The following is a 57671-nucleotide window of genomic DNA, read 5'->3' on the forward strand; positions in this document are numbered from 1 at the left end:
GGCCGACCCCCGCGCCGGCCGGGTGCGGGCGGCGGTGGGAGCGGGGATCACGGGCCTGCCCGCGCTGCAGGGCGCCCTCGCCGCGCGCGCCGGGGCCGGGCTGCTGGGGCTGGCGGTGGCCGCGGCCGTGCCGCTCGGCGGCCGGCTGGCCCGGAAGGTCTCCCCGACGTGACCGCCCCACGGATTCCCCCGCAGGGCGACGGCCCGCGCTTCGGCTACGGGACCAACGGGTTCGCCAACCACCGGCTCAGCGACGCGCTCGCCGTCGTCGCCGACCTTGGCTACCGGGGCGTGGCGCTCACCCTGGACCACGACCACCTCGACCCGTTCGCGCCCGCGCTGGCCCGTCGGGTGGCCGCCGTCGCCCGCCGGCTCGCGGCGCTCGACCTCGCCGTGGTCGTCGAGACCGGCGCCCGCTACCTGCTCGACCCGTGGCACAAGCACGCCCCGACGCTGCTGCACGACGACCCGGCGCGCCGCGTCGAGTTCCTGCGCCGGGCCGTCCGGATCGGCGCCGACCTGGGCGCGGAGGCCGTCTCGTTCTGGGCGGGCGTCCGGCCGGAGAACGTCGAACCGGCGACCGCCTGGGACCGGCTGGTCGCCGGCTGCGCGACGGTCCTCGACGCCGCCGAGGCGGCCGGGACGACCCTCGGCTTCGAGCCGGAGCCGGGCATGCTGGTCGAGGACATCGCCGGCTGGCGTCGGCTGCGTGGCGCCCTGGGCGACCCGGCCCGCTTCGGCATCACCCTCGACATCGGCCACTGCCGCTGCCTGGAGCCGCGACCGGTCCCCGACTGCGTGCGCGAGGTGGGCGCGCACCTGGTCAACGTGCAGATCGACGACATGCGCCGGGGCGTGCACGAGCACCTGGAGTTCGGCACCGGCGAGATCGACTTCCCGCCCGTGCTGCGCGCCCTGGGCGACGCCGGCTACCGGGGCCTGGTCGCCGTGGAGCTGCCCCGGCACTCGCACGCCGCCCCCGCCGTCGCGGCCCGCTCCCTCGACTTCCTGCGCGCCGCCGCGAAGGAGGCGGCGCGACCGGGACCGGGTGCCACCGGAAAGGAAGCGGCGCGACCGGAACGGTGACGGGGCCACGTCGGCAGCACGAGAGAGGAGACGGGATGACACCGGATTCACTGCGGGCCGCGCTGCGGGGCGTACCCGATCCCGACTGGCTCGACGCGGCGCTGCGGCGGGTGGCGGCCGAACCGGCGGCGATCGACCGCCTCTTCCCGGCCGCCGGGCGGCGCTGCGGCCGGGCACCGCTGCCCGCCGCGCCCGGCTGGAGCGCCGACGAGGCGGCCCGGGCCCTGCTGCTGGCCGCGCTGCCGGGCGAGCACGCCACGCACGCGCAGACCCGCTACCGGCAGGGCGACGCCGCCGAGAAGCGCGCCGTGCTCAAGGCCCTGCCGCTGCTGCCGGTCGGCGCGGCGGGGGTGCCGCTGCTGCACGACGCGATCCGCACCAACGACACCCGGCTGCTGACCGCCGCCCTCGGCCCGTACGCCCGGCACCTCGACGCGGCGGCCTGGCGGCAGGCGGTGCTCAAGTGCGTCTTCACCGGCGTGCCGCTGGCCGTGGTGCACGACCTCGACGCCCGCGCCGACGGCGAACTCGCGGAGATGCTCGCCGCGCTGGCCGCCGAGCGGCAGGCCGCCGGGCGCGTCCTGCCGGCGGACGCGACCGACCTGCTCACCCGGCTGCGCGCGAACCAGGAGGCGTGATGCGCATCTTCGACCCGCACATCCACATGACCTCGCGGACCACCGACGACTACGAGCGGATGGCCGCCGCCGGCGTGCGGGCGGTGGTGGAGCCGGCGTTCTGGCTCGGTCAGCCCCGCACCAGCGCCGCCTCCTTCGCCGACTACTTCGACTCCCTGGTCGGCTGGGAGCCGTTCCGGGCCGGGCAGTTCGGCATCCGCCACCACGCCACCGTCGCGCTGAACCCGAAGGAGGCCAACGACCCGCGCTGCCGCCCGGTGCTGGACCTGCTGCCGCGCTACCTCGACAAGGACGCCGTGGTGGCGGTCGGCGAGATCGGCTACGACTCGATGACCCCCGAGGAGGACGAGGCGTTCGCCGCCCAGCTCGCCCTGGCCGTGACGCACGACCTGCCGGCCCTGGTGCACACCCCGCACCGGGACAAGGTCCGGGGCGTCGAACGCAGCCTCGCCGTGGTCGCCGAGTCCGGCGTCGCGCCGGGCCGGGTGGTGCTCGACCACCTCAACGAGGTGACGGTGGGGCTGGTCCGCGACACCGGCTGCTGGCTGGGCTTCTCCATCTATCCCGACACCAAGATGTCGCCGCCGCGCATGGTGGAGCTGCTGCGGGCGTACGGGACCGAGCGGGTGCTGGTCAACTCGGCGGCGGACTGGGGGCGCTCGGACCCGCTGCTCACCCGGGCCACCGGGGAGGCGATGCTGCTGGCCGGCTTCACCGACGACGACGTGGACCGGGTGCTGTGGCGCAACCCGGTCGAGTTCTACGGCCAGTCGGGGCGGCTCGACCTGACGGACCTGGACGTCGACGCGGCGGACGGCACCTGGGCGGGCAACTCGATCCTGCGCGGCGGCAGCTGATGCGGCTGCGGCACGCCGGCGGCGACACCGTCCACCTCGGCTACTGCACGAACGTGCACCCCGCCGAGGACCTCGCCGGCATCGTGCGCCAGCTGGACACCCACGCCGTGCCCGTACGCGAGGCGCTCGGCGCGGACCTGCTCGGCCTCGGGCTGTGGCTGGCCGCCCCGGTCGCCGCCGAGCTGGCCGCCGACCCGGCCGCCCGTCGCCGGCTGCGCGCGGGGCTGACCGCCCGGGGGCTGGAGGTGGTCACCCTCAACGGCTTCCCGTACGCGGCCTTCCAGGCGCCCGTCGTCAAGGGCGACGTCTACCAGCCGGACTGGACCACGCCCGAGCGGCTCGCGTACACCCTGGACCTGGCCCGGGTGCTGGCCGACCTGCTGCCCGACGATGCGGCCCGGGGCTCGGTCTCCACCCTGCCGCTGGCCTGGCGGCGACCCTGGGACGCCGCCCGCGCGGACGCCGCCCGCCGCCGCCTCGACCAGCTCGCGGCCGGTCTCGCGGCCGTCGAGCGGGAGACGGGCCGGCCGGTGCGGGTCGGCTTCGAGCCGGAGCCGGGCTGCGTGGTGGAGAGCACCGGCCAGGCCGTCGCGGCCCTGTCCGGCCTGGACACCGACCGGCTCGGCGTCTGCCTGGACCTCGCCCACCTCGCCTGCGCCTGGGAGGAGCCGGCCGACGCGCTGCGCCGGCTGCGCACGGCCGGCCTGCCGGTGGTGAAGGTGCAGGTCTCGGCCGCCATCGAGGCCCCCGCCGGGGCGACGGCGGCGCTGCGCCGCTGGGTGGAGCCGCGCTTCCTGCACCAGACCCGCGCCGCCGGCTGCGCGGGCGCGGCGGACCCGGCCGACCCCGCCCACGCCGCCGACGACCTGGACGCCGCCCTGGCCGCGCGGCTGCCCGGGCCGTGGCGGGTGCACTACCACGTGCCGCTGCACGCCCCGCCCGAGCCGCCGCTGGGCTCCACCCTGCCGGTGCTGCGCGCCGCGCTGGCCGCGCTCTACGCCGGGCCCGGACCGGGCTGCGACCACCTCGACGTCGAGACGTACACCTGGGGGGTGCTGCCGGCCGCGCGGCGCCCGCGCACCGCCGCGGAGCTGGCCGCCGGCATCGCCGCGGAGCTGGCCTTCGCCCGCGCCGAGCTGGTCGCCCTGGGCCTGACGCCAACGGATCAGCTGTCGCACGGCGACGCCGGGCGCAGCGGGGTGACGGCATGAGCAGGCGGCTGGTGGTGCTGGACGTGGTGGGGCTGACCCCTCGGCTGCTGGCGCACATGCCCCGGCTGCGCGCGGTCGCCGACGCCGGCTTCCGCGCCGAACTCGGCACGGTGCTGCCCGCGCTGACCTGCCCGGTGCAGTCGACGTTCCTCACCGGGGCGCTCCCGGCCGGGCACGGCGTCGTCGGCAACGGGTGGTACTTCCGCGACCTCGGCGAGGTGCTGCTCTGGCGGCAGCACCACGCCCTGGTCGGCGGCGAGAAGCTGTGGCAGGCGGCCCGCCGCGTCGAGCCGGGCTTCACGGTCGCCAACGTCTGCTGGTGGTACGCCATGGGCGCCGACGTGGACTGGACGGTCACCCCGCGCCCCGTCTACCGCGCGGACGGGCGCAAGGAGCCGGACTGCTACACCGACCCGCCGGAGCTGCACGACGACCTCACCGACCGGCTGGGCACCTTCCCGCTGTTCAGCTACTGGGGACCGGGCGCCGGGCTGACGTCGTCGGCGTGGATCTGCCGGGCCGCCGAGCTGATCCTCGCCGAGCAGTCCCCGGACCTGACCCTGGTCTACGTCCCGCACCTCGACTACGACCTGCAACGCCACGGCCCCTCGTCGCCCCGGGCCGCCGCCGCGGCGGCCGAGCTGGACGGGGTGCTCGGGCCGCTGCTGGACGCCGCCCGCGCCCGCGACGCCACCGTGGTGGTGCTCTCCGAGTACGGCATCACCGACGTCTCCCGCCCGGTCGACGTCAACCGGCTGCTGCGCGCCGAGGGGCTGCTGCGGGTGCACACCCAGGCCGGCATGGAGTACCTCGACCCGTGGACCTCGCGGGCCTTCGCGGTGGCCGACCACCAGGTGGCGCACGTCTACGTCCGCGACCCGGCCGACGTGCCGGCGGTGGCGGCGCTCTGCGCCGGGCTGCCCGGGGTGGCCGAGGTGCTCGACGCCGACGGCCGGGCCGCGTACGGGCTGGACCACCCGCGCGCCGGGGAGCTGGTGCTCGTCGCCGCGCCGGACGCCTGGTTCACCTACTACTACTGGCTCGACGACGCCCGCGCGCCCGACTTCGCCAGGCTGGTGGAGATCCACCGGAAGCCGGGGTACGACCCCGCCGAGCTGTTCTTCGACCCGGCCGCGCCGGGCGCGGCGAAGCGGCGGGCCGCCTTGGCGCTGGCCCGCAAGAAGCTCGGGCTGCGCTACCTGATGGGCGTGGTGGGGCTGGACGCCGGCGCCCGGGCGGTGCGGGGGTCGCACGGGCGGCTCCCCGCAGACCCGGCCGACGGGCCGGTGCTGCTCTGCTCCGATGCGTCCGCCGCCCGGGGCCGGGTCGCCGCGACCGAGGTCAAGGCCCTGTTGCTGGAGCTGGCGGGGCTGGCGTCCCCGGCTCCCGGCGCGGTCGCGCCACCGGCCTTCGGCGCGGTCCCGCCGCCGCGTGGCGTCGCGCCGCCGTCGGTCGCGCCGCCCACCCCGGCGACGGGTCGGCGGACCGGGGAGGGGCCGTGACCGTCGACGCCGCGACCGACACGGGCGGGCTGCGGACCCGGTTCGACGCCGCGCTCGCCGACTTCCTCGCCCGGCAGGGCCAGGACTGGCCGGACGGTGCGCCCCGGGGCGTCTTCACCGCGCTGCACCGGTTCGTGCTGGCCGGCGGCAAGCGGCTGCGTCCGCTCTTCTGCTACTGGGGCTGGCGGGGCGCGGGCGGCGCGGACGGCGCCCCGATCGTGGCGGCCGCCGCCGCGCTGGAGCTGTTCCACGCGTTCGCGCTGATCCACGACGACATCCTGGACGGCAGCGACCGCCGCCGGGGTGGGCCGTCGGTGCACCGGCTCTTCGCCGACCTGCACGCCCGCTCGGCCTGGCGGGGCGACCCCGAGGCGTACGGGCGCAACACCGCCCTGCTCTGCGGCGACCTCTGCGCCGCCTGGTCCGACCAGATGTTCCACGAGTGCGGCCTGGAGCCCGGGCGGGTGCACCGGGGGTACGCGGTCTACGCGCTGATGCGTACCGAGGTGATCGCCGGGGAGTACCTGGACCTGGTTTCGGGAGTGGGCGACGGGTCGGTGGCGAGCGCGCTGACCGTGGTGCGGATGAAGGCGGCCCGCTACACGGTCACCCGGCCGTTGCAGATCGGGGCGACGCTGGCCGGGGCCGGAGCGGAAATTCTCGCCGCGCTGGCCGAGTTCGGCGACCCGTTGGGCGACGCGTTCCAGCTGCGCGACGACGTGCTGGGGGTCTTCGGGGACCCGGCGGTCACCGGCAAGTCGGTCCTGGACGACCTGCGCGAGGGCAAGCCGACGGTGATGATGGCGCTGGCCCGTGGCGCCGCCGACCGGGCGCAGGCCGCGCGGCTGCGGGAGCTGTTCGGCAACCCGGCGCTGGACGGCGACGGCGCCGACGAGCTGCGGAAGATCATCGAGGCCACCGGGGCCCGCGAGCGGATCGAGGGGATGATCCGCGTGCGGGCCGAGGCCGCGCTGGCGGCCCTGGCGTCGGCCCCGGTGACCGCCGAGGCCCGCGCCGCCCTGACCGCCCTCGCCGCGCAGGCCGTCGACCGTCCCCGCTGAGCCGCCCCCCGTACCGCCCCGCGGCGACTTTCGACGGGATTGACGAAAGTTGGTGCCGATTGGGCGGAAGGTATGGACACATCGATGCAGGCCATTTAATGTCGGGCCATCACGAATGTGTTTCGTCGAGGTGAACCGGCGGCGCGGGAACCCATCGACTGGTGACCTCCGAACGACGGGGTCCACCCCGTCTCTCGCAGGTCACGGCCGGCCGGGCACGGCACCCGGCGGGCCGACCGCATCCCCGCTACGGCAACCGGCGCGACGGCGCGCGCCCGCCCTGGCAGTCACTCGTCAGGAAGGGACGGCACCCCACGATGTCCACCCAGGACACCCCCATCCACCGGCTCCGACGACGGCTCTGCGCCGCCTCGGCGCTGCTGCTGGCCGCCACCGCCGGCACCGTCGCCCTCGGCGCCGGCCCGGCCACGCTGGGCGGCCCCACCCCGGCCCAGGCCCACCCCATCGTCGGCACCGACTTCCAGCAGGTCACCCTCGCCAAGGGCGTCGCCGAGGTCGGCGAACCCATGACGATCGCGGTGCTGCCGGACCGGTCGGTCCTGCACACCGCCCGCAACGGCACCGTCCGGCGTACGGACTCCGCCGGCACCACCTCAGTGATCGGCACGGTGGCCGTCTACACCCACGACGAGGAGGGGTTGCAGGGCGTCGGGGCCGACCCGAACTTCGCCAGCAACCGGCACATCTACCTCTACTACGCGCCGCCGCTGTCCACCCCGGCGGGCGACGCGCCGGCGACCGGCAGCGACTTCTCGGCCTGGCAGGGCGTCAACCGGCTCTCCCGGTTCACCCTCAACGCCGACTTCACGATCAACACCACCAGCAAGGTCGACATCCTCGACGTGCCCGCCGACCGGGGCATGTGCTGCCACGTCGGCGGCGACATCGACTTCGACGCCGCCGGCAACCTCTACCTCTCCACCGGCGACGACACCAACCCGTTCGACTCGGCCGGGTACGCGCCCATCGACGAGCGCACCAACCGCAACCCCGCGTACGACGCGCAGCGCAGCGCGGCCAACACCAACGACCTGCGCGGCAAGATCCTGCGGATCAAGGTGAACGCCAACGGCACGTACTCGATCCCGGCGGGAAACATGTTCGTCGACTCGGACGCGAGGACCCGCCCCGAGATCTACGCGATGGGCTTCCGCAACCCGTTCCGGATGAGCGTCGACCGGGCCACCGGCATCGTCCACGTCGGCGACTACGGCCCGGACGCCGGCACCACCAGCGCCCGGGGGCCGAGCGGCCAGGTCGAGTTCAACCGGGTCACCGGGCCCGGCAACTACGGCTGGCCGTACTGCACCGGCACCAACACCGCCACCGAGACGTACGCCGAGTGGGACTTCGCCGCCGGGACCGCCGGGGCGAAGTTCAACTGCGTCGGCGGGCCGGGCAACAACTCGTTCCGTAACACGGGCCTGCCCACCCTGCCCGGCGCGAAGCCGGCCTGGATCCGGTACGCCGGCGACGCCGGCACCCCGCCCGAGTTCGGCGGCGGCTCCGAGTCGCCGATGGCCGGCCCCGTCTACCGGTACGACGCCGCGCTGAACTCCACCACCAAGTTCCCGCAGTCCTTCGACGGGCAGTTCTTCGCCGGCGAACTCGGCCGGGGCTGGGTCAAGCCGATCCACCTCAACACCGACGGCTCACCGGGCGGCATCGACACGTTCCCGTGGAACGGCAAGCAGATCATGGACATGGCGTTCGGGCCCGAGGGCGCGCTCTACATCCTCGACTACGGCACCGGCTACTTCAACGGCGACGCCAACTCGGCGCTCTACCGCTACGACTACATCGCCGGCGGCAACCGGGCGCCGACCGCCGTCGCCACGGCCGACAAGACCTCGGGCGCGGCCCCGCTGACCGTGAACTTCTCCTCGGCCGGGTCCAGCGACCCCGACGGCGGGGCGCTCACGTACTCCTGGGCCTTCGGCGACGGCACCAGCTCGACGGCGGCCAACCCCAGCAAGACGTACACCGCCAACGGCACCTACCGGGTGACGTTGACCGTCCGCGACCCCCAGGGTGCCACCGGCACGGCGAACGTGCAGATCGGCGTCGGCAACACCGCGCCCACGGTCACCATCAACAGCCCGGCCAACGGCCAGCTGTTCAGCTACGGCGACACCGTGCCGTTCAGCATCACCGTGACCGACCCGGAGGACGGCGCCATCGACTGCACCAAGGTCAAGATGACCTACGTGCTGGGCCACGACAGCCACGGCCACCAGATCACCTCGAAGAACGGCTGCTCGGGCTCGATCACCATCCCCGTCGACGGCGAACACGACGACGCGGCGAACATCTTCGCCATCTTCGACGCCGAGTACACCGACGCCGGCGGGCTGACCACGCACAAGCAGCACACCCTCCAGCCGCGCAAGCGCCAGGCGGAGCACTTCAAGACCTCCTCCGGCGTCGGCACCTTCGACAAGGGCACCGCCGAGGGCGGCAAGACCGTCGGCGACATCAACAACGGCGACTGGATCGCGTTCGAGCCGTACCGGATCGACAACGTGACCTCGTTCAGCGCCCGGGTCTCCTCGGCCGGCGCCGGCGGGACCCTCCAGGTGCGGGTCGGCTCGCCCACCGGCACCGTGCTCGGCTCCGCGACCGTCCCGGTCACCGGCGCCTGGGACACGTTCACCACGGTCAGCGGCAGCATCTCCGGGGCGCCGGCCAGCACCGGCACGCTCTACCTGACCTTCGCCGGCACGGGCACCGGCGCCCTCTACGACGTGGACACGTTCGCCTTCACCACCGGCTCGGCGGTCCGCACCGGCCCGGTCGTCGGGCTCGGCGGCAAGTGCCTGGACGTGCGCAACGCCGCCACGGCCGACGGCACCCAGATCCAGATCTACGGCTGCAACGGCTCGGCGGCGCAGGCGTGGACGGTGACGCCGAACTCGACCGTGAAGGCGCTGGGCAAGTGCCTGGACATCTCCGGCGGCGGGTCCGCCGACGGCACGAAGATCCAGCTGTACGGCTGCAACGGCACCGGCGCGCAGAACTGGTCGGCCCAGGCGGACGGCACGCTGAAGAACCCGCAGACCGGCAAGTGCCTGGACGTCTCCGGCAACAATCCGGCCGACGGTCAGGCGGTGCACCTGTGGACCTGCCACACCGGCGCCAACCAGAAGTGGACCCTGCCCTGAGCTGAGGCGGGGAGGGGCCGCGTGCCCCTCCCCGCCCCGGCAGGCCCCTCGACAGCCCCGGCATTGGAGAGCGACATGCGCAGACTCCTCCGACCCCTGCTCGGCGCGGCCACCGCCGTCCTCGCCGTCCTCGCCTGCACCACCCCGGCCACCCCCGCCAGCGCCGCCGACGCCCCGTACGACGTGCTGGTCTTCTCGAAGACGGCCGGCTTCCGGCACGACTCCATCGCGGTCGGCACCCAGGCGATCCGCGACCTCGGCGCGGCCAACAACTTCACCGTCACCGCCACCGAGGATGCCGCCCAGTTCACCACCGCCAACCTGTCCCGCTACGAGGCGGTGGTCTTCCTCAACACCACCGGCGACGTGCTCGACGGCGCGCAGCAGAGCGCCTTCGAGTCGTACATCGGCGCCGGCGGCGGGTACGTCGGCGTGCACGCCGCCGCCGACACCGAGTACGGCTGGTCCTTCTACGGCAACCTGGTCGGGGCGTACTTCGCCTCGCACCCGCACATCCAGCAGGCGAACGTCAAGGCGGAGAACCGGGCGCACCCGGCGACGGCGCACCTGCCGCAGACCTGGACCCGCACCGACGAGTGGTACAACTACCAGACCAACGCCCGGTCCACGGCCCGGGTGCTGGCCACCCTCGACGAGTCCTCCTACACGGGCGGCTCGATGGGCGCCGACCACCCGCACTCCTGGTGCAAGGCCTACAGCGGCGGTCGGTCCTTCTACACCGGCGGCGGGCACACCCAGGCGTCGTACGCCGAGCCGGCGTTCCGCGCCCACCTGCTCGGCGGCATCCGGTACGCGGCCGGCCGGGCCAAGGCCGACTGCCGGCCCGAGACCGGCTACACGGCGCTCTACAACGGCTCCACGACCGGCTGGTCCCAGGCCGGGCCGGGCAGCTTCAGCAACGCCGACGCCACCCTCACCTCGGTCGGCGGGATGGGCCTGTACTGGTACAGCGCGAAGCAGTTCACCAACTACTCGCTGAAGCTGGACTGGCGGCTCGCCGGCGACGACAACTCCGGCGTCTTCATCGGCTTCCCGGCCTCCAGCGATCCCTGGTCGGCGGTGAACAACGGCTACGAGATCCAGATCGACGCCACCGACGCGGCGGACCGCACCACCGGCGCGGTCTACACCTTCAAGTCCGCCGACATCGCCGCCCGGGACGCGGCGCTCAACCCGCCGGGGGAGTGGAACACCTACGAACTGCTCGTCGAGGGCGAGCGCCTCCAGGTCTTCCTGAACGGAGTGAAGATCAACGACTTCACCAACACGGACCCGGTCCGCTCGCTCGCCGGCCACATCGGGCTGCAGAACCACGGCACCGGCGACGACGCCTCGTTCCGCAACATCCGGATCAAGGAACTCGGTGTCAACCCGCCGGGCGGGAACACCACCGTCCAGGCGGAGGCGTTCAGCTCGGCCGGCGGGGTCGCCCCGTTCGCCAAGACCGGCGCCAACGGCGGGCAGACCCTCGGGCACATCGACCCGGGCGACTGGGCCGCGTACGCCGGGCTCGACCTGACCGGCGTGACGTCCCTGCGGGCGCGGGTGGTCTCCGGTGGGCCGGGCGGCACCATCCAGGTGCGTACCGGGTCCACGACCGGCACCGTGCTCGGCTCCGTCGCCGTGCCGAACACGGGGAGCTGGACGACCTTCGCCGACGTCACGACCGCCCTGTCCGGGGTGCCGTCCGGCACCCGGGACCTCTACCTGACCTTCACCGGCTCGGGCACGGGCCTCTTCGACGTGGACGACTTCACCCTGGTCAGATCCGGAGGCAGCGGCGGCGTCGGCCCGATCCGGGGCCTGGGCGGCAAGTGCCTGGACGTGCGCAACAGCGCCACGGCCGACGGCACCCAGATCCAGATCTACGGCTGCAACGGCTCGGCGGCGCAGGCGTGGACGGTGACGCCGAACTCGACGGTGAAGGCGCTGGGCAAGTGCCTGGACGTCTCGGGTGGCGCGTCGGCGGACGGGACGAAGATCCAGTTGTGGACGTGCAACGGCACGGGTGCGCAGAACTGGTCGGCCCAGGCGGACGGCACGCTGAAGAACCCGCAGACCGGCAAGTGCCTGGACGTGTCGGGCAACAATCCGGCCGACGGTCAGGCGGTGCACCTGTGGACCTGCCACACCGGCGCCAACCAGAAGTGGACCCTGCCCTGAGCTGAGGCGGGGAGGGGCCGCGCGCCCCTCCCCGCTCCTTTCCGCGATCCCGCGGCCCGTGTCCGGCGTCCGCGTCGATCCCGCGGCCTGTGTCCGGAGGGCGCACGGTCGTGGGGAGGGGCGGGGCTTTCGTGGGGGGCCCGGCGGTCCTAGAGTGGGGTCGGCGACCGTGGCGGTTGCCGGTGACCGGCGGGAGGCGCAACCCGGCCGGGTCCAGGTGCGCACGCGCACCCACCGGCGCTCCGCCGCGTGCCGTCGCGCACCGGCCCCGACCGGCCACCCTCGCCCCGGTCACGCACCCACGGAATCCCCATCACCACAGGGGAGAAGCACCATGGCGCGACCCATCACACTCTTCACCGGCCAGTGGGCCGACCTTCCGTTCGAGGAGGTCTGCCGGCTCGCCGCCGAGTGGGGCTACGACGGGCTGGAGATCGCCTGCTGGGGCGACCACTTCGAGGTCGACAGGGCGCTCGCGGACGACTCGTACGTCGAACGGAAGCGGGAGACCCTGGCGAAGCACAACCTGGAGGTCTTCGCGATCTCCAACCACCTGGTCGGCCAGGCCGTCTGCGACCACCCGATCGACGAGCGGCACCAGGGCATCCTGCCCGCCCGGATCTGGGGCGACGGCGAGGCCGAGGGGGTACGCCGCCGCGCCGCCGAGGAGATCAAGGACACCGCGCGGGCGGCGGCGAGGCTCGGGGTGGACACCGTCGTCGGCTTCACCGGGTCGTCGATCTGGCACACCCTGGCGATGTTCCCGCCGGTGCCGCCGTCGATGATCGAGCGCGGCTACCAGGACTTCGCCGACCGGTGGAACCCGATCCTGGACGTCTTCGACGAGGTGGGGGTGCGCTTCGCCCACGAGGTGCACCCGAGCGAGATCGCGTACGACTACTGGACGACGAAGCGGACGCTGGAGGCGGTCGGGCACCGGCCCGCGTTCGGGCTGAACTGGGACCCGTCGCACTTCGTCTGGCAGGAGCTGGACCCGGTCAACTTCATCTTCGACTTCGCCGACCGGATCTACCACGTCGACTGCAAGGACGCGAAGGTGCGCACCGGCGACGGGCGGCGGGGCCGGCTCGCCTCGCACCTGCCGTGGGCGGACATGCGGCGCGGCTGGGACTTCGTCTCCACCGGCCACGGCGACGTGCCCTGGGAGGACTGCTTCCGCGCGCTGAACGCGATCGGCTACGCCGGCCCGATCTCGATCGAGTGGGAGGACGCCGGGATGGACCGCCTCGTCGGTGCCCCGGAGGCGTTGCAGTTCGTCCGCCGGCTCGCCTTCGACGCCCCAGCCGCGGCCTTCGACGCCGCGTTCAGCAGCAAGGACTGATCGGCCCCGGGCCCTCGTACCCGGCCCGTCCGGCCGCCGGCACCGCGGTCGGGCGGGCCTGCGCCGCCCCGCCCGGGGAGGACCACGCACACGAGCGGGCCGGTCGCCCGAAGGCGTCCGGCCCGCGCGAAGGTGTGATCAGAGGGCGCTGCCGTTGGTGCCCGAGCTGGACGGCTTGCTACGGGGCGTGGCGCTGGTCGACGTCGACCCGGAGGTCGAGGTCGTGCTCGACCCGGTGGCGCTCTTCGCACCGACCGTGGCCGGGGTGCCGGCGAACGCGTCGTCGGCGGCGGTCAGCTCCTGCTTCTGGCCGTTGCTGTTCAGCTTCTCGCCCAGCTTCGACTGGCCGAGCTTGTCCTTGCCCTCGCTGTAGAGACGGGTCGCCTGGGCCTGCGCGACACCGGCCGCCTCCTGGACGGTCGGGTGGTCGAGCACCTTGCGGCCCCGGATCACCAGCTCCTCGTACTTCTCCCGACCGGCACGGGCGCCCAGGACGAATCCCGCAGCCAGCCCGCCAAGGAACATCATCTTTCCGCGCATGGCGGCTCCTTCCGTACCTGACGCGCCGTCGTCCGGCGGGTTACCCCGCCGGTGGCGACCAAATCGCGCCTGCCTTCTCTGTCTGCAGCTAACTACCCATCCTGCTCTCCGCTCATACCTCCTTGTGCCGTGATGACGATTTGTCCGGTTTTAATGTAGTCTGCTCCGAGCCTCGACTCCGGAGGTAACCCCCTGGACCAACACCCCCCGCAATCCTGTACTCTTGTCCCCGTCGCACGGCGCAGCGAGATTCGGTGCCGGACGACGTAGCGGTCCCCCGTAGCTCAATTGGCAGAGCAGCCGGCTGTTAACCGGCAGGTTTTTGGTTCGAGTCCAAACGGGGGAGCTTCCACACCAGACGCCCGTCGGCCACGCCGGCGGGCGTTCGCCGTTGCGGGCGCCCACGCCGCCCCGCCGCCGCGTGGACCGGCCCCCCGTACCGGTGATCGTGCCCCGGCAGGGGGGTGGGGCGACCGGTTTCCCCACCTCCGCGGCGCCCGCCGGGCAGGATGGTCGACGTCGGCTCGGACTCCGGCTGCGTCGATCGGTGCGTCGATTCGTGGAGTGGGTACGGATCCCGGCGGAGGCGGCCGTCGGACGGGGCGCCCGCGCCGCCGTACGACATGCGTCGGGAGGCCCGGCGGCCGTGCCGGCCGCACGGGAAGCGGGGAGGTGCACGATGCTCGCGGAGACCGACGTGGTCGTGGTCGGCGGTGGCCTGGCCGGGCTCGCCGCCGCCCGGCGGCTGCACCGCGCCGGCGTGCCGTGGCGGCTGCTGGAGGCCGGCGACCGGCTCGGCGGCCGGGTCGCCACCGACGCCGTCGACGGCTACCTGCTGGACCGTGGCTTCCAGGTGCTCAACACGGCGTATCCCCGGCTCGGCACCCTGCTCGACGTCGACCGGCTGCGCCTCGGCCACTTCACCTCCGGCGTGCTGGTGCGCAGGGGCGACCGGCTGACCCGCCTCGTGAACCCGCTGCGCGAGCCCACCGGCGCGCCGGGCACCGCGCTGGCCGGCGTGGGCACGCTGCTCGACCGGCTGCGCTTCGCCGCGCTCGCCACGGCCTGCGCGACCCTGCCGAAGCAACGGCTGCTCGCCGCCCCGGAGACCACCACCGAGGCCGCCCTGCGCCGCGCCGGCCTCTCCGACGCGATCATCGAGGAGCTGCTGCGGCCGTTCCTGTCGGGCGTCCTCGTCGACCGGGAGCTGGAGACCTCCAGCCACGTGCTGGCGATGGTGCTGCGTTCCTTCGCCAGAGGCCGGATCGGCCTGCCCGCCGAGGGGATGGCCGCGCTGCCCCGCGCCGTCGCCGACCCGCTCCCGGCGGAGCTGATCGACCTGGACACCCCGGTCGCCGAGGTGGCGCCCGGCCGCGTCCGCACCCAGGCCGGCGACATCCGCTGCCGCGCCGTCGTGGTCGCCGTGGACCCGCCGGCGGCGGCCACGCTGCTGCCGGGTCTGCCGGCCGTACGCATGCACAGCTACGCCACCTACTACCACGGCACCCAGGAGCCACCGCTGGACGAGCCGATCCTGCTCGTCGACGGCGACCGGCGGAAGCTCGTCGCGAACACGGTGGTGGTCAGCCGGGCGGCAGCCACGTACGCGCCGGCCGGGTGGCACCTGGTCGCCACCTCGGTCGTCCGGCCCCTCGGCCCCGCCCGAGGCGACCGTACGGGCGGAACTCACCCGGCTGTACGGCCGGTCCACGGCGGACTGGACGCACCTGTCCACGGTGTCCGTTCCCGCCGCGCTGCCCGCCGCGCCCCCGCCACAGGGGCGGCTGCGCAAGCCGGTGGCGCTGGGGGAGGGCCTGTTCGTGGCCGGGGACCACCGCGACAGCCCCTCCATCCAGGGTGCCCTGGCGAGCGGCTGGCGCGCCGCCGGGGCCGTCCTGTCGGAGCTGCGTACCGGCTGAACGGTGGGTCACGGCCCGTTGAAGATCACTTATGCTCCTCGCCATGCCCGGAGCCCTTCCGCCGCCCGACTTCGACGCCGCAGCGGCGTACCCCCAGGTCGGTCAGGTGCGCGCGGCCCTCGCGGCCCGCGACTGGCCGGCCCTGCGCGCGCTCGTCGACGGGCAGGACCCGCACGGGCGGACCTTCCTCGTCGGTGAGGCCGGCGAGACCGAAGGCATCGAGGAGTTCCTCCGGGAGGTGCTGGCCCGGCGGCCCGACGACGCCGTCGCCGGCGCGATGCTCGGCGCGCACCTGATCCGGGCCGGCTGGCGGATCCGCTCGGCCTACCGCGCACAGCACGTCAGCCGCGAGCAGTTCGCCCGGTTCCACGCCCACCTGCGGCGCGCCGAGCAGGTGCTGATCGACGTCACCGCCCGGCACCCGGAGGACGCGGCGGCGTGGACGCAGCGGATCACCAACGCGCGGGGTCTCGAGCTCGGCCAGGCCGAGGCCCGCCGCCGCTACGACCAGCTCGCCAAGCACCACCCCCACCACCTGCCCGCCCAGGCGTCGCTGCTGCAGCAGTTCTGTCCCAAGTGGAGCGGAACCTGGGAGCGGGCGCACGGCTTCGCCCGGGAGTGCGCCGAGGCCGCCCCGCCCGGCGCCCCGAACGCGGTGCTCGTGGTCGAGGCCCACCTGGAGGAGGCGCTCGACCACGACGACCTCGGCAAGGCCAGCGCGCACCTGCGCGGCGCGCACGTGCGGCGCGAGATCCACCAGGCGGCGCAGCAGTCTGTCTGGCACCCCGGGTTCCGCGACGGTTGGGGCTGGGTCTGGGTGCGCAGCGTCTTCGCGATGGCGTTCTGCCTGCTGGAGGAGTACCCGGCGGCGGCCCGGCAGTTCGCGGCCATGGGGCGGCTCGGCGACGAGGCGATGTTCGGCTACGTCGGCGACCCGACCAGGCAGTTCCAGCGCTTCCGCGACAAGGCGTACGCGAAGGGTGGGCGGTCATGATCCAGGAACTGGACGTGGACGGGGTGCCCACGCTGCTCGCCCCCACCGGCGGGCCGATGCGTGCCGGGCTGACCTTCCGGGTCGGCACCGCCGACGAGACGCTCGCCCGCAGCGGCATCACCCACCTGCTGGAACACCTCGCGCTGGCACCCCTCGGGCTGGCCGACTACCACGTCAACGGCGCCACCGCCCCGGTGTTCACCACGTTCCACATGCAGGGCTCCGCGCAGGACATCGCCACCTTCCTCACCTCGGTCTGCGCCAACCTGACCGACCTGCCGACCGGCCGGCTGGACGTGGAGAAGGAGATCCTGCGCACCGAGCACAGCAGCCGGGGCACGGCGGCCGTCGACGACATCCCGCTGTGGCGCCACGGCGCCCGCGACTTCGGCATCACCAGCTATCCGGAGTGGGGGCTGGGCGCGCTCACCGCCGACGACCTGCGGCAGTGGGCGGCCCGCTGGTTCACCCGCGAGAACGCGGTGCTCTGGATCGCCGGGAAGGCCGTCCCCGCCGGGCTGCGCCTGACGCTGCCCGCGGGCGTACGCCAGCCGGTGCCGGCGGTGTCGTCGGCGCTGCCGCAGACCCCCGCGTACTTCGTCGGCGGCTCGCGGGCGGTGGTGCTGGACGCCGTCGTGCGGCGCCGGACCGCCGCGAGCGTCTTCGCCGGCGTGCTGGAGCGCGAGCTGTACCGGGCGCTGCGCCAGGACGGCGGGCTCTCCTACCAGACGACGGCGGGCTACGAGCCGCGCGGCGACGGCCACGCGACGCTGCGGGCGCTGGCCGACGCGCTGCCGGAGAAGCAGGACGCCGTGCTCGGCGGCTTCGTCGACACGCTCGCCAAGCTGCGCGTCGGCCGGATCGAACAGGCCGACCTCGACGCCGTCGTGGCGAAGCGGGAGGACTTCCTCGGCACCGCCGAGGTGGACGCGGCGCGGCTGCCGTCGTACGCCTTCAACGTGCTCACCGGCGAGCGCAACCTCACGGTCGACGAACACCGGGCCGAGCTGAAGGCCGTCGACACCGACGACGTGCACGAGGTGGCCCGCGAGGCGCTGGCCGGCGCGCTGCTGATGGTGCCCGAGGGGCACCGCGCCGACTGGGCCGGCTTCGCCGCGGCGCCCACCCGCTCGGCCGACACGGTGGCCGGCACCGCCTACCGCGAGAAGGAAGGCGACGGCGAGCTGCACGTCGGCGTCGACGGGGTGAGCTGGCTCGGCCACGGCGGCCCGCTCACCGTGCGGTACGCCGAATGCGCCCTCATGCTCGCCTGGCCCGACGGCGCCCGGCAGCTCATCGGCGACGACGCCATCTCGATGCGCATCGAACCGACCATGTTCGACCTGCACCCCGGCGCGATCCGCGTGATCGACTCCCAGGTGCCGGCCGACCGGCAGGTGGTCATGCCGGCGCGTGACCCGGACCGCATCCCGCAGCCACGGGCCGCGGCGGCCGGCGCCGGGCGGCGGGAGCCGGTGAAACGCTCCTGGTGGGAGATCCCGCTGATGATCGTCAGCGGCCTCGCCGCGCTGACGATCGGCGGGGGGACCTTCCTGCTCACGCTCGGCATGTTCATCACCGAGACCGCCGAGAGCGACGAGGGCTGGCTGTGGGGCGTCATCGCGGTGGGCTGGCTGCTCACTGTTATCCTCGCGTTGCCCATCGTGCTGCTGCGCCGACGACGCCGATGAGCGACGGCGCCGTTTCGTGCTGGCCGGTGATCCGCCGGGCGGGATAAGATCCGGCGCGGTGCTGGGGCGGTAGCTCAGCCGGTTAGAGCAGGGGACTCATAATCCCTCGGTCGCGGGTTCGAGCCCCGCCCGCCCCACCAGCCGTTCTTCCAGGTCAGCCATGCTGCCGACGACCCGGACGCGCCGCATCGAGGTCCGGACCCACGCCCTCGGTCCGCACTGAGTCCGCAGCAGCACGGCCCGCCGCCCGGTCGAGGCGGCCCGCCACCTGGTCCAAGTCGTCCTCGAACAGGTCCGCGTACACGTCCAGCGTCTTGGCCGCCGAGGCGTGCCCGAGCATCCGTTTGCACCGCCTTGACGTTGGCGCCCTCGGCCACCGCGAGACTGGCCGCTGTGTGCCGCAGCTCGTGCGGAAGTCAGGCCGGCGAGCCCGATCGAGTCCGCAGCCCGATCGCAGCCGGATGATCAGCCCGTGCGGCTCTGCCGCCGCCAGCTCGCTCACCTGGCCGTGCGTCAGGAACACCTTCTCGGAGCGTCCGATCCGGGGCAGCCGCACACCCGCCGCAACGTCACGAGTCAGCCGACCATCCCGAACAGCAGAGCCAGCAGCACCGAGAACACCCGATGAGCTTGCCGAACGGTGGACGGCGCAAGACCGGCCTGCGTCCACCTTGCCCCCCTCCGGGGAGGCTGGACGGTCTACGACTGCCCGACGAGGAGATCCGCCACAGAAGGTAGCCGCCCGCAAATTGTGACTGCGAGGTCTGGTCCAGCACGGCTGTTGGTCGAAGCTCAAGACGCCGGCCCGGGGCCGTGGTTCCCGTCGTAGTCGCCCAGATTCACCGACGACAACCGTTCGTCCCAGCCGTCCCAGTACACCTGCTTCTTCGAGCCCCAGTAGTAGTTGCGGTATCCCAACAGGTCGCCGTAGGCCTCATTGCGTTCCACGCTGTCGGGTGTTCCGAACGCGGTAAGGAACTCCCCATACGATCCGAGCGAACTGAAGTAGGCCAGGGGGCCGCGATCCGCACCATACAATGCGAAGCCGGCCACTGTTCCACCGGCAATCTTGTAGCTGATGTTGCCAGCGATGTGCAGCATGCCCCCAGCTTCGATAACGCTGTCGACTACCTCGCCGAGAGTGAGCCGCCGGCCGTCCGCACCGTAATATTCGAGCTCGGTGCCGTCACCACTCGTCTGCCTGTGAACGATTGGGGAGAGGGTGACTTGCTCGATCCGCTCTCGGTCGATGGAGTCAGCTGCGTTCGATCCGTAGCGAATCCCAGCGAGGGTCAGCGTCCGGAGATCAAGGAGGGGCCGGGCAAGGACATCGAGGCTGTCCAGGATCTCGATCACCGGACCAAGATACTCGTGGCATACAGCCATCCGTACAGGCAAGACTGCCCGCAAACCCCGACGCTGCCCGACAACCACGGACGAGCTGACCAGGCATGCGGTAACCCGACCAGCCACCCCTGATCTTCTTCTAGTCCTCAGGCCGGGCGGTGCCCGTTGGCGCGGGGGTTGAGGGTCAACGGCGGTCAGCTACCGCCCCGTCGCTTGCTAGCGTCTCCAGAAGCGCGATGATGGACTCGGGTGTCAGGTGGTAGTGACCTTCGACGTGCGCGCCGGGTTGGGCGTCGCGCGGGTCGAACCACATGACCTCGGCATACGGCCCTCGGAAAAGGACCAACTCTGCTTCACGCCACGGCATGGTGAAGCGGACAATCCAGGTTGGGTCCATACCTGGCGCCTCAAGCGGCCCATGCACCTCCAGCGCGACGCCCGGAGTCCGAAAGCCGTCTGCCCAGCTACGGATGGCCTGCCCGAGCTGAACGTCGATGATGTCGTACTCATCTTCTCCCACGCAGTCCTCCGAGAGGTTGCGCCAGGGCGTCGCCCACCGCGCCGACCCGGACAACCTCGCCACGACTATGGATCACGAGGGTGAGCGGTCCGCAACTAGGCCGTGTCTCGTGGATCCTGAGGGCCGCGAAGTGTCGACTCTTCAAGTCTCTGATAGACATCGCTAATCTACACATGTAGTTTAAGGCCCATGGAACCGCTCGCCCGTATAGGCAGGGCAACCGTTGACGTCCTGGCCGTCCTGCTTGACTCCGAGCAGCCGCGATGGGGGTTGGAGATCATCAAGGCCACCGGCCGGCCGTCCGGCACGGTCTACCCACTGTTGGACCGCCTGGAGAGAGCCGGATGGGTCACATCCTCCTGGGATGACCAGGATCGCAAGGGTGCCCGGCGGCGACTGTACGTACTGACGCGCGACGGGGCGACCGAGGCTCGCCGGATCTGCCAACGCGCCGCTCAGCGGAGCACGCTCCGGATCTCCACCGCTCGGCCGAACCTGGCCCGATGACAGCGTCCCGCCGAATGCGCCTCGCTCTGGCCCTCAGCCGGTTTGCCTCGGCCGCGTTGCCAGTCTCCGATGCCCGTTCGCGCTACCGCGAACAGTGGGAGGCCGACATACGCGGCGCCGCCGACATAGGGCTGTCGCCGCTGCGGCTCGCTCTCGGCGCCGTAGTGGCAGCCCTCCAACTTGCCGCTACCACCAGAAAGGGGACAGCAGTGCTTGCGTCAGGGAACATTGCGCTGGCCATCCGGGCAACCGGTGCGCCCCGCGTACGTACCGGCCTTGCAGTGACGCAATTGGGATTCGGCGGTCTATATGCGGTCGTGCTGGTGTTATACGCCGTCAGCCGGATCCGGTTGGGACTCGGCCACTATGAACTCACCCACGAAATGCACGACCCCAAGGACCTCGTGCCTTTCGGTTTCTCCCTGCTTAACCCCTGCACCTGGCTGTTCATGACCTCGCAGCTGTACATAATGCTTCATGGCTGGGTGCTCGGAGCTGTCCTCGCTGCAGGGTCACTCGTCCACGCGCTTACCGGCAACGACCGTCGGCGGTGGCTCTCCGTGACCGCGACGGCGGTCAGCGCCGTTGTGCTGGCCATCGCTCTCAGTGGCTTCGGCTGGGACATATTCGTTTGGGTCAGGGATTAGGGCGAGCGAGATCGCGTAGCCATATCTTCATCGTGGCGACGTCAACCGTAGCCTGGTACATGAACTCTCTCTTGTCGTAGCGGGTGGCCACGGATCGGAACTGCTTGAGCTTGTTGATCGCCCGCTCGACGACGTTGCGCTGTTTGTGCAGCTCACCGTCGAAGGCGGGTGGGCACCCCCGCCCCGGCTGCCCTTGGCCGCCCGAGCGGCGACCTGGTCCTTCTTCTCGGGAATCACCGCCGTGATCCTGCGTCGGCGCAGCTCAGCCCGGATCTTCTTGTTCGTGTACGCCTTGTCGGCAAGCAGCCGGCCCGGTCGGGTCCGCGGCCGACCCACCCGTCGTCGGACGCGGATACCGTCCATGACCATGGCGAACCTGACGCTGTCGTGGCGCTGCCCGGCGGTGAGGGGCCGGCTGACCGGCCGGCACCGGCGGTCTGCAGCCAGATGCAGCTTCGTGCTCAGCCCGCCACGGGACCGACCAAGCGCCTCACGATCACCCGATTCGCCCGATACCGGCCGCCCCCTTTGCCACCACGAACCCCGTGGCCGGCACCTACCCGGGTCGGCCACGCTGACGAGCAACCAGGACCCGAAGACCTCCTGGTTGGCCGCCTCATGGTCCCCTTGGAGATCCGCTTTCGACACACCGCTCGTCGGTCCGTCGCGGCGGGCGAGGCGTCGCACAGTGCGCCGACGCGGTCATGCCAGGCGCTTCCTTCCACCGCGACGGTGTAGCTGATCTCGTGGACTGCTGGTCGGGAGTCGCACCCAGAAGGCCCGCGCCCGCGCTTGCCGTCAGCGGGGACCGGGCTGGCCCAGCAGTTCCAGTGCCAGGCGCACCAGTTCCGGACCGGCCTTCTCGGGGCTGCCCGTGTCGAACGGCGGGTCGGGGTCGTATTCGACGACCAGTTGGAGTGCCTGCGCGATCCGTTCGCCGGCGATCCTCGCGGCGAGGTGCAGGGACATGTCGATCCCGGCGGACATGCCGGCGGCGGTCATGATCCGGCCCGCCTCGACGTAGCGGCCCGGGACGAACGTCGCGCCGAACTGGGTGAGCTGGTCCCGGAGGCTCCAGTACGTCGTCGCCCGCAGCCCGCGCAGCAGACCGGCCGTGCCCAGGACCAGGGCGCCGGTGCAGACCGAGACGGTCCACGTCGTGTGTCGGTGAATCCGCCGGGCCCAGCGGATCGTGTCGGGATCCGCCTGGACGCCGCGCACGTTCCCACCGGGCACCAGCAGAACGTCGGCCCGGCGCACCTGACTGAGCGTGCGGTCCACCCCGAGGGTGAGCACGCCGTTGTCCGTCCGGACCGGGCCGGTCCGCTTGCCGACGGTCACCACGCGGGCGCCCGGGATCCGGGACAGCACCTCGTACGGGCCGATCGCGTCGATCGGGGCGATCCCGTCGAAGAGCAGGATCGCGATGCGTGGTCCCCGGGCGGACCCGTCCGGTCCGGTGGGCTGCCGCGCCCACACCGGGTCGCCCAGGCCGGCGACGGCCAGGCCGGCACCGGCCCCGCCGGCCACCGCCGCCCGCAACACCGTCCGCCGGTTCACGTCCGTGCCGAGCATCGGTCGCCTCCTGCCGGTCCGGCTGAGGTCGGTCTGGGGGGTGTCCGGTCGCGGCGTCGCCAACGGGTGCCTGCTGTACGTCCCCTCGGGACGGTTCGAAGTTCCTCATGTCCGGTGGTCGGGCCCGCCGCCGCCCTGGTTCCGGCGCGCGGGGGACAGGTCCGGATCCGCGGGGCTCCCGTCCGTATCCGGAGGTTCGGGGCCGCAATTTGCCCGCGCGGCCGGGAGGGCGCGCGCCCCGCGCCGCGCCTGCCCGCCCCGCCGACGGGAGGGTCAGTCGCCGGAGGGCGGGGCGCCGCGACCCCGGGCGGCCTTCCGCCGGGTCGCGGTGCCGGCCGGCGACCCGGCGAGCGCCGCCGCCTGTCGGCTCAACGCGTCGATGCGCTCGACGAGTCGGCGTACGGCGTCCTCGTCGTCCGCGTCCACGGCCGCGACGCGGTCGAGCAGCGCGGCGTAGTCCGACGTCAGCGCCAGGTACTTCCTGCCGAACGTCTGCTCGGTGCCGCTGACGTACGCATGGCGCTCCGCCCAGGCGTACCGCTGGTCGAGGTCGACGATCTGCTGGGCCAGTACGGCCGCGGCGGCGCCGAGCGCGCCGCGGGCGTCGGCGTTCTCGTCGCGGCGGCGGCGACGGTCGTCCGCGAGTCGGCCCGCGCGTCGCCCGCCGACGTAGAGGACCGTCGCCCCGGTGACCACGGCCACGATCGCCGCGGCCGCCAGCAGGAAGCGGGGCAGCGACGGGCTGATCGTCCGCGCGCCGTCGGGAACGGTGCCGGCCTTCACCAGCAGGTCGTAGTTGACGGTGACGACCTTCAGCGCCTCCAGGGGACGGTCGACGAAGGTGTCGACGCCCCGGCTGATGGTCATCTCCGCCACGAAGGCCCGACCGAAGTTGCCGTCGTCGCGCCCGGGCAGCAGCGCGCAGCCGTAGGTGTCGTACTCGTCGGAGTCGCGGCTCATCACCAGCACGACGGTGCCGTCGGCGGCGCGCTCGACCTGGCGGCATCCCTGCCTGAGGTCGGCGCCCGGCTCCAGCATCAGCACGACCAGCCGGCGGTTGCCGATGACCCGCTCGGCCGCCGCCCGGTCCAGCTCGACACCCGGTGCGACGTACACGGACGAGGCGCGCACGTGCCGGGCGACCGGACCGTCCAGCGCCCCGCCGGTCCACAACGCCCAGCCGGCCAGCGCCAGGCAGGCCAGGACGGCGATGCCGAAGGGCGTGCCGAACAGGTCACGGAGCCGACGTCGTACGGACGGGTTCACGACAGCCTGCCCCGGAGGTAGAGGCCCGGGCGGTAGCTGGCGATCCCCAGCGTCCGGGCGGCGTCGTCCAGTTCCTCGGACGCCTCGTTGAGCAACGTACGCACGTGGCGGTCCGGCAGCTCCTCGTCCAGCGCGGCGCGGGCCGCCTGGAGCTTGACGACGCCCCGGGTCAGCGCCGGGTCGCTGCGGGCGTCGGTGAGCAGGGACATCTCGACGGCCAGCGCGGTGAGGCCCGCCAACCGGGCGGGTGTGCCACCCCGCCCGGGGTCGCCGCGCCGGATTCCCAGGCCGTCCGGCCGGCGCAGCGAGCGGACCGAGAGGACCAGGAACGTCCCCACGCAGCCCGCGAAGATCCACGGCAGGGCCGGCAGCGCCACCCGCAGCGGATCGATCGGCCGGTACGGCAGCGGCCGGTCGAACAGCCCGGAGTAGCGCAGGTCGGTGACCCGGTTCAGCCAGGCCGTCAGCACGTTGCCCTGCGGGTAGTCGTACCGGCTCAGCCGGTCGGCGAACTGGCCGTAGAAACTCGCCCCGGCCAGCTCCGCGAAGTCGTCGGCCGCCGGCCCGTGGTACTCGATCCAGAGGCCGTACATCACGACGATCGGCGTGTCCGGGAACAGCTCGGCCAGCGCCGGCCCGTAGCGGGGCACCGGCTCGCCGAACGGCTGCGCGGGCAGCGCCACGTACCGGGCGCCGTCTTCGAAGGCGTTGCGCGCGGCCTTGTCGGGGACGCCGGTCAGCGTGGCCCCGGCCCCGAGGTGCAGGCCGGTGGCCCGCAGGTCGGCGGCGACGGCGGCCAGCTCCCGGTCGGTCGGTGCGCGCCACCGCAGCTCGTCGTGCCCGGGCGGATCGGGTGCGTCCCGCAGCGCGGCGATCAGCCCCACCAGCAGGTTCGTCACGTCGGCGGTGGCGAACTGCGCCCGCCAGTCGGGCAGCGTGTCGGCCACCGACTGGTAGATGCCGCCGCTGACCTCGGTGCCGACCACCCGGATCGTCGCGTTCTCCACGTCGCGCACCCGGTCCCGCTCGTCCTTGTCGAGCCCGGGCGGCGCGACCAGGATCCGGACGGGTTGGTCGCCGGCGGCCTCGCGGACCCGGTGCTCGTTCCAGCGCGCGGTCGACCCGGGCAGCCGCACCACGGGATCGGCGGCCACCAGCGCGGTCATCTCGTCCACCGAGGGCACGCTCGCGTCGCTCAGCTCGCCGGCCGAGCCCTCGATCTTCGCCGTGGCGGCCGGGGACCGGTCGTAGCTGACGTCGACGCTCTGCCGCTGCGCCAGCAGGAAGACCACCAGGACGACCACGGCGACGCCGAGCAGCGACCACCGCAGCAACTCGTACCGGTAGCGCCTGCGGGGGGTCACTGGTGCGTGCGCCACAGCCGGTCGGCCTCCCTCGCAAGTTGCGCCGCCGCCCCGGCGGCGGACACCCCGCCGCGCCCGGCGGCGATCGACTCGGCGCGGGCCAGCAACCGTTCGGCCTCCGGCACCCGGGACGCGGCAGCGTCCCGGCTGACGGCCGCGCTGTCGATGGCCGCGCGGGCGGCGGACCAGGCGGTCCGGTGCTCCTGGCCCCGCGCCCGCCACCTGGGCAGCAGGGTCGTCGCGACACCCGCGCCCACCAGCAGGACGCCGCCGACCAACCAGACGAGGAGGGTGTGGGACATGCGCTCCAACCATCGGACGAGGGGGTACGGGGCTGCTCGCGGCTGTCGGACGGACACGGGGAGACGACCGAGTCTGGCTGATCGAGTCGAACCGGTGCGAAGCGGCCCCGGCGGCCGAGGCCCGGCAGGCGGCGTGCGTCGTATGGTTTGCGCATGACTCACCCGGTCTGGGCGGATGGCAGGGCCTACGAGGCGTACGTGGGCCGGTGGAGCCGCCCCGTCGCGGCGGAGTTCCTGCGCTGGCTGGACGTGCCGCCGGGCCGCCGCTGGCTGGACGTGGGCTGCGGCACGGGGGCGCTCACGTCGAGCGTGCTGGCGCTGGCCGGCCCGGCGCACGTCGCGGCCGTCGACAGCGCACCGGGCTTCGTGGCGTACGCCCGCGCGGCCGTCCGCGACGAACGGGTGGCGTTCCACGTCGGCGACGCCCGGGCGTTGCCCCTGCCCGACCGCTGCGTCGACGTCGTCGTCAGCGGCCTCGCGGTCAACTTCGTGCCCGAGCCGGCGCGCGCCGTCGCCGAGTTCGCCCGGGTCGCCCGGCCGGGCGGGGTGGCCGCCGCCTACGTGTGGGACTACGCCGGCGGGATGGGGCTGCTGCGCCACTTCTGGGACGCCGCCGCCCTGCTCGATCCGGCCGTGGCCGAACGCGACGAGGGGCGCCGGTTCGCGGTGTGCGACCCGGAGTCCCTGCGCGGGCTGTGGACCGACGCGGGCCTGACGGCGGTGGTGGTCCGGCCCGTCGACGTGCCGACGGTGTTCGCGGACTTCGACGACTACTGGACCCCGTTCCTCGGCGGTCAGGGCCCCGCACCGACGTACGTCGCGTCCCTGACGGCGCCGGACCGCGCCCGCCTGCGCGACCTGCTGTCGGCCCGCCTGCCCGTGGCACCGGACGGCTCGATCCGGCTCACCGCCCGGGCCTGGGCGGTCCGGGGCGCGGCGCCGGGCTGGACACCCGCAGGTGCGCGCGCAGCCGGATGAGGCCGTCCGGCTGTCCGCTTCGAGACCCAGCGGTACTCATCGCCGACGTCGTCGGTCAACCTGATCCGTGACGCCGGGTGTCCTGCCCGTCGTGAAGATCGGAGGACCGATGAAGGCCCGTTTCCGATGGCGGTCGACCCCCATGACGCTGGTCGCGGCCCTGGTCGCCGCGTTGGTCGCCGCGCTGCTGCCCGCCTCGCCGGCGCTCGCGCTGCCCTCCGGTAGCGGCTGGTCGGCCTCGTGGAGCTACTACCATCCCACCGCCTACCAGTACGCGGGCGCGCTGCCCGGCGTCCGGCTGACCGGTTATGCCACCGACAACTCAGGCACCAGCACCACGGTCGGTACGATCGAGGACACCGCCGACGACGGCCGCTGCGCCAGGGTGATGCTCTACGCCAACGGCGTCGGCTACGTCGCCGACCGGACCACCTGCGGCAGCGGCAGCTACCTGACCTACTCCACCGGCAGCTTCAGCCAGGGGTTGCTGGTGATCGTCTACCGGATGGTCGCGGGCACCACCACCCACGACAAGGGCTTCGCCATGTTCGTTCCCGGTTCGTCCGCCGATCCGGAGATGCGCACCGTGGGCACCGGCGCCAGTTGGTCGTACTACACGTCGACGGCGTTCCAGTACGCGGTCACCCGTCCCGGCGTGCGGCTGGTCGGCTACGGCGTCCACCAGTACACGGACCAGCGCTCCTCGCTGAACACGGTGGAGAAGACCGCCGCCACGGTCGGCTGCGCCACCGCCGAGGTCACCGGCGGTGTGTCCACCAGCGGCGGCACCTGCGTCAACGGCGGCAGCACGTCCTTCTCCCGTGCCGACCTGACCAACAACCTCCAGGCGTCCGCCTGCTACCAGCCGGTCCCCGGCACCCGGCGCTGCCTCGCGGTGAGCATCCCCGAGCCCTGGTGACCCGACCGGCACCCGGTGGACGCACCCGGCCCACCGACCCGGCAGTCCAGCCGTCCCCGGAGCGACCCGGGGACGGCTGCTGCCTCGACCCTGGCGCGACGCCGACGCCGACGCCCTGATCGCCGCGTACCGCGACGCGGGTCCGTCAGCGGCGGCGCTTCGGCAGGTCGAACTGGTCGGCGGCCCGGCAGTCGCGCGGGCCGCCCACCGCGCCCGGCCCGGCCCGGTCGAGCGCCTCGCGTGCCCGGACCCGGCCGAGGTTCCAGGCGTACCAGGGGTCCGGCTCGTCGAGGTCCTTGGCGATCCAGCTCAGCGTGCAGCGGCGCGCCGGGTCGGGCAGGCCCGCCAGGGCCGGCGTCGCGTCGGCCGAGAGCGCCCGCAGGTACCAGGCGTCGATCTTCCCCGTCTGCTCGTACCGGGCGATGTTGCGGCGGGCGGCGTAGTCCTCCGGGTTGAGCACCGCCAGGCCCAGCAGCATCACCACGGCGAGCGCCACCGTCGTGCCGGGGATCCAGGCCCCGCGCCACCGCAGGCCGGCGACCAGGATCATCAGGAACACGGTGCCGAGCAGCAGCTCGAACGCCATCACGAAGAGCCGCTCACCGGTGAAGCTGTAGACCTTCTGGTACGTGTACATCCGCGACAGCGCCGACACCACGATGACGAAGCTGAGCACGCTGAGCAGGCCCAGCAGGACCCGCAGCAGGTGACGCTCGACGGCCCGGTCCCGCCGCGCCCAGCGGGCCACCCCGCCGAGCACCGCCAGCGTCAGCAGGGTGACGACGACGAGCTGCCAGAACCCGCTGCGCGCGTACTCGGCGTAGCTGAGGCCGGCGGTGCGCAGCACGTGTCGCTGCCCGCCGAACAGGACGGTGAACTGCACCGCCACGAAGCCGCCGAACAGCAGGGCCAGGGCGCTGATGGCGGGAGCCCACTCCACGACGCCGAAGCGGCGCGTGCCGGGTCGGTCCACCGTCGACAGGTCGGGCGGCGCGGCCAAGGTGTAGACGGCGGCGACGGCGCAGAGCCCGCCGACGGCGGCGAGGAAGATCCAGCGGAACACCGTACCGACGTTGACCTCGGGGATCAGCTCGCCGAGCACCACGGAGAAGGCGCCGTCGGCCGAGGACAGCAGCGCGCCGAAGACGATCAGCGCGGCCAGGGTGGCCGCGGCCGACCCGACGACGCGGCGGACCAGGCCCGGGTTCGTCGGGGCGTGCAGGTGACCACGCACCCACGGCTGCCCGCGCAGCGCCGCGAACGGCGCCGCCACCAGGCTGAACAGGATCGAGCGGACGAGCCGGCCACCCACGATCGCGAGGGTCGCGCAAGCGAGCGCGCCGAGCACGCAGAACGTCACCAGCCACCACGCGTTGCGGAAGGCCAGGACCGACAGCAGCGCCAGGGCCGCCACCGCCCAGCCGGCGCGGATCCGCCGGTCGGCGCGCGGCAGTCGCGCACCCGTCCGCCGCACCGCGAGGACCACCGCGACGGTCAGGGCGAGCCAGCCCAGGAACCAGCCGATGCCGGTGCGGGTCAGCGGTACGAAGAACGCCAGCCCCAGCGCTCCGGCGAGGACCGCGGCCGGTACGGCCCGGTCCCGCGCCGGCGCCGGCCCCGGCCAGCGCGTGTCGAGGAACGACGGCGGGCGCGGGATCGGCTGGTAGCCGCGGTACGGCGCCGGCGCGCCGGACGGCACCCCGATCCGGTACGGCGCGGCGGCGGGCGGCTGGGCGGTGGTTTCGGGCGTACCGGCGGCGGATGCACCGCTGCCCGCCCTTGTGGCTGCCGGTGCTCCGACGGCGGGCGTTGCTCCCGTCGTGGGCACCGTTCTGGTGTCGGGCGCTGTCCCGGTCGCGGGCGTCTCGGAGGTAGGCGCCCCGGTGGTCGGCGCCTTCTCGGTGGCGGGCGCGTTCCCGGTTCGCGTGGCGGGGGCGGCGGTCGGTGCGGGGTCGGTGGTGGCTGACGGCGGGCTGACGGCGTCGGAGGACGGCTCGGCAGCCGATGCCACGGTGTCCGCCGCCCTCACCGAGACGGTCTGCGTCGGGATGCTCGCTCCCGGCTGGGCGGGGACTGTGGGGGTCGGCGCGGCCGACGCCTCCGCCGACCTGGCGGCGGGGCCGGACGGCGGTGAGGCCGATGGGCCCGAGGCGGCCGGCACCAGCGGGATGAACACGGCGTACCCGTGCGTCCCGGGCGGAATGCTGACGGGGATCGCCCAGGCGGGCGCGCCCTCCGCCCCGGGCCACACGATCGGAGGCGGCGCGCCTTCGGTGGGCGGCATGACGAGCAGGTACGGCGTCGTACTCCCGGGATCGTCGCTGGTGTCGCCGTGCGTGTCGCCGGTTCCCGGAGGGCCCGGCACCGGTGGTGGCTGGGTCAAGAACCCCTCCTCGCTCGAACGGTCGGCACACTGTACGGCCGACTCCTGCCCCGCCGCCGCCCCCGACACGGCCAGAGAGCCTCACCCGTCCCACGGAGCCCCACCGCTGGCGTGGCCGTAAACGACCACAGCGGCAGGCGCGGGTGACCGATTCGGGCGGGCAACACGCCCGATCGATCCTCGGTAACGTGCTCGGCCGTGACCAGTGGCGTACCTCCCGGCAACTGGTGGGAGGCCCTTCCTCCGCGGCAGGTCAGCCATCTGCCCGGCATCGACGCCGAACTGCTCCACGTGGGACTCGATCCGGCACCGGTCGCCGCTCCGGTCGTCGTCCGGTACCGCGTACCGGCTCGCAGCGGCTTCACGGACCTGCTCGCCGCCGTCCTGGACGAACTGGACCAGGCAGCGCTCACGCTGTTTCCCCGTTGGCTGCCCGGCGCCGAACGGCTCGACGGTTCCGGCACGCTGGGCGCCGCCGCGGTGCGGTCCCTGGCCTCGCGGGTCGCCGCACGCTCCGAGCACTTCGGCCCGTTCCTGGCCGACCTCGCCGAGCGCGCGCTACGCGGGAAGCACCGGCAGCACCGGCCGCGTTTCCCGGCAGAGGTACGGGCTGCCGGCCTGGCCCGCGTCATCGCCTCCGCGTACGACCGCGACGGGTGCGTCCTGCTGGTCGGCCTGACCGACGAACTGAGCAGGGACACAGAGCGTGCGTTGGTCGCCGTCGCCGAATGGCTGGTGCGGCACGGCCGCCTCGCCGTCTGGCTGGCCGGGCGAGAACTGCGGACGGTCGACCGGATCCGGTCGGTCCGGGTTGCGCTGCCGTCGAGCCTGGCCGAGCTGGCGGTGCAGACGGGTCGGGTTCCCGACACCGTCCAGGAGCCTCCGCCGGCGCTGACGTTCCCGCCGCTGTCCGGGGTGCCGCGCGGCGACAGCGCCGCCGAGCAGGCCCTGGAGCTGGCACTGACGCCGCACGAGTGGGCCCGGGGCCGGCGCTGGAACCACACGTACGACTGGCACCTGCTCGGCGAGACCTACCGCCTGGATCTCCTCTGGCCGGCCGAGGGACTTGCGGTCGAGGTGGACGGCCCGGAACATCGGGAACGAATCAGATTCGCCAACGACCGGCGACGAGACGTGCGGCTGCAACTCCTCGGGCTGGACGTGCTCCGGTTCACCAACGAGCAGGTGCTGTCCGACGTCCAGGCCGTGGTCGGCATGATCCGGCAACTGCTGACCCGTCGTCGCCGGACCGGCGCGCACCCCCACACAGAAGAGGCACCATGACGAGCACGGCGGACCTTCCCCACCTGACGCCCAACCAGATCAACGCGCTCCTGGTGCTCATGGTCGAGGCCCGCGAACTGACCAACACCGAGCTGAAGGAGCTGGCCGGGTTCAGCCTCACGCGTGCCGACAACGCCAAGCTCGTCACGCTCGGCCTGGTCCAGACCGACCGGTCGCACCGACCGTTCTCGCACGAGTTGACCGACGAGGGGTGGCGGGTGGTACGGCAGCTCCACGCCGGCGCCCCGCCCGCGCGCGGCGGCTCGGCCACCCGTTCGCTGTTCACCCTGCTGGCCGGCCTGAACCGCTCGCTGAGCCGGTTGGGGCTGAGCCACGCCGACTTCTTCACGCGGCAACCGGTCGCCCTGGGCCCGGCGGCCGGCCCGACGCCCCCCGGCGCCGCGCCGGCACCGGTGGCCGAGCCGGAGGCCGTGGAGGCCCTGATCCGCGCCGCCTATCGCGAACTCGCCCGGGAGCCCGGAGCCTGGGTGGGGCTGGCCGACCTGCGTGACCGCCTCGGTGGGCAGGACCGCGCGATCGTCGACGCGACATTGCGTGCGATGGTCCACGGGGACGGCGTCCGGATCATCCCGGTCGCCAACACCAAGTCGTTGACCGCCCGGGACCGGGCGGCCTCGGTGCGCATCGGGGACGAGGAGAACCACACCCTGGCGATCGGCCCGGCATGATCGCTGAGGACGTGCGATCCGCGCTCGAGGCGGTCAGTCTCAACCCGGCGGTCACCCCCCGACGACGTGTGGCGGCCCAGCCCGCACGACGTGCCGGAGCTGCACGAGAAGGTGGTGGCGGAGATCCTGCGTGGCGTCGGCAGGGCCCGCACCGACGACACCACCGTGCCCCTCGGGGTGGCCATGCAGGGGCGCGCCGGCGCCGGCAAGACGCACCTGCTCGGAGCGGTACGGGATCGGATCCAGCGCGAGGGTGGCTACTTCTTCCTGGTCGACATGGTCAGCGGGAAGACGTTCTGGGAGAGCGTGGCGCTGGCCCTGGTCGAAGGCATGGGGCGGGACGCGTTCGGCTGGGGCACCCAGCTGCGTACGTTCCTGCGTCGGCTCACCGCCCAGCTCGGCATCCCGGCGGAGGTACGCGACGCGGTCGCCGGCACGCAGCCGGTCACCCGGGAGCACCTGGACACCTTCGTGCGAGCCCTGCGGACGCGCCACCGCGAGATCGGCCGGGACTGCCAGGACACCGCCCGGGCGCTGGTCCTGCACGGCGCGCTCGACTTCGAGGCGCAGGACGTCGGCTACGCCCACCTGATTTCCGAGCCGGGTGATTCGGCCGGCCGTACGGCGTGGGGGCTGACCCCGGCGATGCGTACGCCGCAGCAGATCGTCCAGGACGTCTCGCGGCTGATGGCGCTGACGTTGGACCCCACGGTGATAGCCGTCGACCAGCTCGACACGCTCTTCGCCCAGACCAGCACCGCGATGTTCGATCAGTACGCCGGGCTGGAGGACGCCCAGGCGAAGGTCGTCGGGCCCATCGCCGACGGTCTGCTGAAGCTGCGTGACGTCACCCGCCGGACGCTGATCGTGGTGTCGTGCCTGCCGGACACCTGGGAGCTGCTGACCAGGAGCGCGCCCACCCCGGTCGGCGACCGGTTCCGGCAGGCCACCCTTCCCGACCGGATTCCCACCCCCGAGATCGGCCGGGCCATCGTGGCGAAGCGGTTCACCGCCGCCTTCGCCGGGCCACGTTTCGCACCGCCGCATCCGACCTGGCCGATCAGCCCCGAGGCGTTCGCCGACGCCCCGGCGTTGACGCCCCGGGCGTTGCTGCGCCGCGTGGACCGGCACATCGCCTGGTGTCGGGACCGGGACGAGGTGACCGAACTCGACCGCCTCATCGAGGTCGGCGACCACGTCGCGGTCGTGCCCGAACCGTCAGGCGCAGGCACCACGGTCGGCACGGGGGCGGCCGGCTGGACGGCCGCCGCCGACGATGCGTGCCTGCGGCGGCTCGACGACCGCTTCGCCGAGCTGGTGGCGGCGGCCGACGTGACGGCCGCGCTCGATCCGCGCACCGAGGACGCACACATGCCGACGCTCCTCGCGGCCGGCCTGGCGGCCTGGATCGCCGAGCAGGCTCCCACCGGTGCCAGTTACACGTACGACCCGCCGCCCGGCCGCAAGCCGGCGCTGCACGGGCGGCTGATCGAGGTGCTGGACGAGGCCACCGAGAACGAGGCGCACTGGTGTCTTCGCGGGATCTCCCACCCGAACGCGATCGCGGTGACCGCCAGGGTGAAGGCGGCCTGCACCATGGCGGGCCTCGACCGTGCGTTGCCGCAACGGCGGCTGGTGCTGCTGCGCAACGGCCCGTGGCCGACCGGCAAGCGTACGGCCGAGGTGTTGGCGGCCTTCGACGCGGCCGGCGGCATCCGCTGCGGCGTCGAAGAGGGCGACCTACGGGTCTTCGCCGCACTTCGTGAACTAAGCGGCGAACCGGCCTCTGTTCTGCGGGGGTGGCTGGTGGCGCGCCGCCCGGCCAGCTCCACGCAGCTGTTCGCAACGATCCTCGGCGAATCCGCCGGAGCGACCACTGCGGGGGCCGGGCCGGCCGCCCGCTCGGGCGGGCCGGCCGCCGAGGTGGGCGGCGAGGACGACGCGCGGGTCGACGGCGGAAGGGCCTCGGCCGACGGAACCTCGATCCTGGTGGGGCGGACCACCGACGGGGCGCGGCCCTTCGCGGTGGACCTGGAGTCGCTACGCCGGCACACGGTGATCTTCGCCGGCTCCGGCTCCGGCAAGACGGTGCTGATCCGGCGACTGGTCGAGGAATGCGCGCGGGAGGGCGTGTCCGCGATCGTGCTCGATCCCAACAACGACCTCGCCCGGCTGGGCGATCCCTGGCCGCAACCGCCAGCCGGATGGGGCCCCGGCGACGCCGAGCGGGCCCGCGACCACCTCGACCACACCGAGGTGGTGATCTGGACGCCCCGAGTCAACGCCGGTCGACCGCTCACCTTTCAGCCCTTGCCGGACTTCACCCCCGTCCGCGACTCGCCGGACGAGTTCGACCAGGCGATCCGTTCGGCGGTGGAGGCACTCGCTCCGCGCGCCGGGGTGGACCGGCCGACGAGGGTGGCCCAGCAGGGCAAGGCCGTGCTGACCGAGGCTCTCCAGGCGTACGCGAGGAGCGGAATGGTGGGCCTGCCCGGCTTCACCGAGTTCCTCGCCGAGTTGCCCGACGGGGTGAGCCGGCTGAGCCGGGCGGAGAAGCTGGCCCAGGACCTGGCCGAGACCCTGAAGGCCGCCATGGTCACCGACCCGTTGTTCGGCGGCGTCGGCGCCCCGGCCGATCCGGGCCTGCTGCTGACCCCTTCGCCGGGCCGTCGAGCACGCATCTCCGTGATCAGCTTCGTCGGGCTCACGTCGGACCAGGAACGGCAGGGCTTCGTCAACCAGCTCCAGATGGCCCTGTTCGCCTGGATCAAGCGGCACCCGGCGGGCGAGCGGCCCCTGGGCGGGCTCCTCGTGATGGACGAGGCGCAGACCCTCGCCCCGTCGACCGGGCAGACGGCCTGCACCGCCAGCACGATCGCCCTCGCCTCCCAGGCCCGCAAGTACGGGCTCGGGCTGGTCTTCGCCACCCAGGCGCCGAAAGGGCTGCACAACCAGATCTCCGGCAACGCCACCACGCAGTTCTTCGGGCTGCTCAATGCTCCCGCGCAGATCGACGCGGCCCGTCAGTTGGCGGAGGCCAAGGGCGGCCGGCTACCCGACATCGGCCTCATGCAGAGCGGCCAGTTCTACGTGGCCGGAGAGGGCTTCGCGTTCGTCAAGGTGGACACGCCGATGTGCCTGTCCCACCACCCCAAGGCGCCGCTCAGCCCGGAGGAGGTCGTCGCCAGGGCCGCCTCGGCACACTTCCCCCCGGAACGCAGTCACCTGCCGGACGCGACGGCCGTCCGATGACGGACAGGACGTAAGCCTCCTGTCCGACGCACTGTTGTAGCAGGTGAGAGGCGTGAGGATGGCGGGCCACATCCCATCCCTCGGGCCCGGCGGGGACAGCATCGTCCCCGCCGACACCGCCACCACCGAGCCCGGCCCCGCGACGGCCCCGGCGTAGCGCAGCGCCGGCCGCCCACGCACCGCGAGGCCGCGCTCCCGGCAGCCACCGTCCCGGGCGCCCCGGGCGATGCCGCCTCACCGACACCGACACCGACGTCCCCGTTCCGGCAGCCACCCCCGCCGCGCGGCAATCCCGAGACGGGCGCGGCCGGCGAGCCGTATCCAGGTGCCGCCCGGGCCCACGCCGTCGCGTGCCCGGCGGCTCAGGCGTCGCCCGACGCCATCCTGCCCCAACCGGAGCCGACCGTGGTCACGAGCGGTCAGCTCCGGGGGCCTAGCACGAGAGGAGCCGGCATGGCCGCTCCCACCGCCACCGCATCCCTGAACGCCTCCACCTACTCACCCGGCGACCAGATGGTCCTGACGGTCACCTACGGCGACGCCGACACCAGGCCGGTGACCGTCACGATCGTGGTCACCGACGCGCAGGGCAACAGCAGCGCGCCGGTCAAGGTCACCGCCGTCATCGACCCGCTCACCCTCGCCGTCACCGACGACTCGGGCCGCACCTGGAGCAGGGCGTCGGACAACGGGTCGGTCGCCGTCTACCGGGCGGTGGCGTGATGCCCCGGGTCACCGTCACGGTGCGCGACAGCGGCGGGCGTACCGCCACCGCCACCGCCGACTACACGATCGCCCCGCCGGTGCTCGGCGGCTACTACCTCTCCGGCGGCGCCGACCCGACGGCCGACATGGCCGGGGGGAACTTCCGCTCCCTGACCCAGTACCGCAGCTTCGCCGACGGCTACACCTTCCCCGGCTACCAACGGCCGTGGCTGATCACGCTCGGCCAGGCCGGGGTGCGGATGAACATGGTGCTGGAGCTGAAGCACTACGGCGCGCCCAACGCCGGGCCGCAGACCTTCACCGTGGACGGCGTGGCCTACACCGTCCCGGCGCCCGCGATGACCATCCAGCAGCGCCCCGGCACGACCTGGCCCCGGGCGTACGGCTACAGCCAGGTCCTGGCCGGGCACTGCGACGGCCTGTTCGCCCGCGCCCTGTCCCAGTACCGGACCCTCGGCTTCGGGGTGAACATCCAGCTCGCCTCCGAGTTGGACACCGACCACGAGTTCGGCACCACCGAGTCCGGCGTCACCTACAGCTGGGCGCAGTCGGACGCCCGCGCCGTGCAGGCGGTGACCTACATCGTGAACTGGTTCAAGGCCCGGCAACTGCCCGCCGGCACGACGTTCTCGGTCGGGGTGGGCGGCTTCGACCGGGCGTGCTTCCAGCGCACCCACCCGGAGGCGTTGATGGCCAGGCTCGACTTCCTCCAGTGGAACGCCTACGCCACCAGCCCCACCCACACGGCGCTGGCCCGGTTCCGCCGGGCGAAGGACTGGGCGGTGGCCGACCTCGGCCCCGTCGCCCTCTCCCGCCCGGTGATCATCGCCGAGTGGGGCGTACGCGTGGCGGAGGTGCCGGACCAGGCTGCCTGGATCGCCACCGTGCCGGCCGCCGTCGCCCAGCTCAACGCGGAGCGGGGCCCCCGGATCGCGCGGACCAACTACTTCAACTCCGGCTGGGGCACCCTGTCGCCGAAGTCGACGGGGCTGGCCGCGCTGCGGGCGGCGTACGCCACCCGGCCGTACGTCTAGCAGGCCCGACCGGGCGGCGTCGGGACCCGACGCCGGCCGGTCGCCCCGGCGTCAGTAGGCCAGCTCCACCGGCTGACCGGGCACCCGCGCGCCGTTGTTGGCGAGCCAGCCCTCGGCCGCCGCCGCGTGCTGGCTGAACGTGTGGATGTCGCGGAACCGGCGCTGCAGCGGCGACGAGTCGCGGGCTGCCCCGCCGCCGGCCGCCCGGTAGCAGGTGTCGACCGCGGCGGCGGCCCGCTCCGTCACCCAGGGCAGCGCGGCGGAGATCCTCGGGTGCAGCGCGGGAATCGCGGCCGGGTCGGTGGCGCACGCCGCCCACAGCTCGTCGGCCAGGTCCCGCAGCAGCGCCCGTGCCGCCCGTACGTCCAGGTCGGCGCGGCCGAGCTGGAGGCGGAAGGCCGGCGAGTCGGCGAGCGACTGCCGGGCGTAGAGCCGCTGCCGACCGCCGTCGAGCAGGGCGACCATGTCGTCCAGCGCACCCTGTGCGATGCCGACCGCCACCGCGCCGAGGTGCAGGACGAAGTGGACCAGCGGCGCCACGAAGCCCGGCCCCGGTACGCAGGGCACGCCGGTGAACAGGTCGAAGCTCTCCTCCGCCGGGCAGAAGGCGTCCGCCACCTCGACGTCGTGGCTGCCGGTGCCGCGCAGGCCCAGCACGTGCCAGGTGTCGTGCACGGTCACCCGGGAGGCCGGAAAGAGCATGGAGCGCACCGGCGGCGGTGCCCCGGCGGGCCCGGGCAGCGGCGCGCCGTCCTCGGTCAGCACGCAGTTGCCGAAGATCCAGTCGGCGTGCCGCGCGCCGCTGGCGAACGCCCACCGGCCGGTGACCCGGTAGCCCCCGTCGACCGGCTCGGCGCGCCCCTGCGGGGCGAACCCGCCCCCGACCACCACGTCCGGCCCGTCGGCGTAGGCCTTGTCGAACCGGTCGCGGGACAGCATCGCCAGCAGGTGCGGCGTCTCGGCGCCGATCATGACGGTCCACCCGGTGGAGCCGTCGGCCCGGGCCAGCGCCTCCAGCACCCGCAGCCCGGTGCGCAGGTCCGCGTCGTACCCGCCGTGGCTGAGGGGGACGAACATCCGGAAGCAGCCGGCCGCCCGCAGCGAGTCGAGCAGGTCGGCCGGGAGCCCCCGGGCCGCCTCGATCTCCCCGGCCCGGCGGGACACCTCCGGCAGCAGCGCCTCCACCGCCCCGATCAGCCGGTCCCGGTGCTGGTCCTCCATGGGTCTCTCCTCGTCTCGTCGTTCGGCCTCCACTCTGGACCGGCGGACGACCCGGGGCCACAGCCGCCGCTATCGGATGCCCGCCACTTCGCCGCGGCGGCGCCCCGCCGCCGACGGAGGGACGGCGAGGAGGGGGCGACGAGGCGCCCGGGCGGGCACAGCGCCCGTACGTCCGGGAAGGGCCGGAGCGGCGCGCCGGCCGGGTCGGCTCCCTATGCTCGGGACATGGAACTGCGGATCTTCACCGAACCCCAGCAGGGCGCGACGTACGACGACCTGCTCGCCGTGGCCCGCTGCGCGGAGGAGGCCGGCTACGGCGCCTTCTTCCGTTCCGACCACTACCTGAAGATGGGCGCGGTGAGCGGCGACCCCGGCCCGACGGACGCGTGGACGACCCTCGCCGGCCTGGCCCGGGACACCCGGCGGATCCGGCTGGGCACGCTGATGACCGCCGCCACCTTCCGGCTGCCCGGCCCGCTGGCCATCACCGTCGCGCAGGTCGACCAGATGAGCGGCGGCCGGGTGGAGCTGGGCATCGGCACCGGCTGGTACGCCGAGGAGCACACCGCGTACGGGATCCCCTTCCCGTCGCTGGGGGAGCGCTTCGACCGGCTGGAGGAGCAGCTCGCCGTCGTGACGGGGCTCTGGGCGACGCCGCCGGGCGCGACCTTCGACTTCGCCGGGAAGTACTACCCGGTCAGCGGCTCGCCGGCGCTGCCGAAGCCGGTGCAGGACCCCCGCCCGCCGATCCTGCTCGGCGGCATGGGCCCGAAGCGCACGCCCCGCCTGGCGGCCCGCTACGCCGACGAGTTCAACCTGCCGTTCGCCTCGATCGGGGACTCCGCCGCCCAGTTCGACCGGGTGCGGGCCGCCTGCGCGGAGACCGGCCGGGACCCGGGCGAGCTGTGCTGGTCCAACGCCCTGGTGCTCTGCTGCGGGCGGGACGACGCCGAGGTGGCCCGGCGGGCCGCCGCGATCGGCCGGGAACCGGACGAACTGCGCGAGAACGGCCTCGCGGGCACCCCCGCCGAGGTCGTCGACAAGATCGGCCGGTACGCCGAGATCGGCAGCGAGCGGCTCTACCTCCAGGTGCTCGACCTGGCCGACCTCGACCACCTCGAACTGGTCGCGGCCGAGGTCACGCCCCAGCTCTGAGCCGTCGGGCCGGAGCGGGCGTCAGGCGCGGGGCCCGGTGCCGCCCGCGCGGGGCGCCGGCCCCGGGTGCGGCACGGGGCGGGGCGCGGGCGGGGGCGCCGGTGTCGGCCGGGGACCGGGCGTGGTGCCCGACGGCACCGCGCCCGACGGCTCCAGTCCGGTGCCGGTCGGGTCGATCTCCTCCTCGGAGGGGAACACGTCGCCCCGTGGGGCGGGATCGCGATAGCTGCTCATCGGCGTAGGGTTCCCCGACGGCGGCGCGGTAACCGTGCCCGATCGACCGGTTCCGCCCCCGCCGGTGGTCGTCGATGATGCGTCCCGACGACCGCACTGTCGAACGGGGGGTACGAGATGGAACTGCACCGCAGCCGGGGGGCGCTGGTGCTGCCCCTGGCCTGCGTGACCGGTGGCGGGGTGCTGCTGGTGCTGCCGGGGGAACACGCGCTGCTGCGCCGGCTGGTCGCCGTCGGCGCGGTGCTGCTGGGCGGGAGCGTGCTGGCCGGCCTGCTGCGTCCGTTCCGGTTCGTCATCGACGCCGACGGAATGGCCGTCCGCCGCCCGGGCCTGCGCCGCACGATCGCGTGGGCGGAGGTCGAGGCGCTGGCGCTGGCCCGGCCGCCCGCCCCGCAGGGGTTGCCCGCCACGGCGCGACTGCTGCTGGTGCCCGCGCCGGGTGCGCTGGGCGACCTGCCTGCCGACGGGCGCCATCCGGTCGACGGTCGGGCGGCGGTGGAGCTGCTGGATCTGGCGCGCGTCCGGGAGGAGCCCGCCGAGGTGGCGGCGGCGTTGACCCGGCACGCCGGGGACCGCTTCGTCGACGCGCTCGGCGGGGTCCCGGCCGACGACCGTCGCACCGACCACCGCCGTACCCCGTGAGCACCGCCGGGGCCGGGCCACGGCACAACTGGGCGGGCAACGTCCACTACGCCGCCCGCCGCCACCACCGCCCCTCCTCGCTGGACGAGCTGCGCCGGCTGGTGGCGGGCAGCGACCGCCTCCGGGTGGTGGGCACGGGTCACTCGTTCAACCGCCTCGGCGACACCCCCGGCGAGCTGGTCTCGCTGGCCGGGCTGCCCGCGACCGTCGCGCTCGACGAGGACCGGCGGACCGTCACCGTGCCGGCCGCCATGCGCTACGGGGACCTCGCGACCTGGCTGCACGCGCGCGGGTACGCGCTGGCCAACCTCGCCTCGCTGCCGCACATCTCGGTCGCCGGGGCGATCGCCACCGGCACCCACGGCTCGGGCGAGACGATCGGCAACCTCGCCAGCACGGTCGCCGGGCTGGAACTGGTCACCGCCGGCGGCGACCTGCTGACCGTCGACCGGGCGGCCGACGGGGACACCTTCGCCGGGATGGTCGTCTCGCTGGGCGCGCTGGGCGTCGTCACCCGGGTCACCCTGGACGTGGTGCCGACCTTCGACATCCGCCAGCACGTCCGCCTCGGCCTGCCCCGCTCGGCGCTGGACGCGGCGTTCGCCTCCGCGTACAGCGTCAGCGTCTTCACCGACTGGCGCACGCCCCGGCTGCGGGAGGTGTGGGTCAAGCAGCGCGCGGACGCCGCCCCGCTGCCGGCGGAGTGGCTGGACACCACGGCGGCCGACGGGCCGCGGCACCCGGTGCCCGGCATGCCGGCACGCAACTGCACGACGCAGCTCGGCGAACCGGGTCCGTGGCACGAGCGGCTGCCGCACTTCCGGCTCGGGTTCACCCCCAGCAGCGGGGCGGAGCTGCAGTCGGAGTACCACGTGCCGCGCGGCGCGGCGGCGGCGCTGGCCGCGCTGGACCCGGTGGCGCACCTGATCGCGCCGGTGCTCCAGGTCTGCGAGCTGCGGGCGGTGGCCGCCGACGGGCTGTGGCTCAGCCCGAACCACGAGCGGGACAGCCTCGCCATCCACTTCACCTGGACCGCGGACGCGGCGGCGGTGCTGCCGGTGGTGGCGGCCGTGGAGGAGCGGCTCGCGCCGTTCGCGCCGCGCCCGCACTGGGGGAAGGTCTTCGGCCTCGCCCCGGCGGCCCTCGCCGCGGCCTGGCCCCGCTACACCGACTTCCTCGACCTGGCGCGCCGGCTCGACCCGGCCGGCACCTTCCGCACCGACCTGCTCGACCACTACCTCCCGCGCGACTAGCGGCCGGGCCGGCTGTCGGCCAACTGCTCCCGGAGGCTGCCGCGCTGCACCGCCCGGCTGATGTCGCTCGGCGAGACGATCCCGACGAGCCGGCCGTCGGAGACCACCAGCGCCCGCCCGTCGGCGCACTCGCTGAGCCGGGGGAGCAGCTCGTTGAGCGGCTCGTCCGGCCGGGCGAGCACCAGCTCGTCGGCGCGGCAGGCGACCTCGGCCAGCGTGGTGGCGGCCCGCCGGTCCGCCGGGATGCCGCGCACCCGGTCGAGGGTGACCAGGCCGACGGGCCGGTCGCCCTCGATCAGCGGCAGGGCCGTGTGCCGGTACGCGAAGAGGTAGTGGTCGACGAAGTCGCCCACCGTCATCTGCCCCGACGCCGTCTGCGGCTGCGGCGTCATCACGTCGGCCACCCGGACGCCCTGCAACGCGCTGCCCATCCGGGCCTGCCGCTCCTCCATGCCGGCGGCGCCGATGAGGAACCAGCCGATCAGGGCGAGCCAGAGCCCACCGAAGCCGACGCCGGCCAGGAACTGCCACAGCCCCAGGCCGATCAGCACCGCGCCGAGCACCCAGCCGGCCCGGGCGGCGACGACCGACGCCCTCGTCCGGTCGCCGGTGGCCTTCCAGACCGCCGCCCGCAGCAGCCGCCCGCCGTCCAGCGGGGCGGCCGGCAGCGCGTTGAAGACCGCCAGCAGCACGTTGATGCCGGCCAGCCAGGCCAGCGAGCCCAGCAGCAGCCCTTCCACCCCGGCCAGGGCGAGCACCACGGCGATCGCGCCGAAGAAGAGCCCGATCAGCAGGCTCACCAGCGGGCCGACGCCGGCGATGCGCAGTTCCGCGCCCGGGTCGCGCGCCTCGCCGCGCAGCTCGGCCACGCCGCCGAAGAGCCAGAGGGTGATCCCGCCGACCTCCAGCCCGTTGCGCTTGGCGACGATCGCGTGGGAGACCTCGTGGGCGAGCAGGCCGAGGAAGAAGACCACCGCCGCGGCGAGCCCCGCCAGGACGTACGCGGCGACGGGCCGGTCCGGGTAGGCGCGGGGGAACTGGTTGGCGGCCAACCCCCACGCGATCAGCGCGAAGATGACCAGGACGCTCCAGTTGACCCCGACCGGTACGCCCGCAATCCGGCCGAGCCGGAAACTCGCCCTCATGTTCCGGGTACTACCCGCGATGGCCGCGCCCATGCCGACGCGGCGCGCCCGGGCGTTGACGGCTCCCCGGCGGACGTATACCTATGTAGTTATCGTCGTCAATTTCTTGGTCGCCGCCACGAGCGATGGCCGGGAGACGCAGAGGAGCCCATGTGAACCGACGTACCTTCCGCCGTGCCGCCCTCGCCCTCGGTCTCGCGACCACCATGGCCGCGGCTCTCGCCACCCCGGCGCACGCCCGGCCCGACCACCCCGCACCGGCACCGGTGGTCGCCAGCCCGGTGTTCGCCATCACCGACGGCGTGGCCCGCCAGGTGGCCCTCACCGGTCGGTCCGAGCTGACCCGGTTGGGCGTCTCCGCCGCGAACGGCCCGGTCGACCTGCTCGCCGCCGGCGTCGGCGCCCGGCTCGCCGGTGACCTGCGCGCCGCCAACCAGCGGCTGCTGGTCGCCAAGGGCCTGCCGGGCGGCACCGGCTCGCTGCTGCGGTTGCGGCTGGCCCACCCGGACATGCGCGCGGCGCTGGCCCGCGGCGAGGCGCCGCTGGTGGCCGCCGTCCCGACCGACGACTCGGCGACGAGCGTGACCGCGTACGACCGCTCCGGTGGCACGGTGGTGCTGGACGCCGCGCGGGTGCCGCAGCGGCCGGTGCTCGTGGTCGACGTGGACACCGAGCGGGCGCTCTCCGCGGGGCTGGCGCTGATGCGGGACGAGCTGGGCGTGCGGGGCATCGGTCGGGCGGCCCCGGCGCGGGCCGCGTCCCGTGCCTCCGCCGACGGGGTGAGCGCCTCGGCCGGTTACTGGGCCACCAAGGTCGACGCCGTCCGGCTGAGCGACGACGAGGAGCCCTGGATCAAGGGCGACGCCGAGATCTACAACCTGGTGGCCGGGTTCGGGCTGGACGGCAAGGTGAAGGTCGACCTGGTGCAGATGCCTTACCTGGACCACGACGGGACCACGTACCACCCGAACCAGCTCCTGGTGCACTTCTCGTCGTACAAGTACAACCTGGCCGACGTGGTGATGATGGAGGACGACGGGGACACCAACTACTCGTCCCTGGTCAAGGCGATCGCCGGCGCCCTGCTGGTGATCGTGGACGGTGGCGCGTACGCCCCGCTGGTCAACGCGATCCTCGACGCCATCCCGACCTCCTGGTACACCGACGACCCGGACTTCGTGGACGCCTGGTACACCCTGAGCACCGCCAGCAGTGGCCGGAGGCACGGCGCGGGCGCCAACGGCTGGATGGACGTCACCCCGTACTGGGTCGAGCAGTTCTGATCGGCCCAGCCCGCGCGACGGGCGGCGGTAGCCCTGTGCGGGTGCGACCCGCACAGGGACCGCCGGCCGGTCAGACGCCCGGGGGTGTGGGACCGGGGAAGTTGCGTTGCGGGCAGGTGTGGGGGCGGGCGGGGTCGTAACGGTGCAGGGCGACCGCCGTTCCGCCCGGCGGGGTGGTCGTCACCGGCGCGGCGTCCGCGACCATCAACAGGCCGTGGACGCCGCTGTGGTTCGCGCGGTAGAGCGTGCAGCCCTGGGCGGTGCGGACCACCCCGGCCGTGGCGTGCTGCTGCCGGCTGCGCAGCCGGGTCGAGCTGTCGTACGGGTTGCTCTCCAGCAGGAAGAACAGCGTGTCGGGGGCGACGTCGACCCAGAACGCCTCGCCGGCCTTGAGGTGGATGTCCGAGACGCTGACCACCTGGGTGCTGCCCAGCGCGGCGAAGGTCAGGTCCGGATCGGACGGGCCGCTCACCCCGTCGTTCGCCGGGTACGGCAACGTCGTCGTCGTGTGGGACTGCCGCCACTGGGTGTGCGCGACGGCGGGACCGTAGCTCGTGCTGGTGCGGGCCTCGTACGACGCCGGCGGCAACAGGTGCGAGTTGACGGCGACGAACTCCGACCGGTTGAAGCCGTAGCCGTAGCTGGAGGCCAGCCATCCACCCCACTGGTCGAAGAGGCTGATGTTGTAGTTCGAGGTCGAGTGGACGGCCACTGCCGCCCAGGCGGGCCGGTCGGCGGTGACCAGGTGGTCGGTGCCGGTGGTGGACGGGAGCACGACGCCGTCGTCGAGGACGACCGCGGCGACGGCCGCCTGCGGCAGCAGCGTGACCAGGGCGGTGGCGGCGGCTGCGGTCGCGCCGAGGCGTCTGAGAAAGCGGGACGGGTGACGCACGGTGCCTCCTGGGTGACGGGTGCCCCAGTCTGGCCCGTCACCGCAAGGGCCGGCCGGGTCGACGACGTATCGGGGACCGGATGCGGGCCGCTCTTCGGGCATAGTGGCGGGGTGGCGAGGTTGATCGATGAGAGTGACGACGCGTACCTCTGGCTGGAAGATCTCGACGGCGCGGACGCCGCCGGGTGGGTGCGGGAGCGCAACGCGGAGACCGTGGCCGCCCTGACCGGCGGGGAGGGGTTCGCCGCCCTGCGGGGCGAGCTCCGGCAGGTGCTCGACGCGGACGACCGCATCCCCTATCCGGGGTGGCGCGGGGACGGTCTCTACTACAACTTCTGGACCGACGCGGCGCACCCGCGCGGGGTCTGGCGGCGGACGACGCTCGAGCAGTACCGCCGGTCGGAGCCGGAGTGGGACGTGCTGCTCGACCTGGACGCGCTGGCCGCCGAGGAGGACGAGAACTGGGTCTGGAACGGGGTGACGGTGCTGCGGCCCGGCTACGGGCGCTGCCTGGTCAGGCTCTCCCGGGGCGGGGGAGACGCGGTCGTGGTGCGCGAGTTCGACCTCGACCGCCGCGCCTTCGTCGAGGACGGCTTCACGCTGCCCGAGGCGAAGAGCGACGTGGGCTGGATCGACGCCGACCACGTCTACGTCGCCACCGACTTCGGGCCGGGCTCGCTGACCTCCTCCGGCTATCCCCGGGTGGTCAGGCGGTGGCGGCGGGGCACGCCGCTGGCCGAGGCCGAGATCGTCCACGAGGGCCACGCCGACGACGTCGCCGTGTGGGCCTGGCACGACCCGACGCCCGGCTTCGAGCGCGACTTCGTGGGCCGCCGGTTGGACTTCTACCGCTCGGAGCGACACCTGCTGACCGCGACGGGCGAGCGGATCCCGGTCACCGTGCCGGAGGACGCCGAGTGGGACGTGCACCGCGAGTGGCTGCTGGTCCGGCTGCGCTCGCCGTGGACGGTCGGCGGGGCGACCCACCCCGCGGGCGCCCTGCTGGCGGCCCGGTTCGACGCCTTCCTCGCCGGTCACCGGGAGTTGACGGTGCTCTTCCGGCCCGACGACCGTACGGCGCTGAGCGGCCACCTCTGGACCCGTGACCGGCTGATCCTGGCCACCCTCGTCGACGTGCGGAGCCGGCTGGAGGTGCTGACGCCCGACGGGGAGGGCTGGCGGCGGGAGCCCCTGCCCGGGGTGCCGGAGTTCGACCACAGCGAGGTCGTCGACACCGACCCGGACAACGACGACGCCTACCTGCTCGCCTCGGAGGGGTTCCTCGAGCCGGCGACGCTGCGGCTCGGGCAGGTCGGCGGCGCGGTCGAGACGCTCAAGCGGGCACCGGCGTCCTTCGACGCGGGCGGCCTGGCGGTACGCCAGTTCTTCGCCGCCTCGGCCGACGGCACGCGGGTGCCGTACTTCGTGGTGGGCGACCCGGACGCGCCCGCCGGGCCGACGCTGCTCACCGGCTACGGCGGCTACGAGATCCCGATGACGCCGCGCTACAGCGGGGTGGTCGGCCGGGGATGGCTGGCCCGGGGCGGCAACTACGTGGTGGCGAACATCCGGGGCGGCGGGGAGTACGGCCCCGGGTGGCACCGCGCCGCGCTGCGGGAGAACCGGCCCCGGGCGTACGAGGACTTCGCGGCGGTGGCGGTCGACCTGGTGACGCGCGGTGTCACCACGCCGGGGCGGCTCGGGATCGAGGGCGGCAGCAACGGCGGCCTGCTGATGGGGGTGATGCTGACCCGCCACCCGTCGCTGTTCGGGGCGGTCGTCGCGCACGTGCCGGTGCTGGACATGCGGCGCTACCACCGGCTGCTGGCCGGGGCCTCGTGGATGGCCGAGTACGGCGACCCGGACGTGGCGGCCGACTGGGAGTTCCTGCGCCGGTACTCGCCGTACCACAACGTCGACGGCGACCGGGCGTACCCGCCCGTCCTGCTCGTCACCTCCACCCGGGACGACCGGGTGCACCCCGCGCACGCCCGCAAGATGGCGGCCCGGCTGCGCGAGCACGGCCACGACGTGGCCTACTACGAGAACGTCGAGGGCGGTCACGGCGCGGCGGCGAACAACGAGCAGCGCGCCTTCGTCTGGGCGCTGACGCTGGAGTTCCTGTGGCGCACGCTCGCCGGGCAGGCGCGCCCGCCCCTGCCGCGCCGGCCCGCGTCGGCCGCACCGGACGAGCGGGTCGCCTCCTGACCCCGGGCGTGACGCGAACCGGGGCGCCCTCGGCCGGCCGTGGGGCGACGGCGGACGGGACCGTCAGGCCGTCGGGGGCGGGGCGGGCAGTTCGTCGACCACGACGACCTCGGTGCCGGGGCGGACCTCGGCCAGCAGCTCCCGCTGCCCGCTCTTCGTGAGCCGGATGCAGCCGTTGGTGGTCTTCTTCCCCAGCTCGCCGTCGTGGTACCAGCTGTGGATGCCGATGTGCGCGCCGCGCAGGCCCGCCGGCACCGAGTCCGGGTCGTCGGGCACCGAGCCGAGGGCGAAGATGTCGACGCCCCCGTACACGCTCTCCGGCGGCGGGGTGCGGCCCAGGATGAAGGTCCGCCCCAGCGGGGTCTCCTGGCCGCGCTGGCCGAGGCTGACCTCCCAGCTGCGCACGGACCGCCCGGCGCGGTACCAGGTGAGGCGGTGCGGCTTGCGCTCGATCACGATCTGGTCGCGCAGCGCCACGGTGGTGTGGCCGCCGGGCGGCAGCCAGGCGAGCGTGCGGTTGGCCGAGGGGAGCAGCACCGCCGCCCAGCCGGCCCGCCGCTCGGCGATCGGCATGGTCAGGTCGACGCCGCTGATGGTGGGGTCGAGGAAGGCCAGCGGCCGGCCGCCGGGGGCGGTGTAGGCGGCGATGCGGCGGGTCGGGTGCAGACCCTCGGTCAGCGGTGTGGTGTCCAGGGCGCCGGGGTCGGCCGGGAAGCCGGTGGGGGCGGGGCCGTAGTCGACCACCGGCAGGTCGCCCGGCGCGGGCGCGGCGACGGGCACGCGCTCCGGGGCCGCGCGGGTCGGCGACGCGGGTGGGCCGGCGACCGGCGGCGCGGTGGGCGCGGCCGCGGGGGTCAGCGCCCAGCCCGTCGCCCCGGCAGCAAGCAGGAGCAGGGGTACGCCGACGGCGGCCAGCAGTCGGACGTGTCGCCGGTTCATTCGGTCAAAACGCACAAACAAACTGTAACGGGTGGAGAACGGCGAAACCCCGTCCCGGCCGGAATGTCGGCCGGGACGGGGTCGCGTAGGGCGGGACGCTCAGCTCAGCCGGGCGCCCACGTGGATGGCGATCGCGTCGTGGGCGGGCACGTTCGCGGCGAACCAGCCGCCGCCGTCCACGGTGATCACCGGCCCGCTGCACGCGCCGTTGCTGAAGGTGCCGTGGACGACGTCGCAGTAGCGGCCGGCCGGCAGTCCGCTCTGGTACGACCGGCCGTTCACTGCGGAGTCCTCGTCGTTGATCGTGACGAAGCCCTTGCCGGCCCGACCGAAGGCGATGTGGTTGTTGCCGTTGTCGTACCAGTTGACGACGCCGGCGCCCTCGGTGGCGTTGCGGAAGCCGACCATGTTGGCGATGACCGGCCAGCGGTGCTCGCACTCCCAGCCGGAGTAGCAGGTGGCGTTGAGGGTGCGCCCGGAGCTGTCTGAGGGCGGGCCCTGGTCGCGCTGGCTGAACGTGTAGCTCGACATGACCGTCGGGGAGCCGTACGGCCAGGCGAGCATGAACGCGTTGGCCAGCGCGTAGATGCCCCGGTCGCGGTAGGTCAGCACCCCGCCGACGTCGCGCTGGGTGTCGTGGTTGTCCACGAAGACGCCGGCCGAGCCGCTCGGCAGGTGCCCCCAGCCCTCGCCGAAGTTGCGCAGGTAGGCGAGCTTCTCGGAGCGGAAGACCCGGGCCAGGTCCTTGCCGTAGCGGAACTCGTGCACGTCGCCGTTGCCGGTGTACTCGCCCGGCTGGATCGGCTCACCGGCGCCGTGGATCACCTCCTGCACCATGTACGCCGAGCGCGACAGCTTGCCCTTGATGGCGGCGATGTCGGCGGCCGGCATGTGCTTGCTGGCATCCATCCGGAAGCCGTCGACGCCGAGCGAGAGCAGGTCGTTGAGGTAGCCGGCGATCCTCGTGCGGACGTAGTCCGACCCGGTCTTGAGGTCGGCGAGGTTGACCAGCTCGCAGTTCTGCACCTCCCACCGGTCGTTGTAGTTGGCGATGTCGTCGCCGCCGTTGCGACCGCAGTGGTGGAAGTCCTGCGTCTGGTAGATCCCGGGATAGTCGTAGTGCCCGTACGACGAGCCGGCCCAACCGGTGCCGCCGTTGTCCTGCCCGGACATGTGGTTGACGACCGCGTCGACGACCACCTTCACCCCGGCGGCGTGGCAGGCGTCGACCATGGACTTGAACTGGGCGCGGGTGCCCTTGCGGGACTCGATGCGGTAGCTGACGGGCTGGTAGGCCAGCCACCACTGCGAGCCCCGGACGTGCTCCTGCGGCGGCGAGACCTGCACCCACCCGTAGCCCTTCGGGCCGAGGGTGGTGCGGCACTCGGTGGCCACCGAGGACCAGTTCCACTCGAAGAGGTTGGCGATGACCTTCTTGCCGCCTGCCGGTGCCGCGGCGGCCGGGGGTGCCGTCGCGGCGGCGGGGGCGATCAGGCCGGCGATCACGCCGAGGGCGACGACCGCCGAGAACCGTCGACGTCTCTGCATGGGAGGACTCCTGACGGGGGTGTGGGGGACGGGCGGTGGGCGAGGCCGGGGGGAGGCCCGACGCTGCCGGGATCTTGCAGTGAGGGTTGAAAATTCCCGAAAGATTACAAGCGCATTGCAAGCGCTGTCAATGCATGGGCATGTGTTGATGTAGCTGCTCCGTGCGGCGCCCGCCGGCCGGACGGGGCGACACCGGTGCGGGAATTTCGCGTGGCGGTGATCCGTGCGCCGCGCCGGTGCGTACTCGATGGGGAACAGTGCCGACCGGCGGTGCGCCGCCGCGAGACGATCGAGGAGCAGATGGTCCGGGCACAACGGAACCACAAGCCGGCGACCGTCCGGACCACCAGCACCAGCCGGGGCGCCCGCAACCGGTCCCGGCCCGCGGTGGCCCTGCTGACCGTCTCCGCCCTCGCCGCGTCGTGGGCCGTCACCATGCTGACCGGGGTCGGGTCGACGGCGTACGCGTACGGCTTCTTCTTCACCGAGTTCTTCGCCGGCGTCGTCGCCCTGGTGGCGTTGAGCCTCACCGTGATGATGGGGCTGCTCGCCACCGACCGGCTGGTGCTGCTGATCCGGCACCGGGTGCTGCTGCAGTCCGCACACCGGGCCACCGGCATCCTCGGCGTCGCCGGGCTGCTCTTCCACGTACTGACGAAGATCGCCACCGGCCGGGCGGCGAGCACCGACGCGGTGGTTCCCTTCGTCGGCGGCCGGGGCCTCTACGTCGGCCTCGGCACCGTGGCCGCGCTGCTGATGGTGAGCGTGCTCTGGACCGGTGTCGTCCGGGCCCGCTTCGCCGGGGTCGGCCCGAAGTGGCTCTGGCGCACGCTGCACTCCGCCGCGTACCTCTCCTGGCCGTTCGCCATCGTGCACGGGCTCAACGCCGGGCGGCCCGCGAAGCCCTGGGTGATGCTGAGCTACCTGGCCTGCGTGCTGCTGGTCGTGCTGGCGCTGCTGGTCCGCCTCTCCGTCGGCCTGGGCCGGCGCAGTCGGGAGCAGCACCAGGCCGCCGCGATGAACCGGGCCCTGGCCGGCCGGCCGGCCGAGGACGCCCCGGGCCGGTCGCTGTTGCGGGGGCTGACCCGACGCGCCACCCGGACGGCGAAGCCGGACAGGCGCGGGGACGCCTGGGCCGACGCCACGCTCGCCGGCACCTGGTCGGCCCCCGCGCGGCGTCGCGACCCGGAGCGGTTCACCGTGCGGCGCGGCGCTGAGGAACTCGTCCCGACCGGTCGCCGTGGCGAGCAGGAAGCCGCCCCCGCTCCTCGACGCGGTCGCGTCGAGGAGCCCGCTCGCGGCGACCGGGCCGAGCGGGACGCGGAGCGGCGCTACGCCCCGCCGCCCCGCCGCGAGCAGGCCGAGGAACCCTGGGACAGCCCCCGCCGCTGGCAGCCGAGCGATCCGGTCTCCGCCGGGCCGATCTCCGCGCCGCGCAGCGGCGGCGGACGGCACAGCGCCGAGGACGACCTCGACCTCGAACCGGACTACTGGCGGCCCCCGGTCCGCTACGTCCCCGAGGAGGTCCCGCTGCCGGCCGACGACACCCCCACCCTGGTCGACCTCGCCTCCCGGCGGGCGCGCCGGGCCGCCGGCGAGAGCCGGTCGGCCCGCCGCCGCCGGCGGGTCGACGCCGACGCGGTCGACGGGGCGTACTGGGCGGGGCTGCGGGGCGAGGCGAAGTGACGCGGACGACCGTGCCCCCGGTGGCCTGCGTCGGCGAGCCCCGGCTCACCGCCGGCTTCGCCGAGTACGGCCGGCTCGACCTGCCCGCGCACGAGGAGGTGCACGGGCCGGTCGGGCCGATGGAACCGGCCACCCTGCTGCGGCTCGCCGAGGGCGTCCAGCTCAAGGGCAAGGGGGGCGCGGGGTTTCCGTTCGCGAGGAAGCTCCGCGCGGTGCTGGAGTCCTGCGAACGGCGGGACCTGCCGGCGGTGGTGGTGGTCAACGCCATCGAGGGCGAGCCGGCGAGCTGGAAGGACAAGGTGCTGCTCACCCGGGCCCCGCACCTGGTCCTCGACGGCGCCGCGCTCGCCGCGTACGCGCTGGACGCCGACGAGATCGTCGTGGGGGTGGCCGACGACGGGGTGGGTCGCGCCTCCCTGACCGAGGCGCTTGAGGAACGCCGGATGCCGGTGCCCACCAGCATCGTGACCGTGCCGCACCGGTTCATCTCGGGCGAGGGCGGCGCCCTGGTCAACGGCATCAACGGCCTGCCGCACATCCCGCCGGGCACCAAGCGGCGCTCCAGCGACTCCGGCGTCAACGGCCTGCCCACCCTGCTCTCCAACGCCGAGACGTACGCCCAGCTCGCGGTCGCCGCCCGGCTCGGCCCGTACGAGTACGCGGCCCTCGGCACCGACGACGAGCCGGGCACCGTGCTGCTCACCGTCACGGGCGCGGCGGGACGCCCGGCGGTGGTGGAGTGCGCGGCCGGCACGCCGCTGCGGGAGATCCTCGACCTGTGCGAGGTGCCCGACGGCCCGGGCGTGCTGACGGGCGGCTACCACGGCAGGTGGATCACCCGGGAGGCCGCCGACCGGGCGGAGATCTCCCGCAAGGGCATGGCCGCCGTGGGCGGCACCCTCGGCGCGGGCATCCTCGTCCCGCTCGGCGCGGACACCTGCCCCCTCGGTGAGGCCGCCCAGGTGGTGCGCTACCTGGCCGGCGAGTCCGCGGGGCAGTGCGGCCCGTGCCGGATGGGCCTGCCCGACCTGGCCCGCGCCGTCGACCTGGCGGTCTCCGGCAGCGCCCCGGTGGAGGTGGTCCGCGCCGCCGCCGGCGACGTGAAGGGCCGCGGGGCGTGCAGCCACCCCGACGGTACGGCCCGGTTCGCGCTCTCCGCCGTGGAGGTGTTCGCCGAGGACCTGCGCCTGCACACCACCGGCGAGGGCTGCGGCCGGCGGGTCAGGGCGGTGATGGGCCTGCCCGGCGCGCCCGACGCGGACCCGCAGCGGCTCACGCTGGACTGGTCGCGCTGCGACGGGCACGGCCTGTGCGCGCACGTCGTGCCGGACTTCATCCGGCTCGACGGCAACGGCTACCCCGCCTTCCCGTCCACGCCCGTGCCGACGTGGCTGCGCGAGGGCGCGCGCAAGGCGGTCAAGGTCTGCCCCGAACTCGCGCTGCGCCTCACCCCCGCCCCCTGAGCTGGGGCGGGGGTGAGGCCGGCGGTCAGCGGGGGGTCAGCCGGTCGGTGCCCAGGCGGGCCTGGAGCACCTCGGGAACCAGCACCGAGCCGTCGGGCTGCTGGAACTGCTCCAGGATGGCCGGGAAGAGCCGGCTGGTGGCCAGGGCCGACCCGTTGAGGGTGTGCACGAAGCGGGTCTGCTTGCCGCCCGGCTCGCGGTAGCGGATGGCCGCCCGGCGGGCCTGGTAGTCGCCGGCCCAGGAGACCGACGACACCTCCTTGTACTTGCCGGTGCTCGGCATCCACACCTCGATGTCGAGGGTCTTCTTCATCGACGCGCTGGCGTCGCCCGCCGACAGCAGGCTGCGCTGGTAGTGCAGGCCCAGCTTCTCGACCAGGCCCTCCGCGTGCAGGAGCATCTCCTCCAGCGCGGCGTCGGCCTGCTCCGGCAGGCAGAACTGGAAGATCTCCACCTTGTTGAACTGGTGGCCCCGGACGGTGCCGCGCTCGTCCGAGTGCGACCCGGCCGCCTCCCGCCGGTAGCAGGGCGTGTACGCGAACGCCTTCAGCGGCAGCTTCGCCGTCTCCAGGATCTCGTCCTGGTACGCCCCGAGGATCGCCGTCTCCGAGGTGGGCAGCAGGAACTGCCCGCGCGGGGCGGACTCCCGGTCCAGGTGGTAGACGTCGTCGTAGAACTTCGGGAACTGCCCGGCGGCGAAGCCGGCGGTGTCCAGCAGCAGGTGCGGCGGGAGCAGGAACTCGTAGCCGGCGCTGACGTGCTCGTCGACGAAGAAGTTCAGCAGCGCCCACTCCAGCCGGGCGCCCATGCCGGTGTACATCCAGAAGCCCGAGCCGCCGAGCTTGACGCCGCGCTCGTGGTCGACCAGGCCCAGCATCCGGCTCAGCTCGACGTGGTCGCGGACCTTCTCGATGGCCGGCGGCGCGCCGAAGGTCCGGACGACCCGGTTGGCCTCCTTGCCGCCCGGCACCACGTCGTCGGCGGGCAGGTTGGGCAGCTCGCTCATCACGGTGCGCAGCCGCGCCTGCACCTCGTCCAGTTCGGACTCCAGCTCGGCGAGCTGCTTGCGGCCCGCCTCCGGCGCGGAGACCTCCGGCTCGGTGCCGGCCCGCTTCGCCGCCGCGTAGGCGCGCGCCTCGGCCTTGCGGCGCTGCCGCTCGCCGTCGATCCCACTGATCAGGGCGCGGCGTTCCTGGTCGAGCCGCTGGATCTCGTCCAGGGCCCGGGTGACCTCGGCGGGATCCAGTCGCTTCGCCAGCGCGGTCGCCACCGCCTCGCGATCCTTCCGGATCAACTCCATGTCGAGCATGCTGCTCCGTACGCTCCGTCCGGACGTCGGGTGGACCCACCGATGCTACCGTCGCGGCCCGGTCGCGCCCCGGCCCGGTCCGGACACCGCGCCGCACCGCGCCGATGTGCAAGGACGGGACCTTTCGGCGCGGTGGGACCCGGCGTGCGGAGTCGGCCGGATGCCAGGGTCAGAGCTGGATCGGCATCAGGATGGAGAAGGCGTCGGCGTCGTCGGGGCGGCGCACCGCCAGCGGCGCGATCGGGCCGTCGGACTCCAGCAGCAACTGGCCCCGGCCGGCCGCGTCGAGGGCCTGGAGCAGGTAGCCGCCGTTGACCCCGATCCGGAACGTGTCCTCCTGCCCGGTCAGTTCGTCCGCCCCGAGCAGCCGCACCCCGCCCCGGCCGTCCGGGCCGAGCACCGTCACCGCCAGCGGCGCGCCGTCGTGCCGGCGCGTGACGACGGGAGCATCGGCGCTGGTCAGGGCTGCCCGCAGGGCGGCGGCGTCGATCGTCAGCCGGTGCGCCGGGCCGTCGGGCGCCATGCGCACCAGCCGGCGGTGGTCCGGGAAGTCGTACGGCAGGGCGGCGGCGTCGAGCGCGTGGCCGGCGACGGCGAACGAGATCGTGCCGGCGGTCACCGTGAGCCGCGCCTCGGCGGTGAGGCCCACGCCGCCGTCGAGCAGGGCACGCAACTCGTCGACGAAGGCGACCGGGGCGAGTACCCGCACCGCCGGCCCGTCGACCCGCGCGGCAGCCCGCGCCACCGCCAGCCGGTACCGGTCGGTCGCCACCAGCCACACGCCGGCCGCGTCGGACTCGAACAGCACGCCGGCCATCGCCGGCAGGTCGGGGTCGGCGCCGACCGCGAAGCGGACGGCGTCCACGGCGGCCGCCAGGTCGGCACGGGACATCACGAGACGGGTGGTCATGACGGGCTCCTCGGAATCGATCAGCGTACGGATCCGGGAGAGTTCGCGGCGGGCGTCGGCGAGGCCGTCCTCCAGCCGGCGCAGGTGCGCGTCGAGCAGGCGGTGCACCTGCGCCGGTTCGACCCGCAGCGCAGCGGCGATCTCGGCCACCGGCATGCCGACCCGGCGCAGCCCGGCCACCAGCCGGGCCGGCGCCACCTGGTCGCCGGTGTACCAGCGGTAGCCGGTCGCCGGATCCACCAGGGCCGGGATCAGCACCCCCGCCGAGTCGTAGAACCGCAGGGCGCTCACCGTCAGCCCGCTGGCCCGGGCCAGCTCGCCGATGCTGTGCAGGTCGCTCTCCACGACGGTGATCCTGTCGTCTCAACCTGGTCGAGGGTCAACCCGCCGGTCGGCGGGACCGGCCCGGCGGCCGGTCGGCGCGGCGGGGTCGGCCAGCCGCGGAGTCGGGGCCGGGGTCAGCGTGGCGGGTCCAGCACCCGGAAGGTCAGCCCCGCCCGCACCAGCCGGTCCAGCAGCGCGTCGCCCATCGCGGTCACCGGGGTGACCTGACCGGCCGTGGCCGGCAGCTCGTCGGTGGCCAGGCAGAGCGCCGACTCGGCGAGCATCTTCGCCGTCTCGTCGTAGCCGGGGTCGCCGCCGGCCACCTCGGTGAGTACCCGCCGCCCGCCGCCCGTGCCGGCGAAGCGGACCCGGAACCAGGACTTCGCCCGCTGCTGCGGCGTCGGACCCTGCCCGGAGGCGAGCCGGCCGAGCAGCCAGCGCCGCGTCGGCGGCAGCTTCACCAGGGCCATCAGGCCGCCCAGCCCGACCCCGCCGGCCAGCACGGTGGGCAGCCGCTTCACCGCCGCGAAGTGCCGGTAGCGGAAGTCCGGCCCGTACTCCGGGCGGGCGGCGGCCGAGCGGCGGACCACCTGCGGGTCGATGGTCGGCAGCGGCACGACCCACATGCCCAGCTCCTTGGCGCGGGCGAGGCGGCCGGGCACCGCGCGTACCCGCCGCCCGGTCGGTCGCGGCTCGACCTGCCGCCGCTCGCGGGCCGCCCGGGACGCCTGCGCCGTACGGGAGAAGGCGGTGAGCGCCGAGTGGTACGTGCCGGCGGAGAACCGCCCGCCCGCGCGGACGAAGCCGTCGACGGCGATCGGCACGTCGTCCGGGAGGTGCCTGAGCGTGAACCAGACGCCCAGGTCGTGCGGGATCGAGTCGAACCCGCACGCGTGCACCAACCGCGCCCCCGTGCGCTGCGCCTCGGCGTGGTGGCGCACGTACATCAGGTCGACGAACTCGGGCTCGCCGGTGATGTCGAGATAGTCGGTGCCGGCGCGGGCACAGGCGGCGACCAGCGGCTCCCCGTGGTGCACGTACGGGCCGACGGTGGTGGCCACCACCCGGGCGCTCTCGGCGACCGCCCGCAGCGACTCCGCATCGGTGACGTCGGCGGTGAGCAGGGGCAGCCCGGCCAGCGCCGGGTCGAGCGCCGCCAGCCGGTCCCGTACGGCGGCCAACCTGCCCGGGTTGCGCCCGGCGAGCGCCCACCGCAGCCCGGACGGGGCGTTGCGGGCCAGGTACTCGGCGGTCAGCCCGCCGGTGAAGCCGGTCGCCCCGAACAGGACGAGGTCGTACGTCCGCTGCTCACCCATCCGCCGAGTCTGCCACCCGGTGTGGCGGGCCGCAGCGTTGCGCCTCAGCCGACGGCGGGCGGGAGATCGGGGCTGAGCACGGCGCGGACGCAGCCGTCGGCCCGGTCCCGGAACAGCGCGTACGCCTGCGCGCCCCGCTCCAGCGGCAGCCGGTGGGTGGCCAGGTGCTCCGTACGCAGCTCGTCGCGGGCCATCCGCTCCAGCAGCATCGGGATGTAGCGCTGCCCGTGCTGCCGCGCGCCCCGCACCGTCAGCCCCTTGTTGGTCACCGCACCCAGCGGGAAGGTGTCGACGAAACCGGTGAACTCGCCGAGCAGGAAGACCGAGCCGCCCTTGCGGCAGGCGTGCACGGCCTCGCGGACCGCCGCCGGTCGCTCGGCGCCGCCGGTGAACCGGTCCGCCAACGACCGCGGCCCGTGCCCGTTCCAGGCGGCCCCGACCGCCTCGACGCAGACGTCCGGGCCCCGCCCGCCGGTGCGCTCGCGCAGCTCGGCGGTGACGTCGGCGAGCCGGTGGTCGATCGTCTCCGCGCCGGCGTGCCGCTCGGCCATCCGCAGCCGCTCCTCCTCGGCGTCCACGACGATGACCCGCTCCGCGCCGAGCAGCCGCGCCGCCCGCGCCGCGAGCTGGCCGACCGCCCCCGCGCCCCAGACCGCCACCACGTCGCCAGGGCGCACCTGGCCCAGGTCGGCGCCCATCCAACCGGCCGGCGCGGCGTCGGAGGCGAACAGCGCGCGGTCGTCGCTGACCGGCTCCGGCACGGTGAACGCCCCGACGTCCGCGTACGGCACCCGGACGTACTCGGCGTGGCTGCCGGCGAAGCCGCCCATCGCCCGGGGCTGGCCGAACGCGCCCCCGGTGGGGTGGCCCCAGGCCGCCTCCGTGACGGCCGGGTCGGCGCTGCCGTTGTCGCAGCAGGAGGGCAGGTCACGCCGGCAGTACCAGCAGCTGCCGCAGGCCACCGACGCGCACACCACCACCCGGTCGCCGACCCGGTGCCGGCGCACCTGCGGCCCGACCTCGACCACCTCGCCGAGGAACTCGTGCCCGAGCACGTCGCCGACGGCGAGGAAGGGCACCCGCCCGGCCAGCAGCGGCAGGTCCCCGCCGCAGGTGGCGCTCTGCCGGACCCGCACGATGACG

General features: G+C 74.0%; 47 protein-coding genes, 2 tRNA genes and 1 pseudogene (1 of these 50 running past the window's edge). 30 read left to right on the top strand and 20 right to left on the bottom strand.

What is annotated here, in order from left to right; genetic code table 11:
- Positions 1-168 precede the first annotated feature (168 nt).
- From V6U77_RS11305 to V6U77_RS11345, 9 genes are all read left to right on the top strand, one after another.
- On the top strand, positions 169-1086 hold the full coding sequence (locus V6U77_RS11305; RefSeq protein WP_334606222.1) for a sugar phosphate isomerase/epimerase family protein: 918 nt from the start codon (positions 169-171) through the stop codon (positions 1084-1086).
- 35 nt (positions 1087-1121) lie between these two features.
- Complete coding sequence (locus V6U77_RS11310; protein WP_334606223.1) at positions 1122-1724, top strand: EboA domain-containing protein; 603 nt, start codon at positions 1122-1124, stop codon at positions 1722-1724.
- On the top strand, positions 1724-2581 hold the full coding sequence (locus V6U77_RS11315) for a TatD family hydrolase (RefSeq protein ID WP_334606224.1): 858 nt from the start codon (positions 1724-1726) through the stop codon (positions 2579-2581). The genes V6U77_RS11310 and V6U77_RS11315 overlap by 1 nt, the downstream gene beginning before the upstream one ends.
- Positions 2581-3792 (top strand): metabolite traffic protein EboE, encoded by a 1212-nt coding sequence (eboE, locus tag V6U77_RS11320; protein ID WP_334606225.1) that lies wholly within the window; start codon positions 2581-2583, stop codon positions 3790-3792. Before V6U77_RS11315 ends, eboE begins: the two co-directional genes overlap by 1 nt.
- A complete protein-coding gene (locus V6U77_RS11325) occupies positions 3789-5294 on the top strand; it encodes an alkaline phosphatase family protein (RefSeq protein WP_334606226.1) in 1506 nt (501 codons plus the stop codon). Before eboE ends, V6U77_RS11325 begins: the two co-directional genes overlap by 4 nt.
- On the top strand, positions 5291-6355 hold the full coding sequence (locus tag V6U77_RS11330; protein ID WP_334606227.1) for a polyprenyl synthetase family protein: 1065 nt from the start codon (positions 5291-5293) through the stop codon (positions 6353-6355). The genes V6U77_RS11325 and V6U77_RS11330 overlap by 4 nt, the downstream gene beginning before the upstream one ends.
- A gap of 317 nt (positions 6356-6672) precedes the next feature.
- Positions 6673-9537, top strand: coding sequence for a PQQ-dependent sugar dehydrogenase (locus V6U77_RS11335; protein ID WP_334606228.1), 2865 nt, complete (start codon positions 6673-6675; stop codon positions 9535-9537).
- A gap of 75 nt (positions 9538-9612) precedes the next feature.
- Positions 9613-11721, top strand: coding sequence for a ThuA domain-containing protein (locus tag V6U77_RS11340; RefSeq protein WP_334606229.1), 2109 nt, complete (start codon positions 9613-9615; stop codon positions 11719-11721).
- A gap of 334 nt (positions 11722-12055) precedes the next feature.
- Positions 12056-13063: a sugar phosphate isomerase/epimerase family protein gene (locus V6U77_RS11345; protein WP_334606230.1), complete on the top strand. Its 1008-nt coding sequence runs from the start codon at positions 12056-12058 to the stop codon at positions 13061-13063.
- Positions 13064-13201: 138 nt separating this feature from the next.
- Here V6U77_RS11345 and V6U77_RS11350 read toward each other — a convergent pair whose 3' ends face one another.
- Positions 13202-13603: a hypothetical protein gene (locus V6U77_RS11350; protein WP_334606231.1), complete on the bottom strand. Its 402-nt coding sequence runs from the start codon at positions 13601-13603 to the stop codon at positions 13202-13204.
- Positions 13604-13876: 273 nt separating this feature from the next.
- On the opposite strand from V6U77_RS11350, the gene V6U77_RS11355 reads away from it, so the two are divergent.
- The 5 genes and pseudogenes from V6U77_RS11355 (at position 13877) to V6U77_RS11375 (ending at position 18347) form a co-directional block, all read left to right on the top strand.
- Positions 13877-13949, top strand: a tRNA-Asn gene (locus V6U77_RS11355).
- A gap of 333 nt (positions 13950-14282) precedes the next feature.
- Positions 14283-15522, top strand: a pseudogene (locus V6U77_RS11360) (NAD(P)/FAD-dependent oxidoreductase).
- Between the two features lie 43 nt (positions 15523-15565).
- Positions 15566-16516 carry a hypothetical protein gene (locus V6U77_RS11365; protein ID WP_334606232.1) on the top strand — a complete coding sequence of 317 codons (951 nt, stop codon included), beginning with the start codon at positions 15566-15568 and terminating at the stop codon, positions 16514-16516.
- The gene (locus tag V6U77_RS11370) at positions 16513-18207 is read left to right on the top strand and encodes a M16 family metallopeptidase (protein WP_334606233.1); all 1695 of its coding nucleotides are present in this window, start codon (positions 16513-16515) and stop codon (positions 18205-18207) included. Before V6U77_RS11365 ends, V6U77_RS11370 begins: the two co-directional genes overlap by 4 nt.
- A gap of 63 nt (positions 18208-18270) precedes the next feature.
- Positions 18271-18347 (top strand) — tRNA-Ile (locus tag V6U77_RS11375).
- A 14-nt stretch (positions 18348-18361) separates the two neighbouring features.
- Here the strand turns inward: V6U77_RS11375 and V6U77_RS11380 are convergent.
- From V6U77_RS11380 to V6U77_RS11390, 3 genes are all read right to left on the bottom strand, one after another.
- Positions 18362-18547 (bottom strand): hypothetical protein, encoded by a 186-nt coding sequence (locus V6U77_RS11380; protein WP_334606234.1) that lies wholly within the window; start codon positions 18545-18547, stop codon positions 18362-18364.
- Positions 18548-18999: 452 nt separating this feature from the next.
- Entirely contained in the window at positions 19000-19563 is a 564-nt protein-coding gene (locus tag V6U77_RS11385) for a hypothetical protein (RefSeq protein ID WP_334606235.1), read from the bottom strand.
- A gap of 175 nt (positions 19564-19738) precedes the next feature.
- The gene (locus V6U77_RS11390) at positions 19739-20074 is read right to left on the bottom strand and encodes a hypothetical protein (protein WP_334606236.1); all 336 of its coding nucleotides are present in this window, start codon (positions 20072-20074) and stop codon (positions 19739-19741) included.
- A gap of 189 nt (positions 20075-20263) precedes the next feature.
- On the opposite strand from V6U77_RS11390, the gene V6U77_RS11395 reads away from it, so the two are divergent.
- The gene (locus tag V6U77_RS11395; RefSeq protein WP_334606237.1) at positions 20264-20581 is read left to right on the top strand and encodes a PadR family transcriptional regulator; all 318 of its coding nucleotides are present in this window, start codon (positions 20264-20266) and stop codon (positions 20579-20581) included.
- Between the two features lie 14 nt (positions 20582-20595).
- Entirely contained in the window at positions 20596-21228 is a 633-nt protein-coding gene (locus tag V6U77_RS11400) for a hypothetical protein (protein WP_334606238.1), read from the top strand.
- Positions 21229-21255: 27 nt separating this feature from the next.
- Here V6U77_RS11400 and V6U77_RS30040 read toward each other — a convergent pair whose 3' ends face one another.
- The 5 genes from V6U77_RS30040 to V6U77_RS11425 all read right to left on the bottom strand — a co-directional run bounded on the left by V6U77_RS30040 (position 21256) and on the right by V6U77_RS11425 (position 25735).
- Positions 21256-21915, bottom strand: coding sequence for a transposase (locus V6U77_RS30040; RefSeq protein ID WP_442934415.1), 660 nt, complete (start codon positions 21913-21915; stop codon positions 21256-21258).
- A gap of 111 nt (positions 21916-22026) precedes the next feature.
- On the bottom strand, positions 22027-22803 hold the full coding sequence (locus V6U77_RS11410) for a DJ-1/PfpI family protein (protein WP_334606239.1): 777 nt from the start codon (positions 22801-22803) through the stop codon (positions 22027-22029).
- 273 nt (positions 22804-23076) lie between these two features.
- Positions 23077-24069, bottom strand: a complete 993-nt coding sequence (locus V6U77_RS11415; protein WP_334606240.1) for a hypothetical protein — start codon at positions 24067-24069, stop codon at positions 23077-23079.
- Positions 24066-25448 (bottom strand): hypothetical protein, encoded by a 1383-nt coding sequence (locus tag V6U77_RS11420; RefSeq protein WP_334606241.1) that lies wholly within the window; start codon positions 25446-25448, stop codon positions 24066-24068. Before V6U77_RS11420 ends, V6U77_RS11415 begins: the two co-directional genes overlap by 4 nt.
- Complete coding sequence (locus V6U77_RS11425; RefSeq protein WP_334606242.1) at positions 25430-25735, bottom strand: DUF6403 family protein; 306 nt, start codon at positions 25733-25735, stop codon at positions 25430-25432. The genes V6U77_RS11420 and V6U77_RS11425 overlap by 19 nt, the downstream gene beginning before the upstream one ends.
- Positions 25736-25888: 153 nt before the next feature.
- Between V6U77_RS11425 and V6U77_RS11430 the strand changes: the two genes are divergently transcribed.
- Positions 25889-26713 carry a class I SAM-dependent methyltransferase gene (locus V6U77_RS11430; RefSeq protein ID WP_334606243.1) on the top strand — a complete coding sequence of 275 codons (825 nt, stop codon included), beginning with the start codon at positions 25889-25891 and terminating at the stop codon, positions 26711-26713.
- Between the two features lie 142 nt (positions 26714-26855).
- On the top strand, positions 26856-27632 hold the full coding sequence (locus V6U77_RS11435; protein ID WP_334606244.1) for a hypothetical protein: 777 nt from the start codon (positions 26856-26858) through the stop codon (positions 27630-27632).
- Between the two features lie 145 nt (positions 27633-27777).
- Here V6U77_RS11435 and V6U77_RS11440 read toward each other — a convergent pair whose 3' ends face one another.
- Complete coding sequence (locus tag V6U77_RS11440) at positions 27778-29331, bottom strand: DUF4153 domain-containing protein (RefSeq protein WP_334606245.1); 1554 nt, start codon at positions 29329-29331, stop codon at positions 27778-27780.
- 882 nt (positions 29332-30213) lie between these two features.
- Here V6U77_RS11440 and V6U77_RS11445 point away from each other — a divergent pair.
- The 5 genes from V6U77_RS11445 to V6U77_RS11465 all read left to right on the top strand — a co-directional run bounded on the left by V6U77_RS11445 (position 30214) and on the right by V6U77_RS11465 (position 37000).
- Positions 30214-31299 carry an endonuclease domain-containing protein gene (locus tag V6U77_RS11445; RefSeq protein ID WP_334606246.1) on the top strand — a complete coding sequence of 362 codons (1086 nt, stop codon included), beginning with the start codon at positions 30214-30216 and terminating at the stop codon, positions 31297-31299.
- Positions 31296-31988: a hypothetical protein gene (locus V6U77_RS11450; RefSeq protein WP_334606247.1), complete on the top strand. Its 693-nt coding sequence runs from the start codon at positions 31296-31298 to the stop codon at positions 31986-31988. The genes V6U77_RS11445 and V6U77_RS11450 overlap by 4 nt, the downstream gene beginning before the upstream one ends.
- Before the next feature lie 66 nt (positions 31989-32054).
- Positions 32055-35240, top strand: a complete 3186-nt coding sequence (locus V6U77_RS11455) for a helicase HerA domain-containing protein (protein WP_334606248.1) — start codon at positions 32055-32057, stop codon at positions 35238-35240.
- A gap of 453 nt (positions 35241-35693) precedes the next feature.
- The gene (locus tag V6U77_RS11460) at positions 35694-35963 is read left to right on the top strand and encodes a hypothetical protein (protein ID WP_334606249.1); all 270 of its coding nucleotides are present in this window, start codon (positions 35694-35696) and stop codon (positions 35961-35963) included.
- Complete coding sequence (locus tag V6U77_RS11465) at positions 35963-37000, top strand: hypothetical protein (RefSeq protein ID WP_334606250.1); 1038 nt, start codon at positions 35963-35965, stop codon at positions 36998-37000. Before V6U77_RS11460 ends, V6U77_RS11465 begins: the two co-directional genes overlap by 1 nt.
- 51 nt (positions 37001-37051) lie before the next feature.
- Here the strand turns inward: V6U77_RS11465 and V6U77_RS11470 are convergent, their stop codons facing one another.
- On the bottom strand, positions 37052-38221 hold the full coding sequence (locus V6U77_RS11470; protein WP_334606251.1) for an acyl-CoA dehydrogenase family protein: 1170 nt from the start codon (positions 38219-38221) through the stop codon (positions 37052-37054).
- 225 nt (positions 38222-38446) lie between these two features.
- Between V6U77_RS11470 and V6U77_RS11475 the strand changes: the two genes are divergently transcribed.
- Entirely contained in the window at positions 38447-39376 is a 930-nt protein-coding gene (locus V6U77_RS11475) for an LLM class F420-dependent oxidoreductase (protein WP_334606252.1), read from the top strand.
- Positions 39377-39397: 21 nt separating this feature from the next.
- Here V6U77_RS11475 and V6U77_RS11480 read toward each other — a convergent pair whose 3' ends face one another.
- Positions 39398-39610: a hypothetical protein gene (locus V6U77_RS11480; protein ID WP_334606253.1), complete on the bottom strand. Its 213-nt coding sequence runs from the start codon at positions 39608-39610 to the stop codon at positions 39398-39400.
- Between the two features lie 117 nt (positions 39611-39727).
- Here V6U77_RS11480 and V6U77_RS11485 point away from each other — a divergent pair, with 117 nt between their 5' ends.
- On the top strand, positions 39728-40252 hold the full coding sequence (locus V6U77_RS11485) for a hypothetical protein (RefSeq protein WP_334606254.1): 525 nt from the start codon (positions 39728-39730) through the stop codon (positions 40250-40252).
- A complete protein-coding gene (locus V6U77_RS11490) occupies positions 40249-41505 on the top strand; it encodes an FAD-binding protein (protein WP_334606255.1) in 1257 nt (418 codons plus the stop codon). The genes V6U77_RS11485 and V6U77_RS11490 overlap by 4 nt, the downstream gene beginning before the upstream one ends.
- On the opposite strand, the gene V6U77_RS11495 is transcribed toward V6U77_RS11490, so the two are convergent.
- Entirely contained in the window at positions 41502-42650 is a 1149-nt protein-coding gene (locus tag V6U77_RS11495; protein WP_334606256.1) for a site-2 protease family protein, read from the bottom strand. The two genes, V6U77_RS11490 and V6U77_RS11495, sit on opposite strands and share 4 nt — an antisense overlap.
- A 152-nt stretch (positions 42651-42802) precedes the next feature.
- Between V6U77_RS11495 and V6U77_RS11500 the strand changes: the two genes are divergently transcribed.
- Positions 42803-43933, top strand: coding sequence for a DUF3103 family protein (locus tag V6U77_RS11500; RefSeq protein WP_334606257.1), 1131 nt, complete (start codon positions 42803-42805; stop codon positions 43931-43933).
- 70 nt (positions 43934-44003) lie between these two features.
- On the opposite strand, the gene V6U77_RS11505 is transcribed toward V6U77_RS11500, so the two are convergent.
- Positions 44004-44825, bottom strand: coding sequence for a hypothetical protein (locus V6U77_RS11505; RefSeq protein ID WP_334606258.1), 822 nt, complete (start codon positions 44823-44825; stop codon positions 44004-44006).
- 111 nt (positions 44826-44936) lie between these two features.
- Here V6U77_RS11505 and V6U77_RS11510 point away from each other — a divergent pair, with 111 nt between their 5' ends.
- Positions 44937-47033 carry a prolyl oligopeptidase family serine peptidase gene (locus tag V6U77_RS11510; RefSeq protein WP_334606259.1) on the top strand — a complete coding sequence of 699 codons (2097 nt, stop codon included), beginning with the start codon at positions 44937-44939 and terminating at the stop codon, positions 47031-47033.
- A 63-nt stretch (positions 47034-47096) separates the two neighbouring features.
- On the opposite strand, the gene V6U77_RS11515 is transcribed toward V6U77_RS11510, so the two are convergent.
- Complete coding sequence (locus tag V6U77_RS11515; RefSeq protein ID WP_334606260.1) at positions 47097-47987, bottom strand: L,D-transpeptidase; 891 nt, start codon at positions 47985-47987, stop codon at positions 47097-47099.
- 84 nt (positions 47988-48071) lie between these two features.
- On the bottom strand, positions 48072-49520 hold the full coding sequence (locus tag V6U77_RS11520; protein ID WP_334606261.1) for an alpha-amylase: 1449 nt from the start codon (positions 49518-49520) through the stop codon (positions 48072-48074).
- A gap of 210 nt (positions 49521-49730) precedes the next feature.
- Between V6U77_RS11520 and V6U77_RS11525 the strand changes: the two genes are divergently transcribed.
- Both V6U77_RS11525 and V6U77_RS11530 read left to right on the top strand, forming a co-directional pair.
- Positions 49731-51206: a ferric reductase-like transmembrane domain-containing protein gene (locus V6U77_RS11525; RefSeq protein WP_334606262.1), complete on the top strand. Its 1476-nt coding sequence runs from the start codon at positions 49731-49733 to the stop codon at positions 51204-51206.
- Positions 51203-52669, top strand: coding sequence for an NADH-ubiquinone oxidoreductase-F iron-sulfur binding region domain-containing protein (locus V6U77_RS11530; RefSeq protein ID WP_334606263.1), 1467 nt, complete (start codon positions 51203-51205; stop codon positions 52667-52669). The genes V6U77_RS11525 and V6U77_RS11530 overlap by 4 nt, the downstream gene beginning before the upstream one ends.
- 25 nt (positions 52670-52694) lie before the next feature.
- Here the strand turns inward: V6U77_RS11530 and serS are convergent, their stop codons facing one another.
- The 4 genes from serS to V6U77_RS11550 all read right to left on the bottom strand — a co-directional run.
- Entirely contained in the window at positions 52695-53978 is a 1284-nt protein-coding gene (serS, locus tag V6U77_RS11535; protein WP_334606264.1) for a serine--tRNA ligase, read from the bottom strand.
- Between the two features lie 169 nt (positions 53979-54147).
- Positions 54148-55221: a DNA polymerase III subunit beta family protein gene (locus V6U77_RS11540; protein WP_334606309.1), complete on the bottom strand. Its 1074-nt coding sequence runs from the start codon at positions 55219-55221 to the stop codon at positions 54148-54150.
- Between the two features lie 125 nt (positions 55222-55346).
- Positions 55347-56528 carry a saccharopine dehydrogenase family protein gene (locus tag V6U77_RS11545; protein ID WP_334606265.1) on the bottom strand — a complete coding sequence of 394 codons (1182 nt, stop codon included), beginning with the start codon at positions 56526-56528 and terminating at the stop codon, positions 55347-55349.
- A gap of 44 nt (positions 56529-56572) precedes the next feature.
- Positions 56573-57671, bottom strand: the 3' portion of a protein-coding gene (locus V6U77_RS11550) for an alcohol dehydrogenase catalytic domain-containing protein (RefSeq protein WP_334606266.1). It continues 80 nt past the right edge of the window; 1099 of the gene's 1179 nt are visible here — the last part of the coding sequence; its start codon lies off the right edge, out of view; it ends in the stop codon at positions 56573-56575.

Origin of the sequence: Micromonospora sp. CPCC 205546 (assembly GCF_036902715.1) — a bacterium.
Lineage (GTDB): Bacteria > Actinomycetota > Actinomycetes > Mycobacteriales > Micromonosporaceae > Micromonospora.

Coding starts and splice junctions, on each gene's coding strand:
- V6U77_RS11340 (WP_334606229.1), top strand. CDS start 9,613: ATGCGCAGACTCCTCCGACCCCTGCTCGGCGCGGCCACCGCCGTCCTC.
- V6U77_RS11430 (WP_334606243.1), top strand. CDS start 25,889: ATGACTCACCCGGTCTGGGCGGATGGCAGGGCCTACGAGGCGTACGTG.
- V6U77_RS11380 (WP_334606234.1), bottom strand. CDS start 18,547: ATGCTCGGGCACGCCTCGGCGGCCAAGACGCTGGACGTGTACGCGGAC.
- V6U77_RS11520 (WP_334606261.1), bottom strand. CDS start 49,520: ATGCAGAGACGTCGACGGTTCTCGGCGGTCGTCGCCCTCGGCGTGATC.
- V6U77_RS11315 (WP_334606224.1), top strand. CDS start 1,724: ATGCGCATCTTCGACCCGCACATCCACATGACCTCGCGGACCACCGAC.
- V6U77_RS11370 (WP_334606233.1), top strand. CDS start 16,513: ATGATCCAGGAACTGGACGTGGACGGGGTGCCCACGCTGCTCGCCCCC.
- V6U77_RS11485 (WP_334606254.1), top strand. CDS start 39,728: ATGGAACTGCACCGCAGCCGGGGGGCGCTGGTGCTGCCCCTGGCCTGC.
- V6U77_RS11545 (WP_334606265.1), bottom strand. CDS start 56,528: ATGGGTGAGCAGCGGACGTACGACCTCGTCCTGTTCGGGGCGACCGGC.
- V6U77_RS11495 (WP_334606256.1), bottom strand. CDS start 42,650: ATGAGGGCGAGTTTCCGGCTCGGCCGGATTGCGGGCGTACCGGTCGGG.
- V6U77_RS11435 (WP_334606244.1), top strand. CDS start 26,856: ATGACGCTGGTCGCGGCCCTGGTCGCCGCGTTGGTCGCCGCGCTGCTG.
- V6U77_RS11335 (WP_334606228.1), top strand. CDS start 6,673: ATGTCCACCCAGGACACCCCCATCCACCGGCTCCGACGACGGCTCTGC.
- V6U77_RS11310 (WP_334606223.1), top strand. CDS start 1,122: ATGACACCGGATTCACTGCGGGCCGCGCTGCGGGGCGTACCCGATCCC.
- V6U77_RS11395 (WP_334606237.1), top strand. CDS start 20,264: ATGGAACCGCTCGCCCGTATAGGCAGGGCAACCGTTGACGTCCTGGCC.
- V6U77_RS11450 (WP_334606247.1), top strand. CDS start 31,296: ATGACGAGCACGGCGGACCTTCCCCACCTGACGCCCAACCAGATCAAC.
- V6U77_RS11410 (WP_334606239.1), bottom strand. CDS start 22,803: ATGCTCGGCACGGACGTGAACCGGCGGACGGTGTTGCGGGCGGCGGTG.
- V6U77_RS11400 (WP_334606238.1), top strand. CDS start 20,596: ATGCGCCTCGCTCTGGCCCTCAGCCGGTTTGCCTCGGCCGCGTTGCCA.
- V6U77_RS11475 (WP_334606252.1), top strand. CDS start 38,447: ATGGAACTGCGGATCTTCACCGAACCCCAGCAGGGCGCGACGTACGAC.
- V6U77_RS11470 (WP_334606251.1), bottom strand. CDS start 38,221: ATGGAGGACCAGCACCGGGACCGGCTGATCGGGGCGGTGGAGGCGCTG.
- V6U77_RS11365 (WP_334606232.1), top strand. CDS start 15,566: ATGCCCGGAGCCCTTCCGCCGCCCGACTTCGACGCCGCAGCGGCGTAC.
- V6U77_RS11345 (WP_334606230.1), top strand. CDS start 12,056: ATGGCGCGACCCATCACACTCTTCACCGGCCAGTGGGCCGACCTTCCG.
- V6U77_RS11425 (WP_334606242.1), bottom strand. CDS start 25,735: ATGTCCCACACCCTCCTCGTCTGGTTGGTCGGCGGCGTCCTGCTGGTG.
- V6U77_RS11480 (WP_334606253.1), bottom strand. CDS start 39,610: ATGAGCAGCTATCGCGATCCCGCCCCACGGGGCGACGTGTTCCCCTCC.
- V6U77_RS11325 (WP_334606226.1), top strand. CDS start 3,789: ATGAGCAGGCGGCTGGTGGTGCTGGACGTGGTGGGGCTGACCCCTCGG.
- V6U77_RS11350 (WP_334606231.1), bottom strand. CDS start 13,603: ATGCGCGGAAAGATGATGTTCCTTGGCGGGCTGGCTGCGGGATTCGTC.
- V6U77_RS11460 (WP_334606249.1), top strand. CDS start 35,694: ATGGCCGCTCCCACCGCCACCGCATCCCTGAACGCCTCCACCTACTCA.
- eboE (WP_334606225.1), top strand. CDS start 2,581: ATGCGGCTGCGGCACGCCGGCGGCGACACCGTCCACCTCGGCTACTGC.
- V6U77_RS11465 (WP_334606250.1), top strand. CDS start 35,963: ATGCCCCGGGTCACCGTCACGGTGCGCGACAGCGGCGGGCGTACCGCC.
- serS (WP_334606264.1), bottom strand. CDS start 53,978: ATGCTCGACATGGAGTTGATCCGGAAGGATCGCGAGGCGGTGGCGACC.